Below are 57,215 nucleotides of genomic sequence, written 5' to 3'. Positions count from 1 at the left end.
AACTGACTCCCCACAACGCTGAGTTCATGGTCACAGCGCAGCAAGAGCCGGGCACCTCGGATGTCACAGCGGCGGTCGAAACTCTGAGGCAAGCACTGACGGCGGCGGGGATTGTGCTGCCGTCCCTGGGGGTGGACGAGGCGTCGCCCTCACCGAACCTGATCACCCTGGGCCGCGTACCGCCGAGGTCGCGCTGCGGCTGGTCGAGGTCATCCGGAAGGGGTGCTCATGAGCGACTACACGCCCCAAGTCGGCGACCTCGTGTATGACGAGGCGACGCGCAAGGTCGGACGGGTGATGGGCCATGTGGGGCCGTGCTGGCAGCTCCGGCCGCCCGGCGGCGGACGGGAGTGGGATGCGAAGGGTCCTCTCCGGCCTCCTACGTCGGCGGAGAGCCTGTCGGCGGGCGTGGCCCTGGCCAATGCCCGGAGCCGGGGAGAGCTGCCGTGAGCGCACCCACCGTCGACACCGAGACCATGTCGGCCGAGTGCGCCCTGGCCCAGCAGCCCGGGTACACCGACCTGCACGCCGACTGCCGCCAGACCAAGGACGTGCCCTTGCCGGGTACCACGGGCGTGCTGCTGCTGCGGCGCTGCACCTGTACGTGCCACGGTCGCCGGGGTGATGCCACATGACCGGGCACGTGTGCCGCCACTGCGACGAGGAGATCACCGACCCGGACGACGCGGTGTACCTGGGGCACAAGGAAGCCGCGAGCGCACCGGGGTGGGACGTGTGGGCGCACCGGGAGCACGTTGACCTGGTCGGGCCGGACCCGGACGCGGTGCGGATCCTGGCCCGGGTGCTGATCGCCCGTGCCCTGAGCACCCGCAAGGAGTAGCAGCACGAACACTGCGGAGCCCGGCCGGTGATGATGCCCGGCCGGGCTCCGTGGCGTGTTTTCGGACGCAGCCAGCAACGTAATTGCCGGCTCTCCAACTCAGGCCAGGCAAGGGAGTACTTGGGCATCATTCCGTTGTCAGCGGTGGCTGTCGCAATTCCGTGCATGAGTGATGAGCTGCCGTCGCCTGACATGTCCCTCGCCCTCGACGCCCCGCAGAACAGCGCCATCGTCAGTGAGTGGCTGCAGATCAAGTCGGCCAACGGGCCCAAGCCCAGCAACCAGGGGCGCAAGCCCCAGCCCTCCGCGGGCGGAGTCCGTGCCGCGCCGGGTCCGCTGTCCACCGCCACCGCGTTGATCGACTCGCGCGCCCGTCCCCATCCGGCGACGCCCAGCCGTATTTTGACCCTGCAGGGCATCTAGTACGTGCTCTACAACGACATCGCCTCGCAGCTCCTGCCCGTTGCCGGTATCGTGTTGAGAAAGCGAAGTCTCTTCTCTTCGACTCGCCGATACACGCCTGCCGAAAGAACGCAGTTGTCTGCGGTTTCACGCGCTGTTCAACGAGCAGACCGGCGTCACGTCTGGCGCATTGTGGCGACGACTTTGAGGTGTCCGCGCGGCTTGAGGCCGCGTTCAAAACTTGAGCCTATCGTCGCTGGCGGTGGATCATGGCACAGCCTCCGGGCCGCGGGTTTGGCGGCCTCATCCCGCCGGACCCTGCCCGCCTTGCTGTGGCTGAGGATTGTCGCGCGCCCGTCCCCATCCGGCCAGTCACGCGGAAGGATCAGCAATGGGTACGATTACCACCAATGACGGCACGAGCATCTTCTACAAGGATTGGGGTCCGCGCGACGGACAGCCGATCGTCTTCCACCATGGTTGGCCGCTCAGCGCCGACGACTGGGACAACCAGATGTTGTTCTTCCTCGCGCATGGCTATCGGGTGATCGCCCACGATCGACGTGGCCACGGGCGCTCCACTCAGACCGCGACCGGTCATGAGATGGACACCTATGCCGCCGATGTGGCGGCGCTGACAGACGCGCTCGATCTGCAAGGGGCCTTCCACATCGGGCACTCGACCGGCGGCGGTGAGGTCGCGCGCTATGTTGCACGCGCCAAGCCGGGTCGTGTCGGAAAGGCGGTGCTCGTCAGCGCGGTGCCGCCGATCATGGTCAAGTCGGCCGCCAATCCCGGCGGCCTGCCGATCGAAGTCTTCGACGAACTACGCACGGCCCTCGCCGCCAATCGCTCGCAGTTCTACATCGACCTGCCGACGGGGCCGTTCTACGGCTTCAATCGGCCCGGCGCGAAAGTGTCGCAGGGGCTGATCGACAACTGGTGGCGGCAGGGGATGATGGGTGCGGCAAACGCCCACTACGAATGCATCAAGGCGTTCTCCGAGACCGACTTCAATGAGGACCTCAAAAAGATCGACGTCCCAGTCCTCGTCGCCCACGGCACCGACGATCAGATTGTGCCGTATCCGGATTCAGCGCCGTTGTCAGCCGAGCTCCTGAAGCACGGCACCCTGAAGAGCTACGAGGGGCTTCCCCACGGCATGTTGTCGACCCATCCGGATATCCTCAATCCCGACATCCTGGCGTTCTTGAAAGCATAGAGCTCGTAACTGGACCATGGTCGCTGTTTCTTGAGCCTCGCCAGCAGATGAAGCGAAGATCTGCTCGACGACGTAGCGGAGCTTGCCCAGGCAGTGGATTTTCGGGGCGCCCTTGCGGGAGATGACGGGCAGGATCCTGCGCTTGCGCAGCTCGTCGCGGTTGAGGATGGAATCGTGGCCCTGGTCTCCGAGCAGGGCCACGGGGCGCTTGCGGGGACGGCCGGGGCCGCCCGTCCCGGCCGGGATGCCGTCGACCAGGCCGAGGGTCTGGGGGTGGGGGCCGTCCACGAACACCCTGGACCAATCGAGTTGGCCGGCCGCGTTCAGCCCGGCCAGCAGGATCCGGTGCAACTGGTCGAAGACCCCAACCTGCTGCCACCGTTCCAGCCTGCCTGCCCGGAGCGAACCCCAGCTCCAACGGCAGGAGTTGCCAGGCGATGTCGTTGTAGAGCACGTACAGGATGCATGCACTCGATCAAGTACTGCACCTCAGCAAGAGGTGAGGGCCAAGACGCGCCGCAAGGTTACATTCGCTTAGGTGTTGCGCGGTCATCCAGGAGACGCCGAACACCTCGATCGCCGGACCGCTGAGGAACAGTACGGCGCACAGCGCGCCCAGCGGCACGGGCACCGCGAGCGCGGCGGCTGGGGCGGCGAGGGGGAAGACGCAGAGGGTGCCCGCGAGGAGGAGCCGGCGCGGTTTCCAGTGGGTCATCAGCAGGGCGCCGCCCACGGTTCCGGCGCCGAACGCGCCGAGGGCAAGACCCCACGGGCCCGGCCCGCCGAGGCTGTCCCGGGCGACCAGTGGACCGTACACCGCGTCGGCGGCGCCGACGACCGCGACCACCACGGAGAACTGCGCGACGATCGTCCACAGCCAGGGGCGCCCGATGAACTCGCGCCAGCCGTCGCGGAGATCGGCGAGCAGGCCGCCGCCGGGCTCGCGCGGCGGAATGTGGCTGACGTCGAGGAACGAGCGCAGCGCCCCGGCGGTCGCGAACGCCACCGCGTCCACGGCGAGCAGCCAGCCCGGCCCCATCGCGGCCACCAACGCCCCACCGAGGGCCGCGCCGCCCTGGCCCGCCCCCCTGCATCGCCATCCGGAACATCGCGAAGGCGCGGCTCGCCTGCTCGCCGGCGGCCGAGGACATTAGCATGCCCTCGGCCGCCGGCTGTAGAACGCCTGCCCGTGCCGCCCAGCGCGGGCAGCAGCATCATCTGCCACAGCCGCGCCTCTCCGGCGATGACCAGGGCCGCGAACGCCCCTGCGAAAGGCAGTTGAGGGCGTGTGCGGCGACCATCACACGATGGCGCAGCAGGTCCGTGACCGCGCCGCCGATCAGCGGGAAGAGCACCAGCGGCAGCGTCCGCGCTGCCGCCACCAGACCGACGTCACCCCGTCGCCGCCGGCGTCGAGCACGGCGAACGCCGCGGCGATCAGCGCGCCCTGGCTGCCCAGTTGGTGACGATCACGGCGGCGGTCATCAGGATGTGGTTCCGGCCCGCCCAGGAAGGGCGGCGCGGGCGTCGGGAGGAGGCGGCAGAGGTCACCGGGCGACTGTCGCCGCCCGAGCCCCGACTCGCCAAACCCTTCACATCTGTACCGGACGTTGCCCGGAAGCCCTTTGAACTGCCGTACGCGGCTCAGGAGTCGGTGGGCTCACCGTGCAGTCGTACGGTGCTGAGGATCTTCTTCACGGTCGCGTCCGACACTTCCTCATCGACGCCCTTGGCGCCGTAGAACGTCCAGGACACGAAGTCGCCCGCCGAGTTCTTGAAGGCGAACGTGGTCGCCTTACCGTCGGAGTCGCACTTGCCCTTCTTGGGGACACCGGTCGAGTACGTCGTCGCGACGCTGCCCTTGACGCCCGAAGTCGTCGTGTACGGCTTGGGCTTGCCGATGGTGAGCAGCTTCTTGGAGGCGTCCTTCTGGTCGGTGTAGCCGCCGAAGACCCACCACGCCGAGTCGTTGCGCGCGGGGTCGTCGGTGTTCTTGGCGCCGCTCTGACCCTTGGTGCCCGCGGCGGCCAGCGCCGTGTCGCTCTCGTACCCGTCCTTGTCGTCGTCGGACGTGCACCACTTTTCCTTGAGGAAGGCGGGTGCGGACATGCCGATCAGCGAGGAGCCGTCGCCCTTCTTCTCGTCCTCGAAACCGATGAAGGTACCGGGAGTCTTGACGTCCCAGTCCGCCGGAACGTCGAAGGCGGTGCCCCACTTCGGGTTCACCACGACCTTCCAGCCCGCGATCGTTGCCTTCTCCTCGTCGCCACCACGCGGGTTGTCGTCACCACCGCTCTCGCTCGGCGACGAAGAGACGGACGGCTTGGGGGACTTGGACGGATCGCCGCCCGCGTTGTCGTCCTTGTCGCCGCCACCCAGGACCAGGTAGCCGGTGACCCCGGCCGCGATCACGACGGCCGTGGCCGCGACGATCGCGGTGATCTTGGTCTTGTTTCCGCCTCCGCCGTTACCCCCGGAGGCTTGCGGCGCGCCGGGGGGCTCGGGCGGAGCCCCCCACTGCGGCTGCCCGTACGCGTTGGGCTGCTGATATCCCGGCTGGCCGCCGGTCTGCTGATATCCGGGCTGCTGGTACGGATTCGGCTGCTGGTACCCCGGCTGCTGGTACGGGTTCTGGTCCTGCGGGTTCTGCTCGCCCCCGGGCGGCTGCTGTCCTGGCCACATGGGCAGTAACCCTAGTGCCGCCTGTGACACGTTTCGGTCACCGCGACTCTTCAGCCATGTACCGGTCAGGAATCGGACGGGACCTTGTAGAGGCGTACGGTGTCGACGATTTTCCGTATCGTCGCGTCCGGTATCTCCTCGGACACCCCCTTGGCGCCGAAGAACTCCCACGACACGATGTCGCCAGAAGGGTCCTTGAAGGAGAAGACGGTGGCCTTCCCGTCGGTGGCGCACTTTTTCGATTTCTTCACACCCGACGACGAGGCCGTGGCCAGACTGCCCTTGATGCCGGACTTCGTCGTGTACGACTCCACCGCCCCGGACGTCACGAGCTTCTTGTCGGGCTGGGTGTAGGCGCCGTAGACCCACAGCGCCGCGTCGTCACGGGCGGCCTCCTCGGGGCTCTTCGCACCGTTGTTGGCCTTGGTCCCGGCGCCCGCGAGCATCGTGTAGTCCTTGGTGCCGTTCTTGTCCTCGTCGGAGCCGCACCAGTTCTCCTTGAGGAGCGCTGGGGCCGCGACGCCGACGAGGGGCGTGTCCTTGGGGTCGTCGTCCTCCGAGACGTACGTGACCCAGGTGGTCGACTTGAGTCCCCACTGCGCGGGCACGTCGAAGGCGATGCCGCGCTTGGGGTTCACCACGGTCTTCCAGCCGGCGACGGTCGGCTTCTCGGCGTCGTCGGCGCTGCGCGGATCGCTCGCCGGACTCGACTGCTGGGACGCGGAGTTGGTCGGCTCGGGGTCGGCCCCGTCGTCCTTGCCGCCGCCGAGCAGGACGAATCCGGTCACTCCCGCGGCGATCACGACGGCCGCCGCCGCGACGATCGCGACGACCTTCGTCCGGTTGCCGCCGCCGCCCGGCTGCGGCGGAGGTGCCACGGGGCCCGCCGTGACCGTCGGGGCGTTCCACGGCTCCGGCGGCTGCTGATACGGGTTGGGCTGCTGATACCCCGGCTGGTGGTACCCCGGTTGCTGGTACGGATTCGGCTGTCCGCCTCCCGCGTACGGCTGCGAGTTCGCGCTCCCGGCATACGGCTGCCCGCTCCCGGCGTTCGGCTCGTTCTGCTGCGGATTCTGCCCGCCCCCTGGCGGCTGCTCTCCTGGCCACATGCGGCGTAACGATACGGCGATGATCGGCGGGCGCTGGTCAAGACTTGCTACTCGCGGGTAACATGGTGGCATGAGCGCAGACCAGATGACGATCGGCGAGATGCTCGCCGCCACCGTGCCGATGGCCCGGACCCTGAACCTCGAGTTCGTGGAGACCACTCCGGACAAGGCCGTGGTGGCGCTGCCGGACCAGAGCGACTACCACAACCACGTCGGCGGACCGCACGCCGGAGCGATGTTCACGCTGGGGGAGTCGGCGAGCGGGGCGATCGTCCTCGCCGCGTTCGGTGAGCAGTTGTCGCGCGCCGTACCGCTCGCGGTCAGCGCCGAAATCTCGTACAAGAAGCTCGCGATGGGCCCCGTCACGGCCACCGCGACGCTCGGCCGCCCCGCCGCCGACGTCGTCGCCGAACTCGACGCCGGGCAGCGCCCCGAGTTCCCCGTCGCCATCGCCATCCAGCGCGGTGACGGTGCCGTGACCGGTGAGATGACGGTTGTCTGGACGCTGCGCCCGAACGGCTGAGCCGCACGCCATTCACAGGGCCTTGATCAGGGGTACGACCTGGTCGAGGCCCATTGGTCCTTTTCCGGGGCCGCCAGATCCTGTGCGGCCCTTCGAGGCCTATGCGAAGGGAGCCGCCACCCGGGTCCCCGCACTGTGGTATTTTTTTCCGTCTGGCTCAGAGTTGCCGCATATCGAAACTAGATATCAGTCGGAGGATCGAAAATTCAAAAATACAGAGGACATTTACAAGGCGGAGCAAGAAGACGCCCAGGTGATCGATTCGCTTGTTCGTGGTCAAACCATTGAAACGTTCACGGAAAATCGCGTGGACCCCTAACTAAGGCCTGTTCCAGAAGTCGTTGAGCGGGCTTTTCCCTTGTATGGGTGGGGTGTTGAGGGCCGAGCCAGTATGGATCGAGATGTTCACCGGGTTACGGGCGGACCGGTTCACGCGGCTTGTGCGTGCAGTGCGGGAACGGGGCGGAGAGCATCCACGGATGGGGCGCCCCTGGCGGCTGCCGCTGGCCGAGCGGGTGCTGCTGGTGGCGGTGTACCAACCTGACCATGCGGCAGCTCGCGGTGCTGTTCGGCGTCTGCCCGGCGACCGTGTGCCGGATCATTCAGCAGCTGGGTCCGCTCCTCGCACTGGAGCCGTCGTCGCGCCGCGACGGGGTGGTGGAATTGCTGTGGATCGTGGACGGCACATTGATTCCGGTGCGCGACCGCACCGTCGCCGCCTCCAGCCGCAACTACCGGTTCTCCGCGAACGTGCAGGTCGTCATCGACGCCGACACCGCCGATGCTCATGCCTGGCGGGACTCCGGCCTGGCCCAGGTGTGCTCCGGAACCACGGTGCTCACGGACGGCGCCTACTGGGGCACCGGGCTCGTCGTTCCACACAGCCGCCGCGGCAAACGGCCGGTGCTGCCCATCCAGGAAGCCGACAACGCCGCGCACCGCAAAGTCCGCGCGCGGGGCGAGCACACCTTCGCCCGCATGAAGAACTACAAGATCCTCCGCGACTGCCGGCAGCGCGGCGACGGCCTGCACTACGCCGTCCAGGCCGTCGCCCGCATGCACAATCTCGCCCTCACCGCATGATCGACGAGCCTGCGCAAGCGCCCCGCACCGCCCGCTCAACGACTTCTGGAACAGGCTTCGATACCTCGGCGGCAGTGAGGCAGCGTGCGCCGGAGCGCGTATGAGTCATGTGTACGCCGATGACGTCGCTCAGGTATGGCGCTAGCTTCTCTGCCAGGTCCAGAACCGGGGGAGGGAAGCGTGACCGGGAAGCGGGCACGTTTGCGAGATTCCTGGACGTGTACTACGTGCTTCACGGGCGCAGACTCACATGGCAGAAAACAATCGTGTGTCTCAGTCACAGGATCACCCGGGTCAAGTCGGAAGAACCGTCCGGGACATGTGGCTGCAGCGATTTCGGACTCTTACCGATCGATTCGACCTGACAGCACTGGCCTCGGACCTTGAGACGCTGGAGCGCCGAAGGGTACGTGAGCGCTACCGGATAGCCATCGTCGGGCGCCTCGGCCGCGGCAAATCGCTTCTTGTGAACCGGCTGGCAGGGAAGGCGCTTCTTCCGCTGGACCAGCCAACATCTGTCCCGGTAAGTGTATTCGTCACCGATGAACCGCCGTGCATTGAGATCGAATGGGCTGATGATCGTCCGGCCGCGCACCGCAATCTTGACGAAGCGGGCTGGTCCGATCTGCTCAGCGGCGAGAACGAACTGCCCACGGCCATCAGGGTGTGCCTGGGCAGCGGGACAGCGCTGCCAGCAGGGCTGGAGTTGGTTGATACGCCTCCCGCAGTGGACAGCGAGGGCGCCGCCACAATGCGGCTGGGTGAGGTCATCAGGAGTAGCGACCTGGCGCTGCTCGTTGTCTCGGCGACTGCTCCTATGGGCGCAGCCGAGATCCATTTTCTGGAAGAGGAGATCCAAAGGGCGCGTGTTGGATGCGTCCTCGTGGTCGTAACCAAGCTCGACGCCGTACCTAGGCACGAGCGCAATAGAGTGCTGACATTCGTACGAGAGCGCACGCAGGAAGTCTGCCGAAACGCAGATGTGGTTAGTGGTCCTGGGCCGGCCGAAAGCGAGGAACAACTGGACCAGCTCCGTGAGCTGCTCATCGCAGGTACCTGCGGGAATAGTGTGGAACGCCAAAGGGATTTACAATTCGACTTTCAACTGTATGACCTCGTTCGGGAAGCGGGCAGAACCGGAGAAGCGGCAGCGCAAGCCGCACGTCGACAGGAACTGGAACGCGTATCACGTCTGGAAGAGACGGCTGAGCTGGCCGAACGTGCCCTGAGGTCCGGCGAGATCCAGCTGGAGCTAGAACGCCGACGCAAACGCGTTGTCCAACAATGCAGGGATGGCCTGTCCGCTCGCGCGGCGGCGATTGCACGGGAGTTGGAGGGCGACCTCCGCGGCATCCCGGAGTCGGACAACTGGATAGCTCAGTGTCTGAGCAGGTTGGAGGAGCAACTTGAGGCGTTGGCCGGGTCATCGGTGGCCGAACTCGATGACTTGATACAAGGCGATTACTCATGGCTCAGGGACCGGCTGAGGGAATACTTCGATACCTGGCACGAGGAGGGCCGCCGCCTGGAAGCCCTGCAATCAGACCGGCCAGAATTCAGCCCGGAGCCACCGCGGATCCCCGAGTATAAAGCCCTGCGCAGATTGGCAAAGGCCATGGAGGCTGTCGGCCAAGCAGCAGTGCCAGTGCTCATCCAGGCAGCTCATGACAAACTGCCCGACGGGGAAAGCGCCAAGATGCGCATGCTGTTCGATGTCATGGTCAGTAACAAGGACAAGGTGGGCGAGTGGTCGGGGAAGATGGCCGCGCGTGTGATCACCATTCTGCCGGATCACTTGGCAAGGGCTTCCCGAGAGAAGGCAGCGCGCGGCCTCGCACACGATGCGAAACAGGCGGCTGAGCACGTTAGCGAGGATCTCGCCGTGCAGATCCAGGCAGTTTACGAGCAACTGTTTGCCGAATTTCAGGATGCTCAGCGAAAATGGCGGAAGAAGCAATTTGATTCCATGGAGCGCGAGGTTTCCGAGGCTGGAGCGCACTGGGACTTGCTTACCAGGGAGGCTACGTCTCTCGCCGATGAAATTTCTGATGCCTATCCCGGGATTGGGGAGGTCACGGCGTGACGTCCGAAAAGACAGGCATGAGCTTTGCTTCTTTCGGTGAGGAACGTGCAAACCTCACCCAGACAACGCTCAAGGTGCAAGCGATGGCTGCTGCAGTGGGGTCGGACCATCGTGTTAGAGACCTTCAGGCAGTACACGATCGCCTGATAAGTGACAGGTTTCGTGTGCTCTTTGTCGGTAATTTTGACGCAGGCAAGAGCACACTGATCAACGCCATGCTGGGTGAGGAAGTCCTTCCAGCACGCTTTCTTCCGACGACAGGTATTGTCACCGTCGTCCGCTACGGCGTGGAACGACGGGCATTTCTTTACCCACCGCCCAATTCTGGAGGGCCTACACCACCTCCCGTCAGTGTCCCGATCAGCGAGTTCGAGAAACACCTGACCATTGCGGAGGGCGGAACGGGACCGAGTCCATACAGCCGAGCCGAAATCGAGTGGCCCGCCGAACTCCTGAGCAACGGGATCGAAATCATCGACTCGCCCGGGTTGGACGACCCGTTGAAAAATGGAGCGGTTCGCATGGAGAGTACGATTCGCCAAGTGGCGGGCGCGGACATAGTCGTATACGTCAGTGCATGCGGCGGAGCAATGGGGCGTGGTGATATGGATTTCATCCATACGTACCTTCACCCGCTTGGTCATGAAGAACTGCACATTGTCCTCACGAAGATCGACACCGTTCCTCCCGGTCAGCGCGACAGGTTCATCAATGACGCGACGAGGAACCTTACTTCTTTCTCTCCTGCGGAAAGAATCTTCTTCGTAAATGCGCTCGGCGGACTCGAAGCACGCATGTCCGGCAATGACGAGCAACTCATCCAATCCAACCTGCCGGCACTGGAGAAGAGTATCGAAGAGCTCCTGGCCGATGAACGCGGCGCAGTGAGGCTGTTGGCGCCGGCAACGGGCATAAAGCACGTGATCACGGAGATGTCCGACGCCGTACGGAAGCGGGAAAATAATCTGGCGCTGCACGCAAGTGAGGTGCGGCAGAATTGCACGCGCGTAAACGAAATTCTGCCGCTTCTGGAACGACAGCGTGATCGTATTGATGAACTCGTCGGATACTATCTGCGCGAAATTGAACCGGAAGTCGAGCAAATTGCCCAGAAGTTCATGCGTGATGCAGCTGAACAATGTCAGGGATGGGTAGGTGACCTGCCTGAAGGTGACAGTTTGCGGTTACGGGATTCGATCAGGATGCGTGAGCGACTGGAGGAAGCTGCAAGTCGAACCGCGGGTCACCTTGAATCGCGATTCCAGCATGCGTTCACCAAATGGCAAGAGAACGAACTCAACCATCTCCTGCGCAAGCGCGTGGCCAGGATGGAGGAGAAGGTCAAGCCGGACCTTCGTGCGTTCCTCGATGTGGTCCATCGAGCGGAGCAGACCCTTGCCGGAGACCACGCTGTCGAAAGTGTGCCTACCGTCGACGATTCCTCGACGCTGGATCAGGTTCTCGACGGCTTGATCACACCACCACCCGGGGCCAATCCCGAGGCGGCAGGAACAAGCGGTGTTTCTCAGCTTCTCGCCCAGCTCTGGTGGACCATATCTGCCGGGCTTGTCCTACTGCTGCTCAGGTCTGTGGCAGTTACGGTCATGGCGAGGGTACTCGCCCAATTCTGGAAGCGACCGGACTCCGCCGTGACGTACGCCGTAGCGTCCGAATTTGCCAAGCAGCTGGGACAAGAAGCACCGAACTGGGGCGCCGAAATCAGGAAAACGGTCGCGAGCGGCCTAGGAGGTCTCCAGGCTGCGATCAACGGCGCACTGACCAGCAAGGTTCTGCACATCGGAGAACAGTCCCAAGCACTGCTTTCCGACATCGAAAGCAACATGGCTGGTCAACGGCTTGCTGTGCTGGCGAACGATCTCGAGCAGACGGACGTTGAGATCGAAGCAACGCTGCGACGCTTGCACCGAGCCTGAGCCGCCACACCGGGCCTCGCCCGCGCCGATACCTAACGAAGCGCTGGCGCACCGTAAGGCGAACAATCCCGTCAGCACCGACGCGGCGATCATTCATGGGACGCCCTTAGATCGCCAGAACTCCGAAGATCACGACGAAAGCGACTCCGAGGCCGAAGAAGGCCATCTGCGTAGCGGCCGGTAGCCGGATGTTCGCCGAGTAGATCGATCTCGTGTCGTCGCCCTCGCTGACCGTGCCAGCGAGAGCCAGGAGCGTGCCCACTCCGGCCAGAACCGAAATGGCGTGGGCCAGCCAAGCCAATTGCAGCCACAAGAGCTCCGAAGGCGTGGCGTTGGCGACGATGTCCTTGGCCAGGCTGATCGTGATGGTGACCACTGCGGTCGTGAGCGTGAGGACGTGCTTACTCGTCTCCGCCGCCGCCGCCAGGGCCAACTTTCGCCGGTCTGCCGCAGTTTCTTCGGCTGCTGCCATGGTGACCTTCCTTCGAGATCAGCAGAACGGCCACATGGGGCAGGCGCGGTCCTTGATGGTGCTGAACACGGCCAAGGTGACAGCGGTGAGAGTCCGACGGCGCGTCTCCGTGGCCAACTCGCTCGTGAAGTTCTCAAGCCGTGCAGTCGCTATGGGCAGTTGGGCTTCGGGGTCGGCCTGCGCCATGAGCTCGTCGAAGCCGCCTTGCACGAACCGCTCGTACGTCGGCCGAGCCTCTTCGGCGATGGGCACGCCACCGAGTCCGCGCTGGGCGGCAGCATTGAACTCCCCGGCAACTCTGGCTTCCAGATGGCTGGCGGCCCGCCGGTTGCCGGTCCGGCTCCCCGGCCTCGGGTTTCCCTCAGACGTCCGGCGACGGTGATTTCCGCTCATGAGCCCCCCTGTGCCACGCGCCGTAGTTCCGTCTGGGTCCCGGCCCTTCCCCGGCACGCCAGCACAGGTGCCATGCGAAACTACGGGCGGGAAGAACCATCAGGTAGCTCTGTGACGCTACCCATGAGCTGGCCGACTGTCTGCGGCGGGTTTGGGTTATGGCACACGCTGGGGGCGTGCGCCCCCGCGACCGGGACTGCTCAAGAGGTTGTCGCCCCGGACAGGCGCGTTATTCGCTCCGAAGGACGGCCCCCTTCCGGGACGAGCCGAGCCGAGCCCAAGGCCGCCTACGAGATCCGCACTTGTGTCGGTGGACGCGGGCCAGGACGAGGACCGTGCCCCGACGACCGGCCAGAGAGGGGCCCAGCCCCGTCCCACCAGCCCCAACTGCCCTGCTGGCCCAGGGCCTTACACGCGGTCCGCTCCTTGGCTCACCCCAGCCACCACCCTCAACCGGTGGTGGCAAGCCTGGACCGACAAGGACCCACCCGCCGAACTCCAGGCCCTGATTGACGCGGTCACCACCGGCCACGGCATTGATCTCTACTGCCGGGTTTAACGAACTACCGCTAGTCTTCGGACCCCTACCGGCGGTCCAGATCGTCCGAGGAGTCGTGACAGGTGAGGGGCAAAACGGTTTTGGACCGCCCACGCGATGGTCAGAAATTGTCGCGGGCCCATGGGTCGCGGTCGGTCTCGCGGCCCCAGCCCGCGCACCCCTTGTCCGCTGACTGGCCCGCCCGCAGCAGGCCCCCGGGCACCCCCGCGATTTCGAAGGAGCGGCCGTCGCGGCCAGTGCCCGCCTCGATCTCGAACCCGAGATCGCGCAGGTCCTCGGCCAGTCTTGCTCGGCCGAGGGCGCCGCACTCGCGGGTCAGGGTCTCCTCGTGCAGTGCTGGGTGGCACGGGCCGCGTAGCGTCCCGGACTCGTCGAGTACGCCAACAAGGTAGCCGTGCACGTGCAGCAACGGCGGCGGCATGTTTGCCCAGGGCCGACGATGCCCGACTGCATGCAGTGCCAGGGCAGCGGCGAAGCCCCGGGCGGTGGCAATGTTGTCGATCACTGGCCTGGTCTGGGTCAGGTACTGCAGGCAGGAGTAGGCGGCGTTCACGGCCGCTCGTTCCAGGTCCGCGCGTAGGTCCGTCTTTGCCTGGGCCCACACCCAGGAGAGCGAGGTCGGCGGCAGAAACGTCAGGTCAAACGCTGCGTCGTCCGCGCGGACCGGTGCACCGCTGGTCGCGTGTTGCCCTGCTACCGCAGCGGCGAGCTGTTCGAGCGTTGCTTTGGCGCCCGACTGGAGTCCCAGGAGCTCCAGGGCCTCTGGCGAGCCCACCCACATGGTGTTCGCCCGCCGGTACGGCGGATCTTCTGGCCGGGCGAATGTCTCCGGCGACAACGAGGGTTCCACCGCCAGCCCGGCCTCGTCATCCGCCACCTTCAGCACGCGAACCGTCAGCACGTGACACCCACCCCCTTCCGCCGCATTCCGATAGAGAGATATCAGAGGGGTGGTTCGTTGTCCGTCCGGAACTCCCAACCTTCGCTTATCGCACACAAGTTGACGTCTGCGGCAGCTCGTCCAGCCTGGCGAACACGATCTCGAAACCAGGTGTGGCAACGTGGACATTTCTACCGCGAACTTGGCCCATTGGCTGTCCGATCGCTGGTCGTCACGGTGCGGTCGCAGGACGGGTTGGCCCAGGGCAAGCTGTCACAGAGACAGCCTGATGCGGGGCAGTTCACCCGGAAGCCTGATGCGTCGACCTGGATGGTCTGGAGGCCCCCGCGTAGTCGTCGCCTTGGTATCGGTACGGCTCGATCCTGATCGACTTGCCCGGGCGAGGCGCGTCGATCATCTGTCCGCCTCCGATGTAGAGGCCAACATGATGGATACCGCCATGGGTGTTGCCGTAGAACACCAGGTCTCCCGGCTGGAGCCGCTGGCTGGCGGAGAGTCGAGGGCCGGCGTCGAACTGCGCCTGTGCCGTACGGGGCAGGGTGATTCCAGCGGCGGCGTAGGCGGCTTTGGTCAGGCCGGAGCAGTCGAAGCCTGCGTCACCGCTGTTCGGGCCGTTGCCGCTCCACTCGTATGGGAGTCCGAGTTGGCCTTGGGCGTAGTTGATCGCCTGTAGTGCAGCGACGCTAGGGGCGGTGTCGGCGCCGAAGCGTGCGCCGCTGGCGTAGGTCTCAGCCTGGGCGAGGACCTGGGAGACGTACGACTCGTCGTGGTTGTAGTTCTTGATAGCGCGGGGGATGTCCTTGCCGTCTCGGGCGCCGGAGTCGCACAGGTACGCGGCGGCGGCGTAGATCGCGTCGTGCGCGTTGTACGGCGAAGGCGGAGTGGCTCCGTCATTGGGCAACGGATGCTTGGCGACGACGCTCTGGAAAGTGGGCGACAGGAACTGCATTGGGCCGCGGGCACCGGCGTAGTTGGCGCCGCTGTGGACGCCGGGCAGCGTCGAGCGGCCGTGATCCGACTCGGTCTTGCCAATGGCTGCGAGGACCGACCAGTTCAAGCCGGGGCATGTCGCGGCCGCGTCCATGTAGAGGGCTAGGTAGTCGGCGGGGACGTCGGTGAGTGCTGCCTTGCTGGGCTGGGTGGCGTTGCTGCCAAAGGCGGACAGGAGGCCGCCGGCACCAGCGCCGCCGAGCAGGGCAATCAATGCCAGCAGTCCGAGGGCTGCGGCAGTGATCTTTCGCATCGCCGATCACCGAGATGGGCGGCGGTCTGAGGGATTGGGCGGCAGAGGGGAGGGCGGAAGAAGACCACCGAGGGGGTTAGTCCCGCTGGCCCGTGCAGGGTCGCTTGGTGGACTGCCCAGGGCTGGCAAATAGGGCCACGCGTAGGGCAGTTCGGCGAGCAGAAGGCGGCGATTGGCGTGCTGGCGGATGTCCAGCGGCTGCCAGCGGGCTGCGGTGGGGTCGTCCTCCTGCCCGCTGAGGAAGTCCGCGCTGGAGGTGGCCACCGGCACCAGCGAGGGGTCGTCGAGGTCTGCGAGAGCGGTCGCGAGCGCGCGGCGAACGCGGGCTTCCCGGCGGGCGGTTGGGACCCAGACCAGGACGGGGGTGGTGATGCCCGTGGTGGTGGCCAGCTTGGCGTACGCGGCGAGTTTGCGACCGAGGCGGTCCGGGCGCTCGGTGCCGAAGTCGAACTCCAGGAACCATTCGAGCGCCGTGGGCGCGGAGCCGTTCTCGTGCCAGAGGCCGTACGCGTCCGGGCGGACGATGTCTCCGAAGTGCTTGGCGCAGCGTGCCTCGGACCACCAGACGACGAGCCGGCCGGAGGCGCCCGGACGGCGGCATCGTGCGACCAGAGCGCTGAAGAAGCCGTTGGTGCCGACGGTGTGGGCCAGATGCAGGGAGTAGGCGATGCCGATCGCGCGGTCGTGCCGGTAGTCCAGGTCGCGAAGGTCGAGGCCGTCCTCGCGGGCGAGCAGGGCGGCTCCGGCAGCGTCCAGGACGTAGTGCATCGGCGCGGTTCCGTAAGTCACGAAGGGCTGGAACCGGTCGATCAGGCGCCACTGGTACAGCTTCAGTAACCGCATGTTGGCGGCACGTACCGAGGGCCAGGCCATTTCGACGATCTGGTGGGTCGTCAGGACCCGGTGCTCGTAGAGCATGCGGGCCAGCCACCTGTCCCGCTCGGTGAGTCGAGTCGCGAGGCGGGCGACGTAGCCACTGGTGGCAGCGGTGCGCTGGCTGGGCCGCGGGGCCTGGTGCCCGCGCAGAGAGCGTTGCGGTGTGGGATTGGTGATCAAGACGGTGCACCTCCAGACAGGGGTGGGTGGGCTTGAAATAGGGGCCTTGGGCTCATGCGCGGCGGCGCGGGTCCGTCGTCGGCCCAGCGGCGCCTTTGCGGGTGGGGATGGGCTGGGGGCGCGCGTTTCTGCGGGCAGCGGCACGGATCCGTTGGGCACGGCCCGGGACCGGCGGCGGCAGCGGTTCGGTGACCGCAGTGAAGGCGGGTGCTTCGGCACCGTGCAGGACCGGACGTACCACGACGTGGAAGGCGTCGAGATTGGACAGGTCGTGGGCGTTCAATCGCGGCTCGGTGTGCCGGGCGAGATGGCGCGCGTCTTCCGGCGAGGCGTTGAAGAAGATCTTGGTGCGGGCGTTAGTGCTGATGCCCTCCTCCAGCTCCTTGGGAAGCTGCCGGAGGTACTGGTGGGCGAGCGTCATCGACAGCCGGTATCCGCGGGCCTCGGCGAGCATGTCCTCAAGTGCGTACGGCAAGTTGAGGAAGTTGTGCGCCTCGTCCACGTACAGTCCGGCGTCCTGGCGCTGGCCTTGCGGGATGCGAGCGCGTCGGGTGGCGGCCTGCCAGGTGCGGGCGACCACGATGGAGCCCATCAAGTGGGCGGTCTCCGTGCCCAGGGCGTCCTTGGCGATACGTACCAGGCAGATCCCGCCGTCCAGTACGGCATCCATCTCGACGGTGGACGCCCCACCGGCGATGGCGGCACGGACGAAGGGGCGCAGCAGGACACCTCGGAGCTTGTTCATCAGGGGTGCGGTGACCTGGGCGCGGTGCGGGTTGGACAAGGCGTCGTACCAGGACCAGAAGCCCCGTAGGACGTCGTCGTCGATCTGGTCCACGGCCCGCTGCCGGAAAGCCGGGATCGCCAGCAGTTTGGGCAGGTCGGTGAGGACCGGGATGCCTCCCTGCGCGCGGAGGGTGAGCAGCCCGGCGCGCAGGATGTCGTCGGTGCGCGGGCCCCACGAAGAGGCATAGACGCGGGAGAAGATCGATACGAGGTTGTCGACCGTCCGCGCTACGTCATCGCCTTCCAGGGGGTTGAGGATGGGCGGGCGAGCCTTGCTGTCGGCGTCGAAGAGCACCACCTTGTCCCCGAGCTCTTCCGGCAGCCGCATCAAGAGGTCGGTGATCAGATCGCCCTTCGGATCGATGACCACCACGCCGCGTCCGGCGTCTGCGTCCGCCAGGATCATGCGGGCCATCAGCTCGGACTTACCGGAGCCGGTTGCGCCGAGGATGTGCAGGTGGTGCCGGGCGTCCGGCACGCGCAGGCCCACGGGACGAGGCCGGCCGGAGTCGGTGACGCCGATGGGCCGGACGGCCGGGCCCGCGGTGGCGATACCGGGCGCGGGTGGGACAGCGCGGGCACCGGCGCGCTGCAGACCAGGTATGGCCTCGTCCCACGGCAGGTGCGCCACCGCAGCCAATTCCGGGATGGCAAGCAAGTCCCCTTTGTCCAGGCGGCGTTCGTTGACGTACGGCTGCGGACGCCGGAGCCGGACACGTCGGTAGTAGTTGTGTTCGGTGAAGGCGGCGAACGCGCTCGCGATGGCGTGGCTCCGGCCACGCAGGCGATCGCGCACTGCAGCCTGCCGTGCTGCACCCAGGTGGGTGGGCACGGTCGCGGTAACGACATAGCGGATGCGGGTTTCGTACGGGGCACCGCGCAGCTTGGCAACGATCACCTTGTCCTCGGCAGACGCTTCGATGGCCGTCTGCCGGTCCAGCACCGGCGCGGCACGACGGGAGCGAGGAGCGCGGTATCCCGGGGTGAACAGGTCCAGCAGGCGACTGACCGTGCGGACAGGACGTCCAGCGCGCACCCATCGAGCGGCCCGGCGAGCCTTGACAATCCGATGCCCGGTGACGGGCCGGACCAGGACCTGGACCAGCGCCTGCTCGTTCGGGCCGAGGCCGACCGGTGCGCCGAGCAGGGCGCGAATCGGGTCGGAGGGGAAGACCATGCGGATCGGCAGGGCTTCGGGACGGGCCAAGCGCAACTCGCCGCCGACGGTCTGCGTGTGGTGTGAGGCGGCGGGGATCGGTGGTCGAGCGGGAGCGGTGCGCGTACGGGCACCGGGCCAGGCTGCCTCGACAGCGCGCTCGACCAACCCGGGCGGGATGACGCCCGGGACCCACAGGCGGATACGGATCGTCTCGCGGTCGAAGACGTACTCCCAGACCAAGTGGGGCTGACCGAGCAGGCGGCGGCGCCATGCCGGCCGCAGCAGCCCCAGCAGGTTCGCCCACAGGGCTTCAGCGCCTGCCGGGTCGGCAGTAGGTGGCGGCAGTACGTTGACGATCCGGGCATTGGTGTTCAGCATCCGGCGGCAGCGGCGGCGCCACCACCAGCGTGCCCAGCCGATTCCGGCACTGGCGAGTACCGAGGCAGAGCCCGCGAGAGGCCACCACATGTCGATCCACCCGACTACTCCGGTAACGATCGCACGTAGGGCGCCGCCGGGATCACGCAGGTAGTTCTCCAGCGGAGACTCCGGATCTTTCGGAGTCGCTGCAACGAGCGAATGCAGCAGGATGTTGCCGGTTCTCATGACACGGGCCTCCGAGAACGAGGGCACGGACGGTGATCAGGCGGCTCGGCCGTGACGGTCCGCGTCGGAGCGATGGCCGGACTCCACCGGAGCGGACGAAGGCCTGGCGGATACATGCACGAGCCGCAGGCCACGCTGCTGTCGTTGGACACGGCGTTCGGCATCGACCTCGGACTGCCAGGAACGGAACGTGCGGCCGCCGAGCCGTTTGAGGAAGTGGGGGATGCGGTTGGCGGGGATGCCGACGAGGCGCGGGCCGAGGACCGCGAGCAGGTCACTGGCCTCCTGCGAGTGCCAACCACGGCGGCGATGGCGGCCTCGTCGGGGAAAACGTCCGCCACGCGGTCGTGGTCGATGTCGAGCGCGGCGTCCTGGGTTCCGCCGAAGCTGTAGACCCAGGCGAAGTTGTCCGGCAGATCCGGCTCTACCAGGGCCCGGAACCGGGCCACTTCCTTTGTGTAGGCGTAGAAATTCGTGTCCGGCCGGGCGCGCATGATCCGCAGCCAGGCACGCAGGTAGGCGTTGGAGAAGAAGTCGCCCGAGAAGTGTTCCTCGGCCGCGTCACCTGCCTGACCGCTTGCCCCACCAACGGATCGCCGTCAGCAGGGCAAGCCGCTCTACGCAGCCCGGGATCCGGCGGACCTGCTGCGAACGGTTGCGAATACCGCCGCAGCCAGAACCAGCACGCTGACGATCAGCCCCGGCGGAAAGTCACTCGATGTTGGAACGAAAAGTAGCCACAAAGAACTGCCAGCCGCTGTAGTGAACCGCCGAGATCAACGTGAAGGGCAGGCTCCGCTTCACCAGGAGGAGGTGAAGGTGGATCCATCGCGCAGTCCATGCTCCAGAACAATTTCAACCCCCGCAGATCTCAGCTTTTCAGCCAAGAATTCGGCTTCGACGTGTGTCGCCCAGAAGCCCTGCGAACACATTTCGCTCACGAGTGATTTGGTCTCCGCCAACGATCTCTTAAAAAGGTCCCGAAATGCCTTCAACTGAGGGACTGACATCGCAGCATCGGGGGCGATCGAAAGTCGAGACCGACCATGCTCCTGTAGAAGGGCTTCTCTCACAACCGAAGGCGCTTTACCAAGCCCGCCTTCGTGTGACTTTACTCCACAGTCGCATTGATATTCGATGTCCCACCGTAGTGCATCCAAGTGAATGGCTTGTGCCACATGGTGCAGGACCGGGCGTCCGCAGTCTGAACACGGAGCGGAAAAGGAGCTCTGTTGAATGATCACCGCCAACCTCGCATTCTCATGTAGCGCTCGACAGTGTCGTAGAACTTGTCGGATGTTCCCGATCCATCCCTCGGGTGATGATCAGTCAGCCCCCGTCCCCACCAGCGGTGGTGAAGCTCCTCATGGACGAGGGACTGCCGCAACGAGTCTCTTGACTTGAAGGATCTGGGGCCAAACTGCGTTCCTTCCCCATACTTGGCAACCCCGTGGCGGCCCCAGGGATTGTATCGCGGCGTGTATGAGAGTCGCAGGTTGGGAAAATCCTCGGCGATTAGCGCGTCGATTGCTCGATTCCTCGCCGTTGTGGTCTTGCCAGTTGCATGGCTGAGGTCGGCCGTCCAGGAGGACGTCCCGTCAGCCGCTATGCCTTCAATGTTGAAAGAAGGTCTGCTGCTGCCCTTGCCCAAGAGACCCTTCAGCCCACGCCAACCAGGCATTATCAGGCTACCGAGTCCACCGCCGAGGGCACCCAGGAGGAGGTCGCCGGGTGAGGTGGGCTGGCATTGGGCGGTGTTGATGGCGTAGGTGTATCCGGCGCCGATGGCAGCGTCGGTGAGCGCGGTGACCGCGAGGGCGCGTCCGCCGGAGAGGCCGAGGGTAGTGGCGAGGCCAGCACCCGCGGGAGCGAGGAATCCCGCGCCGGCGCCGATGACGGCGCCCTTGCCGGTCGCGGCGGCGAAGTCGCCCCAGTCGAAGTCGTCGTGGTGGGTGAAGGCGTAGACACCGCCGCTGACGATGCCGCCGATGGCCGCGCCGATGCACATCGGGCAGTTGCCGGAGGGGTCGGAGAGGTTGGCGGGGTCGTTGTCGGCGTAGTTGTAGGGGGACTGGTTGGGGCTGTCGGCAGCGGCCGGGACCGGGTCCTGGGTGGTGAAGCGGCGCTGGGTGGTGTCGTAGGAGCGGGCGCGCAGTTGGAGGCGGTCGGGCAGGTACTGGTCTTTGTACTGGCCGGTGTAGCCGAAGATGCTGGTCTGGCCGCCGGTGATGGTGGCGGTGCCGGTGGAGGTGCCCCAGGCGCTGTAGGTGTAGTGGTAGTTGTCGACGCCCGCCGCGTCGTAGACGGCGCTGACGGAGTTCTGCCGGTCCTGGGTGAAGTAGTAGCTGCCGGCGGTGCGGTCCATGGAGCGGGCCGTGCCGTCGGGGTCGTAGTGGTAGTCCGCCAGCAGGGCGCCGGAGGAGTCGGTGTCGGTGGCGATCTGCGGGAGGTCGCCGTTGATGTCCCAGCGGGACGTGCGTATCAGCGCGCTGTTCTTGTTCGAGCCGGTGCGGTTGCCGTCGGCGTCGTACAGGAACGAGAGGTTGTCGCTGCCGATGATGGCGGACTTGACCCGGCCTGCTGGGTCGTAGGCGTAGGTGCCGTCGTCGTCCTTGGTCTGGTTGCCGTCTGCGTCGTAGGTGTAGCTGGTCTTGGTCGTGCCGACGGTCGTTGAGGACAGCTGGTCGCCGGCGTCGTACTCGTTGGTCGTGGTGGAGCTGGAGCTGGTCGTGCTTTTGAGGTTGCCGACCTTGTCGTAGGCGTAGGTGGATCCACTGGTGCCGGTCAGGCAGGAGGTGGCCGAGGTGTCGGTGCAGGCCCTGGTCATGCGGCCTGTGTCGTCGTACCCGTAGCGGGCGGGGTAGCCGGTGCCGGGCTTGTCCGCGGTGAGGCGGTTGTTCGCGTCGTAGGTGTAGGTGTTGCTGAGGGTCGGCGTGGTCATGGAGGCCAGGCGGCCGGCCTCGTCGTAGGTGCGGGTCTCGCTGCGTGCTGTGGTGGTGGGCAGGGCGACCGAGGTGAGGTTGCCCGCCTTGTCGTACCCGTAGCTGGCGGCCTTGCTGTTGGCCGTCTGGATCTTGATCCGGCCGACCTTGTCGTACGTGTAGCTGGTGGCCCGGCCGTCTGGGTACGTGCGGGACTTGAGGGTGTCGTCCGTGTTCCAGGTGTAGCTGAACGGCTTCGTGGCGCCCGGTGACGTGATCGAGAGGATCTTGTCGTCGTTGTCGTAGGTCAGGGTGCGGGTGCCGGTGGCGTCGGTGACGTCTTTGAGGCGGCTCGCGTCGTCGTAGACGTACGTCTCTGTCGGGGTGCCGTCGGAGTAGGTGATTTTCGTCGGCAGGTTGCGGGCGTCGACCGTGGTGATGATGGTCTGCGCGCGTGCGTTGGTGACCTTGATGCGGTTGCCGTCGAGGTCGTACTCGTAAGCGACGGTCTTGGACAGCGGGTTCTTGACCGAGGTCAGCTGGCCTTCGGCGTTGTAGCCGTAGGTGCTCGTGTGGGTGTTGGCATCGGTGGTGGTGTCCAGGAAGCCGGCCGTGTTGTACGTGAAGGTGGTGGTGCCGGCGTCCGGGGCGGTGACCTTCTTGGGCCGGTTGAGCTCGTCGTACTCGTAGACCGTCTGCTTGTTGCGTGCGTCGGTGACCGAGGCGATGTTGCCGACAGCGTCATAGCCGGTGGACTGCTTGTGTCCGAGCGGGTCGGTGACGGAGGTGGGATGGCCGGCCGGGTCGTAGCCGTAGGACCACGTGTACTTCGCCGGGTCGGCACCGCTGACATTGCCTCGCGGGTCGACGGAGGTGTCGAGCTGCCCGTCGTCGTTGTAGCTGTAGCTGGTGCGCTCGGCTTCCGGGGAGACCTCTGCCGAGAGGTGGCCGTCGTCGTCGTACTCGTAGCTGGTCGTGTAGCCGGCCCAGGTCTTCGACGTGGCGAGCCGGTTGTCGTCGTCGTAGGTGAGCGTCATGCCGTGACCGAGGCCGTCGGTCGTCTTGACGATGCTGCCGTTGTCGTCGTAGGTGACGCTGCGTGTGTGGCTGAGCGGGTCGGTGACCGACACGGGCCGGTTGTCGGCGTCCCAGCTGAAGGCGGTTGTCTTGCCCAGCGGGTCGGTGACGGTCTTGCGGTTGCCGACCTTGTCGTAGCCGGTTGTCCAGGTGTACTGCTTCGCGTCGGCGCCGGTGGCGTTGCCGCGGGCGCTCACCACCTGAATCTGGTTGCCGGCCTTGTCGTACTGGTAGGTGACGACCGCACCCTGGCGGTTGGTCTCCTTCTTCAGACGGCCCACCGGGTCGTAGCCCAGCACGGTCTGCTTCAGCGCCGGATCCGTGATGGTCGACAGGTGGTTGGCGTCGTCGTAGTCGTAGCTTGTGGTGCGCTGACGGGCATCGGTGACCGTCTTGAGGTTGCCGACCTCGTCGTAGCCATAGGCAGTGGCGTTGCCGCGCGCGTCAGTGACCGTCTTGACCCGGTCGGCGTCGTCGTAGGTATAGGCGGTCGTGTACTTTGCCGGGTCCGCTCCGCTGACGTTGCCCCGCGGGTCGACGACGGTCTTCACCTGTCCCGACGGGAAGTAGGTGTAGGTGGTCTTGTTGCCCTTGGGCGTGGTGACCGACGCCAGGTTGCCGTCCGAGTCGTAGCCGTACTTCGTCTGCTTGCCGCGCGCGGTGGTGGCGGTCTCCAGCAGTCCGGTGGTGGCGTTGTAGCCGTACGTGGTCGTCTTGCCCAGCGGGTCCTTGATGGTGGTGAGCTGGTTGGCCGTGTTGTAGCCGTAGATGGTCTTGTTGTACTCGCCGTCCTCGTACGTGGCCACGTTGCCGTTGCTGTCGTACGTCCAGGACTCGTCCGACGCGGAGTTGGACCGCCCTGTCATGCGGCCCGAGCTGTCGAACGTCCACTGGGTCTCGCGGATCTCCGCGTCGACCGCGCTAGTGCGGTCGAAGAACTTGTCGTAGCGGTAGTAGCTCTTGTTGTTCAGCGGATCGAGCTGGGTGAACAGGACGTTCTTGTAGTAGACGTCCGTCCATACGCCCTGGTCCGGTGCCGTGACGTCGACCTGGTCGAAGACACCGTTCTTGGAGTACACGAAGCTGGTCTTGTGACTAAGTGAGTCTGTCTGGGACGTCACCCGGCCCTGCGTGTCGTAGACGTTGAACGTGACTTGCTTGTTGCGGGCGTTCGTGACCTTGTTCAGGTGACCCGAAGTGTCGTAACCGTAGGTCTCCGTCTTGCCGTCGAGAGCGGTCACGCTGGTCAGCTGGTCGCCGGTGTGGCCGTAGTCGACCACCCGGCCGTCCGCCAGTGTCACCTTGTCCAGCAGCGCACCTGTGTACGCGAGCGTGGCCGACCGGCCCGCTGCATCCGTGATCTGTGTGAGCTGGGAGCCGGTGTAGGTCAGGGTCAGACCGCGGCCTGTACGGTCCTTCAGCGCGGTCAGTTGCCCCGAGGCGTTGAAGCCGTAGGCCGAATGATCGGCTGTGGTCAGCTGGTAACCACTGCCGTTCGCGGCCAGCTTGGAGCGAGCCTCACCTGGAGTCGTGAACGTCCCGTCGGACTTCTTGACGAAGGCGTGCCGGGTCCCGCCCTCACCGATCAGGACCGCGTCACCGTTGGACCCGATCGACAGCCGGGTCTCCCATGGCAGTTGCCAGCCCTTGCCCAGCGCGCCGGTGAGCGTGTTGTCCGAGGAGTAGACGCGTCCGACCGTCAGCGGGACTCCGGGCGCAGGAACCTGGGCATCGGTAAAGGTTTCCGTGAACGCGCCCGTGGCGGTGTTCACCGGGTCCGCGCGCATTACCGTCGTGCCGGCCGAGCCGCTCGCATCACCGCAGAGCGCACTGCAAGCCGCTCCGTCGGGCAGGGCCGGAACGATGTAGTACGAGTTGTATGAGCCGCAGGTCTCCGTGGAAGTGGGGTCGTCCGTCACGGTCGTGCACGCGTAAATGAAGTACTGCGGCACCGGGTTCGTGCACTCTGGCGTGGGCAGCGTGATCGACGCGTTGACTACCGGCAGCTCCACACCGGTGTTCAGTGTCGGTGCCGAGACCGTCTGGCCGAAGTCGAACCACTTGATGTCGTCGTTGCTGAGACGGCAGCTGTAGGCGTCCAGTTTCCAGCGCACCTTGACTGGGTGCACCTCGCCAGTGGCCCCGCCGGCCTGGTAGATCGCAGCGGACAGCTGGAGCGGCTCGCCCGGAACGGCGGCACCGATGTGGTTGCCGAGCGCCATCAGAAAGCCGCCCTGCTGGGCAGCCGTGTTCCCGAACGGATCGGCTGTCACCTGCCACAGGGCACCGCTCGAATACGAAGCTGCGGCTGCGGCCGTATCCACACGGGTTGCAAAGGAGGCCGGACGGACACCAGAACCCGAACCAGCAGCCACGCCTGGGTGCTTCGGCCCTGCGGCCTTCAACTGCCGCTGGTTCTGCCGGTGCAGCTTGATCTGCGCGGACGTGGCGGGCTTGCTCTTCGTCGACCGCAGGCCATGCGCCTTCGTCGGCTTCGCCCGGTCCTTGGTCTGCTCCCGCCGCTCCTTGGGCGACACCGGATCCTGATGCGCTGCAGGCTGCGGCCCCCGGTACGCCGCGCTGTCGGACCCGCCAGCGTCGTCGACGGCCACTCTGATCAGCCAGCCACCACCGGCAACTACCGACAGCACCAAGGCCACGATCAGCACACGGACACGCCCGGACACAGACGTCAACACATCCCCCACCCCCACACATCGTGCACATCACTGGTCACTCAGTGCACAACCTGTGATGACTCTGCCGCCCGCCTCCATCAAAGATCAAGCATGGAAAGATTCGACTAGTTCTGATAACGAGTCATCTGACTGGGGCATCCATACGGATGCGTCACCTCGCCACGCATAACCGCTTCGAACGGGGCCCCGCTACCGCGGAGTCCGCGCAGCGCTGCGTTCCTCAGCAATAAGCGAGGACAGGGATCGCCGCCTCTGCAGCATCGACGCTGAAGCCCGGCCAGGCCCGCGCGCAGCGTCCCCGGCGCACACCAAGGGGTGGCACCAATCGCGCGCGATGCGGCCTAGGCGTTCCCTGCCATACAGGTCACCCCCCTTCAGCCCACCATGGTCCACGTCGGGAAGCTGCCGTAGCCGTTGGCTACCAAGGACAGAGGCCCCAAGGTAACGATTCAATAAAGGTGTTACATATTTGATCTTTTAGATGCCTAATTCAGACCTTTCGCCGCTTGATCTTCGACCCGTGATCGCGACAAAGTCTTCACAGGTTGTGCACTGAGTGACCAGTGACGTGCACATCGTGTGCGAAGGTGGCAGATGCTGACGTCTTACTCCGAGCGCACGACCCCCCCAGGCGTCCTGCAGGAAGTCTGCTGCCGGACCCGCCATGGCCGTTTCAGGTGGCTTGTTCAGCACTTCGCGTAGCAGCTGGCGGCGTGCAGCACGCAATTCAGGGCATACGGGGCGCCAGAAATCATGGGATGCGCAGAACTCGACAAAGCTGTGCGGACGTTGCGTCCATTGGGCAAGTCGATCACGGCCGATCCGGAGGCACTTCCTCTGGAATCAGCTTCCAGGCCAGATCATCCCAAATATATCGACGGGCACTTTTGAGCCTGTTCACATCGGGGAGAAATCAATGAATAAGAGCATGAAGAACATCTGCGGTGTAGCCCTTGCAGGGATTTTCCTACTTGGCGCGAGTCCAGCCTATTCTCTCTCGGCAAACACCAATGGCGCCGCAGCTTGGACCTCTGAGTGCAATAAAACCCAATGCAAGAACGATGATGGGTACGTCTGGGTTAAGGACATCAAGGCTGACGGCCACCCGGTGAAGGCGCAGTACGAAAGAGCTCTTTCGGGAAACGTTGACACTCTGTGGGAGAAGCGCGGGAATGGTAATTCGAGTGTGAGTTCGTTCGTCAGTGAGGGAATTGTGGCCTTGAAGACGTGCGAGTACATCAACAACTGGCCGGACGATTGCAGTGGCTGGGACCGGTAGAGGTAGCATTCGATTCAGGCCCCTCTTCTTCTTTGGTTTCTCGCCAATTTGGAAGGGGGGCCTAATCTTTTCTTGCACTCACTGCACGAAGAAAGATACAAGCATGGATTCAATTCTTGAGATCAACGATGTGTCGTACAGAGTCGCAGAGCGACAACTCCTGGATTCGGTGAGTCTGCTACTGAGGCGTGGTGAATCCCTGGCAATTTCAGGACCTAGTGGCAGTGGTAAGTCGACACTTTTGAACCTCGTTCTGGGATTGCAGCAACCATCCGAAGGCTCGATAACTGTAGCCGGATTCCCGATAACGGGCGCATCACCCCGTGAGATAGCTCGATACCGCAGAAAACACATTGGAATGGTCTTCCAGTTCGGTGAACTTCTGCCGGAACTGAGTCCCTTGGAGAACGTTGCCATTGCCGGATTGCTCAATGGAGCTCACAAGAAGCAAGCTTTTTCCCGTGCCGCAGAACTCTTGCAGGATCTCGGGATTGCGCCGGAACTAAAGCTGACTGGTGCGCTATCAGGAGGCGAGCGCCAGAGGGTAGCTGTGGCGCGTGCTCTGATTAATCACCCCGCACTTATCTTGGCAGATGAGCCCACAGGGGCACTCGACACGGCAAACAAGGAAAGTGTGGCAGAACTCCTGTACAGCCTTCCCGGGAAATGGAGCTGCGGTTTGATTGTAGTCACACATGATGCCTACGTTTCCTCAGGTGCGCAGCGAGCACTGTGTTTGCGGGACGGCCAGGTCAATGTACAGAGCCGAGAGAGCACGGAGTTTCCTTCATGAGAATGGTAGATGGGCGACCGCTCAGCCTGCAATTGCTCGCGGCGGGACGACGGGCTTCCATATCGGCCGAAGGGGGAAAGATAAGATTCTGGTCAATCTGCCTGTCAACCTTTATATTCATCCTCGCCATCTTTTCCCTCATGCTTGCGTCAGCGACTTATGAGGGGCGAGACATTCGCGGTGCTGCTCGAAGTCCACTTCCAGTTCGTCAAGACGGGACCCATAGTGCGGTAGCTCTGTGGTCACCGGATACTGACGACATCGACGGATCGCAGTTCTTCCTGGCTTACATCGAACCCCTCTCGGACAATGCTCCACCTCCCCCTGGGCTTGTGAAATGGCCTCAGCCTGGTGAGGCTGTGCTGTCCGAGGCGCTCGTCATGGCCGGCGCAGACGATGGCATCAAATCTCGTTACGGAAGATTTGCAGGATTTATATCCTCTGATGGCCTGCAGTCGCCGTCCGAAAGATTTGCCTACGTGCGACCAGCCCGCACCATGCTCGACTCTCGGGATATGTATAAAATTTCTGGTTTCGGGAGACCATCCGAAATATACTGGGGTGAGAGTAGGTCGCTGCCGAATTTCACCATGTTTTCTGCCGGAGTCGTCGGATTCCTTCTGTTGCCGGCCTCGGCGCTTTTGATCTCTTCGGTTCGTACAGGTTCGTCTGCACGGGAGCGCCGTGTCGCGTTGCTCGAGCTTCTCGGTGCTGGGCTGCGCTCCAGGATTATTTTCGTAATCGGTGAGTCTATAACACCGGTAGCGGTTGGCTGCCTCGCCAGCATTGCAGCCGTCACGCCAGCCCTGAAATGGAACGTTCCTTTCCCTGGCGTGGAATTTGTTCTTTATTCTGCCGATGCTACACGCTCTCTGCCAAAGCTCGTCGGCGCCTTCGCCATCTCCGTGATCGTAATTCTTTTCGCGGCTGTAGTCCTAACCCCAGGAACCAGAAAATCCCGCTACTTCCATATCGGAACTCGCGTCTACAAACACACGAGATGGTGGCCTTGGATCTTTCCGCTGTCATTCATATTGGCAGTTCGCGGCCCGGGACTGGCGAGTACCGAATGGCGACTCCCCATATACGTCATAGGGACGTTGGGAACCCTGACTGCACTCCCTTCACTGGTAAGCCTAGCGGTAGCTCAGGGAGGCTCGATTCTTTCGGCAGCGGGGACAAGAGCAGGGAGCTCCGGGATGATTTTTTCGGGGCGCAGGACGGCACTCCAGAGCCGTTCTACGGCTCGATTCGTTACAGCATTGATGGTAGCCATATTCCTCGTCGTACAGACGCAACTCTGGACAGGCCTGCTTGGCGCTAATGCCAAGCTGGCAAGAGACTCTCAAGATCGAATCGGCACTTCACTTGTGACCGTCTCGGCTGCCTCCACAGCATCAAAGGTTCGGGATTTCTCGAGTTCGCTTCCTCGGGACGTTGAGATCGCGGCGATAAATATGTCAGCGCCAAATGGAAGTGGCCTGAGATCCCTTTCAATTTCTGGTTCATGTGCTGCGCTACGGGGCCTGGCCGCACCCTGCAAGCGTGCCGAAGTTCCCCCACGAAGCATCGATCAGAGAGTTTCGGAACTTATTCGCTGGAACTCGAGTGGGGCGCCGACGGTTGGACGTATTGAAATCAGGCCAAATCCTGTTTACCGCCTCGATGTTGACCACACCGAAAATAGTTCCCTCTTTCTATTCTCGAAATCCGGCAAGAATCTCCCCGTCTCATCGTTGCGAATGATCGCGAGAAGTACCCTCGCGATGAGGGCAAAGGTAGAGCCGTTGGGGAATAGCTGGGAACTGGGTGCGAGGGACCTTGTGTCTTCCGCAAAATGGGTGCGGCTTCTCGGCGCCATCGGTATGATGTTCACCCTATTCGCTGTCGGGATTAGTTTCCTTGGCGAGTTCTTGCGATTCGGGCGCGAGGTTGCGCCACTAATTATCCTGACGGGAAATGTAAGGGTTTACGCCTCTATAGTATTCTGGTCAATGTTCGTGCCATCCCTCCTGGCTTCCCTAGGAGGCGCGCTAGCTTCCTCATGGCTAACATCCCCGATAACTGCGGGCTACGGAAACCCTGTCTCAGGTGCTCTGTACCTTTCGGTCACGGCGGCAGCAATTACGGCTAGCGCCTTTCTCTGCCTCTGTGGATGGCGAATCATGACTCGAATGGCACTCTCCTGGCGTTCGCAAGAAGAAGTCTGCTGATCCTGTCGGTGTGTCCGCCCGGATCGCGGGCCGCAAGGAGCACAAGGGTGTGATCAAAGGAACGGCCGTCTGGCCGAAGATCGTCGAGCCCGAGCAGAGTGGCCAGCTCCGGGCCCTGCTGGCCACGCGGTCAGAGGAGTACAAGGCGGCGTTCGGAGGGCGCCGCCGCGCTGAAGTACCCGCTGTCTGGCCTGGTCCGGTGCACCTGCAAGGTCCCGCACGTCGTCGGCCAACCCTGCGGCTACAAGGAGATAGGGAAGCCTCACCACAAGATGAGCACGAGCCAGCGGGGCGACAATGACATGCCCATCGATACGTGCAGGCGGTCAGGCACCTCAGAGAGCGGCGCAGTCTCTCTTCGACTTCCCTTTGAACCAAGTGACTTGACAACCATTCAGCGGGGTCTATTACGGTCCATCCGCACGTCTGTGGCCTTCTGGGCCGTCTTGCCCCGTGCCGCCGTCGGCGGAGGGATGAAGTCACTCCAATGCGCACACCGTTCCCGCACAGGGACAACTTGCTGCGCGGTAAGTGCCCGGCAGGCGGTTCTGCCGGGCAGGCGGTCGAGCCGATGGAGGCCCACAGGGGGGTGGGCAGCGAGCGCACCTTGGGATCTGGGGCAGCGAGTTGCTGACGCAATTCGCGGTTCTGAGTGAGCAGCCGAGCAGGCCGCCTGGGACGAGAGCGGGCACCGATGCGTGAGGCGACATGACGACCTCTCGGAAGAGTCATGGTAGGTGGACCGGCACGGCAGGCAGGTCCACCGGTCGGGAAGTGGCGGCGATGAGCAGTTCAGTCGGCGTCGAGATCGACTTCGTAGCCAGAGGCGTCGTCCTCTGTGTCGCCCCGGGCCTCGGTCACCTCGAGATCGAGGAGCGACTCCTCCGAATTCGTGGCTGTAGCGCTGTCTGCGTAGGCAGCCAGCTCGGCCGGATTCGTGGTGACCAGGTAGTGCTCGGTCGGCGAAGCCACGGCCTGGAACGCGACTCGTTGGGTCCCGGCGGAGAGAAGCCCTTGGCCGCGGTCGGCTGTGAGCAGGAACTGCCGCTCGCCCTCGGACAGATCGAACGTCCGCGTGATTTCGTCGATGGCCTGCGGGGCCTGACGCAGCAGGATCTGGGTGGCGGCGTTGGCCACGACCGCCTTGCCCAGGTCGGATCCGAGTACGTCAGCGGTGTCCTGGGTGGCCACTGTCAGCCCTGCCCAGTGTTTACGGGACGCTTTGGCCATCCGGAACAGGAACTCCGCCCCGGCCGGTTCCTTCATCAGCAGCCACGCCTCGTCCACGGTCACCAGCCGAGGTCGGCGCAGTGCCGGATTGGACACCCGACGCCAGACCGCATCGAGGGTCAAGAGGGTCCCGATGGGCTTGAGTTCGTCGGCAAGGTCACGCAAGGAGAACACGACCAGATGACCCTCCGGCCGGGTCGTGGTGGGGCCGGCGAACAGCCCTGAGAACGCACCGCGGGTGAAGGGATGCAGTCGGGCCGCCAACTCGGCTGCGGTCCGGTTCTTGGAGCGGTGCAGGGCGGCGGCGAGGTCGGTCAGCAATGGGGCGGACCGGGTCCAGGTGCGGGGGTCGGAGGTGATGCCCGCCCGCTGGTACGTCGCGGTGATGGCCCGGTCCAGCATCGCCCGCTCGGTTGGCGTCAGCCCGGCACCGAGCAGGACGGCCAGGACTGTGTGCAGGAACAATGCACGGCGGACCAAGGCGTCCTTGGACGCGGAGCGGCGTCCGTCGGGACGGGTGTGGATAGGCAGGTCGAAGGGGTTGAGGCGGACATCCTCGGCACCGAGATGGACGTAGGTGCCACCGACGGCTCCCGCGAGGCGGGCGTACTCGTCCTCTGGGTCGATCACGTGGTTCTCGATGCCTCGGTAGAGCGAGCGCAGTAGCTCCAGCTTGACCAGGTAGGACTTGCCGGCGCCGGAGCGGCCCAGGACGACGGAGTTGTGGTTGTCCAGGGCGAAGCGGTCCCAGTGGACCAGTCCTTGGCTGCCGACGTTGTAGCCGTAGAGCACGCCGGACGGAGCGGCGACGGAGGTGGGGTCGGGCGGGGGCAGGTCGGGGCTGGTGAACGGGAATGCCGCGGACAGCGCGGCGGTGTCGAAGGTGCGGCGCATCTTGATCAGATCCAGGCCCATCGGCAAGCAGGTGACCCAGCCCTGAAGACTGCGGTAGGTCGTCGGCTTGGCGTCCAGCAGCAGGCTGGCCGCCAGCGCCCTCACCGCGGCGACCTCGTCCGTCAACTCCTCGCGGGTGGTGGCGTGGACGGTCAGGTACAGGCCGAGCCGATAGAGCTTGCCTTCGCCGCGCGCGACGCGGGCGGACAGGTCGTAGGCGTCCTCGGTGGCAGCCTCGACCTGAGGGTCGATGAGGCGGCCATGCTCGTGAGTGTGGCGGCGACCGGACTCGAGCTTGGCGAGTTGGCGCTTGAGCCGGTTGGCGGCGGTGACCGGGTCGATCGGCTCGATGTGCAGGGCGACGTCGACGCGGCCCGGGTAGGTCAGCAGAGGCTGCAGCCATCCCGGGTGCACCTCGCGCGGGTACCCGGTGATCGCGAACGAGGTCACGTGCTCGCCGCCGACTTCCAGGTGCCGGGGCGCCACGGCCAGGGAGTCCGGGACGAACGCCCCAGCACGCTCGCGGCTCGGAGCCTGAGAAGCGGGGCGTCCGGCGCGCGCACGGAGGCGCCTCACTGAATCTCCCACGATTCACGCTGGCTCCAAGGTGAAGGGTCTGCCTGGGGACTCGGCCAGTCGTCGTCAGGGGCTGCTGCGGTGGTGATGACGTCCTCGGCGCCGGCAAGCGCGGAGGTGGGCGGCAGGAGGCTGTCGGGATTGCAGGCGGTAGCCAGTACGGCGGTGGCCTGACCGGCGTCCAGTGGGGTGACGACGACGCCGATCGGGCCGAGGAGTTCGACTGCTTCACCGAGCCGTCGGACCAGGCGTGATTCGGCAGCGCGCCGGGCAGCGGGATCCTCCCCTGAGCCGTCGTGTGAGGTCTTCGCGCGGCGAACCAGCGTAGCGAGCGGTGAACCGCCGCCAAGAGCGTCGTCTGCTGCATGAGTGCTGAAGGGTTCGCGCAGTGCGAGCAGCACCTGTCGGCACAAGAGGTCGGCGCTGCGGCCGAGTTGGGCAAGGTAGTCGGCGTGCTCCCGGGCTGCGGCCTCCAGAGCGGAGTGCGGCAGCGACGGTGCGCACCGGTGCAGCTCGTCGATCTGCGCAGACAGATCCAGCCGTTCGGCGCGGACGAGAACCTGGACGGGTGCGGTGAGTGAGTGCAGGTACCGGCCGAACGCAGCCACCAGGGGGTCCTGTTCGGCTGGCGTACGCAGGGCGAAGTTGACGGTGCTGCACACCGCCACCACGGCGACCCCGTCAGGACCAAGATCGATCACGCCGGTCTCACTCACACCCGCGGCAGGCAGTTGCAGCGCGGTCGGCGCGACGCCATCGATCGCATGTTCCGACTCAGTGAGCTGTTGAGTGAGCCAGGACGGCGCCGGGTGAATGCCCTCGGGCGCTGCCACTTGGACACGGGGCATCATGCGCTGGCGCAGGGCGGCTACGACCAATCGGTCGAGCGGCATTCCATCGCGCTTGCCCAAGGCCAGGAAGACAGCAGTCGCCGCGAGCGGGAGGGCGAGGGTCAGGAAGACCGGCACAGGGATGAACGCACGGGTGACGGACCAGGAGCCGTACAACACGATGCCGGTGACAGCGAGAATCAGCAGCTGGTGAGCAGTCAGGTTGGCCAGGACGGTGTCCTCGCGGTCTACGTCGGCAGGGATGCGCACGGGCTGGGTCATGACGGGTCACCTCCTGAGCGGCTGCCGCCTCTACGGCGCGGGGGTGGCGGCGGGGTGCGCCTCGCCGGCGGGCCGCTAGTGGGTGGTGGGGAACTGAAGACGGCCGGGGGTGGTGTGCTGGTGCGGGGGCACCGCTCGGGGGTTACTCGGGGCTCGGGCACCGGCGGCCGGAAGGTGGTGGCTGCAGGCGGCCGCGGGGTGGGCCGGGGTGGGATGTGGGGCTGTGGAGTGGGCTGTTGGAAGCCCGGGCTCGCGGGTACGGAGGGCCTGCCGGTCGCCCTGGTCGGCCGGGTGGGCCTGGTGCCCTCGTCGGGCGCCTGGAACACCGGCGAGTCGGGAGGGCGAGTCGGCCGTGCGGACGGCGTGGCTGTCCGGGCCGGGGAGGCGGCAGATGGTCGGTCTCCCGGAGCCCGGAATTCCGGTATCGGTGGCGGGCTGCCGGCTGGGCAGATGGGCTGGTCTCGCTCGGGGATCGGGGGAATCGGCTGGAGGAACAGCGGTGGCCCCGGCGGGCGGCGCGGGCCGACTACTGGGCGGCCCGACCGCGCAGGCGAGGGGTTACCACTGCCGCTCCGGCGGCCCGAACCGCCCGGAGACGGCTCGGACGGCCGGGGAGAGAGGGATGTTCGGCTCGGACCTGCGGAGGGAGGCGTGCGGCGCGCACCGCCGCGTGAAGCGGCGCCTGATCCGCCCCCGCCGCGCAGCAGCCCGAGCGTCTTGTACATCACGTACGCGCGGGCGACGCTGCCGACGAATGAGCGACCGCTACCGAAGCGGATAGACCCCAGGATCCAGAACGGGATCTTGAAGACGACGTACATCAACGCCAACGTGATGAGCACGTTGACCAGCCCGTTGTCCTTGAGTCCGAACAGTCCGTTGGAGCCGAATCCGCCCGGGGTCAAGAACACCCGCACGCCGGTGATCAGGGCGAGCGACTGGGCGACTTGGATGGCCAGGACGCCGCCGAAGGCTTTCCACCACCAGCGGGCGATGCCGTCGGTTTGCGGCAGGGCGTGGCAGATCAGCGCCAGGGGCGCGGCGACGATCAGGATGATCGTCAGGGCCACGCGGACGACGAACGTCAGCAGCAGCGCGACCAGAACCCCGATGGCCACAAGCCACATCAGGACCAGGAAGATGCTGCCGCTGTCGGAGTTGAAGGCGTTGAGGACGAAGTCGCGCAGAGCGGGCCCGGCGGTGTCGGCGTTGACGCCGCCGCCCATGGCGGCGCGGGAGACGCCGTTGGCCAAGTCGACGGCCTTGCCGGCGAGGAACAGCGACAGGGCCGCGGCGAGGAACCCCAGGAGAATCCGCGGCGCGATCTCCTTGATCGAGTAGCGGCTCTGCACCGTCTCGTGACTCATCACCACGACCCCGGCTATGGCGATGAATAGGGCGTAGCAGGCGAGGGCGATCTGCCAGGAGTTCGTCCAGAGCTCGCCGACGCGCGGCATGGAGGCGGGACTTGGCGTGTTGAGTAGCGTGCCGCTGAGCAGGTCCAGCAGGGGGTTGAGCGCGAACTTGATCAACGACTTGAAGAAGCCTGTGATCGCGCTGGTGATGCCCTTTGCGATCCATCCGGATATCCCGCCGGTGCCGTCGCCGTCGGGAACCTCGGCCGGGGGCATGATTCCTGCGGTGGGCGCCGGGGAGGCCGACGTGCCGGGCTGCGGGATGCAGTCCGACGCCGAGCACGGGGACTCGGTCGCTGACGGAGTCGGGGTGGGCTTGGCGGAGGCGGTCGGGACCGGCGCCGGGCCGGGGCTCGGGCTCGGGTCGGCATAGGCAGAGAACATCGAAGCGAGCACCGCCAAGGCCACAGTGCCGAGCACGAGGGCGCGACGCCAGCGGCGGCACGGCTGCGCCGGACGCCCATCCCTGGTCCGGCCGGAGACAGCGGAACCAGGGGGCCGATGTGCCACGGCGGTGGTGGCCTTGAGGGTGATCATTAGGCCCCCACGATCCCTTTGAGGATCTCGACCACCAGAGGGGCCAGCGCAGCCAGCCCATAGCCCCAACCGGCGCTCTTGAAAGCGGTCTTGGCCTTCTCCACCTCGCCGGGGTCGCCCCCGGCCATGACATAGCGCACGCCCCCCAGGGACAAGAACACCGTGGCCAAGCCCGCCAGGATGCCCATGATCCAGTTGCGTATGTTGTCCAACACATCGTTGACCGAGTTGGCCAGTGCCAGGACCTGCCCCGGCTCCGCCGCCTGTGCTGAAGACGCACCCAGGAGACACACCACCAGCAGGGCTGCTCCTGTCAGCAGCAGCCAGCAGCCCAACAAGCGGCCCAGTCGGCTCACGACGAGGGCCTGGTGCAGCCGTGTACGTACGCGGGCGGCGATGCACTCATGACGGCGCATCAGGGCACCTCCGATGCTGGCAGGGACGTCGAGGCGGGCGTGGAACTCCCGCACCTCAAAAGGCCGGAATCCGGGTCCTTTTTGGCCACGCCGATCGAAGATTTCTCGGCCCCGGCCGGGAGCTCGCCTCCGTCAACGCCGACTACCGAAGGTGACGAACCGGAGAGTGCCAGGACGGCGTTGCGGCGAGCAGGCAGCTCCGAGGCGGACGACAAGCTGCCCATCGCGGACAGGGCAACCGGATCATTGGGATCAGTGTCTTGGGCCTCGCCGTGGAGAAAGGCGATGAGGCGTGCCTCGGCGCGGCGGCGGAGCTTGTAGGCCGCGTTGGGCGTGGTCTGACATTGGGCGGCCCAGTCGTCGATGGCGATTTTGTCGAGTCGCGTAGCGCCGATCAGGTTGGCCTCGGTCCGGGTCAGGACCGACTCCCGGACCGCCCGGGCCAGCACCAGATCCGGGTGTCCCCACGGCGGTCGCGGCGCGGCTGACCGGAACCCCGGAGCGGCCGGTGTGGGGGCATCCAGCGCTTCCATCAGCGCAGCGAATCCCTGCCGGTAGGCCGCCCACCGCAGCCGCGGCAGCACCCGGGGGCGGGCCACATCGATGGACCCCAGCGCGCCCAGGAAGCCCGACAGCACCTCGGCGTGGACATCGAAGGGATCGCCGGGGAACCCTTCGGCCAGCCGCCGCGCCACTCCGGCCAGCGCAGGAAGCGCCATGCCGGCGCACGCCAGTGTCCAGGTAGCACCCTCCCGCCGTGAACGGCGTACGAGGTGCGCCCAAACGGCGTCGCGCGTGCCGCGCGGGCAGTTGCGCCGCAGTAGTCGGTCCCGCAGTTCATCCAACGGGATCGGCCGGTGTGGCAGGCCGCGGAACTCGCGGCCGTCAAGAGACAGTGGCTGGGGTCCGGCCACTAGCCAGACGAAGCACTCCCGGGCCGTGTCCAGCGGAAGAACGTTCTCCGGGGCGCGGTCGGCGCCGCCGCGTCCGGGATGATGAGCAGCCATGATCAGGCGCCTCCTCGAATGGGGATGAGATGGCGCCCTCAGAGAGCCAGGATCGCGACAAGAAAAGGACAAGAAAAGAACAAGGCGACAGCGGTGAAACGCGGATTCCGGCTACTAAAAATGCCTTAAAAGCGGTTGAGGTGAGTCACCTAGGTGGATTGCCAGGTGCGGTACGGCTCGGTGCTCCGAGCGTGCTTTAGTACTGACTTAGTAGCTGATGACCTGCAACTTTATTGATGATCTAGGTATCTCCTAGTAGCCTCACTGCGCGCCTGATTGTGAATGCGTGGCGGGGTGCACAGCTGGGTGAGCGGAATGTCGTGTCGGATTTATTCGCGCAGGCTGGCTCTCTTTACTGCGTCGGCCTTCTCTGAGGGAACGGGGCCCTCCGCCTCGGGAGCTAGGCGGCCAGATCACCCGAGATTCCAAAAAAGATCTTGGTTGCCCGTGGCCAAAACGGGGCCAAATCCCGGCCTTTTGAGGTGTGAGCGAAACCCACGTCTTGCCTCAAGGAGAGCCGGTATGCCCCCACCGTGCCCCGGTCACTGTGCTACCCGTCCCGCTCGCCACGCTGCCGCAGGCACCCCTGCCCACCAGATCTCCGTATGGGCGGTCGCCCAGCAAATCCATCCCGAGACACAGAACATCCCGGGCTGGCTCCTGACCACCATCGTCAGGATCGTCACCACCTACACCACACCCGGGCACCGCGTGCTCCTCATTGGCACCCGGGCACAATCTGGAAAGCCAAGCAGCGAACGCGATCAGCTCACCTACGGCTGGCCTGCGCCTGCAAGCAACCAACTGCCCGGATTGATCGAGGCTGCCGCGGTCGCCGCCCGATTCGGCCGCAGCATCGAAGTGCGGGCGGCTGCGTCCGTCGTCGGTGCCTCGCGGAGGGAGCTGACGCCGTCTCCTGCCGACCACTTCGACGCGATCGTCACCGCCGTCGATCCGCAGAGCACCGAGTAGACGCCGCCTGATCACGTCACACCCACGGAGGCGTACTCGTGCATCCGGACGATCTCAAGGCCGAAGAACCCCGCGAAGGCCGCGACGGCCAGGCGAGGGCTCCCGCCGAGGCCGACCCGGCCAGTCGGCCCAACCCCCCTCCTGAACAGGTCGTTTGGCAGCACACAAGCCATAGCGAGCGCGCCCGTGTCCGGCGATACTCCGGACACGTGACGTACCTTGGCGGTGCCGCGGGGGAGCGCTTGCGAGGCGAGCTGGCGATGGTTATCCGTGATCTGCTCATGTGGGCTGCAACTGACCAAGTTGAGGCCGAGCGGCTTCCTGAATCGTCGGCTGATGAAGCTGCATGACGGCCTGCCTTGGGCATTCCGGGGCGTCGCCAGCCGACAGACGCCGGTGGCCGGGCCCTCTGTGCCGCCCGGCCACCGGCGTTAGCCTCGGGCTTTCACGAGCGGTGCCGTCCACCACTTGATCAGAAACGCGAGAAGTGCTCCTGACCCCCAACGATAGGACTTGTCGAGGGTCCTGACCGTTGCTGTCGAAGGAGCAATTCTCAGGTGAGGCGTACTGGCCTGTATCCGTATGTCCGCGTCCAGGGCGACGGCCGTGGGGCCGTCAGTCAGGCGGGTGGGGTGCTGCTGGTCGAGACAGTCCGCAAGACCGGCCTGGATCAGGCGATAATGATCACTAGCCGCCTGTGCGTATTACTTGGGGAGGTCTTGTGAGTCTGAGTCCGCGCGAGGTGTTTCTCCGGCTTGTTCATGGGGTCGCCGACGGGAACTTCGACGAGTTGCCTGACCTGTATGGCGAGGTCACCGATGTCCGGCATCCGATGGCGACGCCGGAGTCCGAGCCGTTGACGAGTCGGCGTGCGCTCCAGGAGCACTTCACGGTGCCGCCGGAAGTTCGGGAGTCCTTGCCGAAGAGGCGGGTCGTCGATGTCGTCGTTCACGAGACCGCCGATCCTGAAGTGATCGTCGCCGAGTTCGCCTATGAGTTCACGTTGCCGGACGACTCTATGACCAAGGTGCCCTGCGTCTTCGTCATGCGTGTCCGGGACGGTCAGATCATCGAGTCACGTGACTACATCGACCCGATCCGTACGTACACGGCACGCGGGGACCTTGACCGCCTCATCGCGTCGTTGCGGAAGGATGTTTCCTAAGGTCCCAGTTTCGCGCTTTCACCAACGAGCCTGTCCGAAGCGTGATCAAAAAGGTGAGGAGCGCCTCTGCCTTGGGACGATGGGACTTGTCTAGGGTCCTGGTCGTCGTCAAGAAAGCTGCACTCCTCAGGTGAAGAAGCGTATCGGATCGTATCCCTATATCCGCGTTGAGGGCGGCGGTCGTGGAGCGGTGAGCCAGGCCGGTGGCGTGCTGCTGGTCGAGACGGTCCGCAAGACCGGGCTGGACCAGGCGATATCGGCGGCCCTGACGCCGTGGCGGAAGCAACGGGCGGTGCATGATCCGGGGAAGATCCTGCTGGATGTGGCCCTCGCGGTCGCGCTCGGCGGCGACTGCCTGGCCGATGTCGGGATGCTGCGAGCGGAACCGGACGTGTTCGGGCCGGTGGCCTCCGACCCGACGGTGTCCCGCCTGGTCGACACCCTGGCAGGGGCCGGACCGAGAGCCCTGAGGGCGATCCGGGCCGCACGAGCCCAAGTCCGTGAATATGTGCGGAAGTTGGCTGGTTCCTCGGCGCCGGATGCCGACGGGCAAGTGATCGTGGACCTGGATGGGGTGCTTGTGCTGGCGCACTCCGAGAAGCAGGACGCAGCCGCGACCTGGAAGAAGACCTTCGGGCACCATCCGCTGATGGGCTTCGTCGACCACGGCCGAGGCGGGAGCGGCGAGCCGGTCGCGGGCCTGCTGCGGCCCGGCAACGCGGGCAGCAACACCGCCGCCGACCACATCACCACGGCTCAACTCGCGCTAGCCCAGCTGCCCAAACACCATCGACGTGGCCGGCAGACACTCATCCGTACCGACTCCGGCGGCGGCACCCACGAGTTCGTGGCCTGGCTGGCCCAGCGTGGCCGGTGGCTGTCCTACTCGGTCGGCATGACCATCACCGACGCCATCCACCAGGCCGTTCTCACCGTCCCCGCCTCGGCCTGGACGGCGGCCGTCGAGCCCGGAGGCGAGATCCGCGACGGCGCCTGGGTCGCCGAACTCGATGGCGATGTCCTCAAGGGCTGGCCTCCCGGCATGCGGCTGATCGTCCGCAAGGAACGCCCGCACCCCGGCGCTCAGTTGCGTTTCACCGACGCCGACGGTCTGCGCCTCACCGTGTTCGCCACCAACACCAGGAACACGCCGATCGCCGCACTCGAACTCCGCCATCGCCAGCGCGCCCGTGCCGAGGATCGTATCCGCGCCGCCCGCGCCACTGGCCTGCGCAACCTACCCCTGCACGATGCCGCTCAGAATCAGATCTGGCTGGAGATCGTCCAGATTGCCCTGGACCTGCTGGCCTGGATGCCGATGCTCGCCCTAACGGGCACGGCCCGGCTCTGGGAGCCCCGCCGCCTGCGACTCCGCTTGCTCTCCGCAGCCGCCCAGCTGGTCACCACCGCCCGCCGCCGGCACCTCAGGTTCGCCCGCCACTGGCCCTGGACCGATGTGATCACCGAAGCGATCCAGCGACTCGTAACCCTTCCGAACCCCGGCTGACCAGCACGTTCCCTTCCCTACGAGTAGCACCGCCCCACCGGAGCCGTGGAACCCGGCGCCCACCCGACGCGACAGTCGGGCCACCGTCACGACCGAAGAACACTGCCGAACGCAGATCGGTCGCCAGTATGAGCTGACGGCCAATCACGAAAGATCGAGGTTAGCCTCCGCTCTTGGCTGTGCGGCTTTTCGTGCAGTAGGCGGCACGTGCTCCAAGTCAACGGGCGCTTAGCTCCGCACCGTTGGCATGCACTTGCGCTCGCTTCGAGGCGATACGTCCGTTCTCTCGCCAGCGTTTTAGGACTGCGCGGCCGTAGTTGTTAGTGCCTGCCACTCGGTCGAGCTCCGCACCTGTCGGCGTACGGCCCTTCCCTCCCTGCTCTTGGAAGTAGTTCCACATGATCTGTTCGGCAGTGAGTTCACCTTTCGGTGGAGAGGCTGTTGGCTGAGGATCGCGTCCGCGGGTGTCCTTGTCGTTGGCTGGTGTACCGGAACGCGGGGCCTCAGCGTTGTCTCGCTGATCCGTTGTGCTGTTCGCCTTGCCATGTTGGAACCTGCACTGGTGTTCCGGATTCCCGCGGTCAGTCGCCCGGTCTGTGGGATGAAGGGTGAGAAGCTCGACGGCGAACAGGAGAGCGATCGGGGGCCATCCCGCGACGAGGATCGGCTGCCATGCGAGGACGGGTGCCGCTGCCATGTTGGCGGCCAGTGATACGAAGATGCCGAGCGAGAAGGCCATCCACGCCGTGGCGTGTGTCCGGCGGCTGACGCGATGGGCGGGTTTCAGCAGTCCGATGGTGGCCAGCAGGAGCAGTCCGTCCACAGAGAGGGGCCACAGTGCCGCGCTCACGGAATCGGCTCCTCCGTGTAGCGCGAAATGGCGCTGATGGACGTACGAGGCGTAGGCCGCGACGCTTGCGACAACGAGACCGCACGCGCGACGCAACCAGATCTCGAAGCCCTGCACGCTATTCGATCGAGACGCCTTGCGGTCTGCGGAGCGTTCGGCCGGCCTCATGTGGCATCACCTCCATGAGGTGCGGCATCGCTATGGCTGAGGGAGCGGCGGCCGGGCTTCAGCGGAATGGTCATGGAGAGTCTGAGTGTTCGTTCGTCTTGCTGTGCCTTCCGCGGCCGTGTGGATGCTGGTGGCACCCCGACTGGGGATCCTTCATCCGGGGTGGCGTGCCCCGGGCGGACGGACAGCCCGCGATGCCCGACCGCACGGGGGCGGTGCTCTCGCTGAGGGCCGCCTCCGCGGGCGGAAACACCCTCAGCACCCCCGTCGCTCACGAGCACCGTTGCGACCTCTGGGACTCCGCCGCGTGAGGCCGACCAGGTAGGCTGCCCGGCGTGTGCTCAGGGGGCAGCGCACGCCGGGTGATCACGTACCGCACACCTACGGTGCCCGCCCGGGTCACGCACAGCGAAACGGGAGGAACCGGCCTTGCACGTCCAGGAATGGCTCGAGACGGTGCCCGCGGTCAGCATCTATGCGCTGGTGGGCCTGGTCATCGGCTTGGAAAGCCTGGGCATCCCGCTGCCCGGCGAGATCATCCTGGTCTCGGCGGCCCTGCTCTCCTCCCAGCACTCCGGCATCAACCCCGTCATCCTCGGGGCGTGCGCCAGCATCGGCGCGATCGTGGGCGACTCCATCGGCTACGCCATCGGCCGCAAGGGCGGACGTCCGCTGCTCGCCTGGCTCGGCGCCAAGTTCCCCAAGCACTTCAGCGACGGCCATGTCGCCACCGCCGAGCGGTCCTTCCAGAAGTGGGGCATGTGGGCCGTCTTCTTCGGCCGCTTCATCGCCCTGCTGCGGATCTTCGCGGGCCCGCTCGCGGGTGTGCTGCGGATGCCGTACTGGAAGTTCCTGGTCGCCAACGTGCTCGGCGGCATCATCTGGGCCGGCGGCACCACCGCGGTCATCTACTACGTCGGTGTGGTCGCCGAGTCCTGGCTCAAGCGGTTCTCGTGGCTCGGGCTGGTGGCGGCGGTGCTCATCGGGCTCGCTTCGATGCTGATCGTTCGCCGCAAGGCGAAGCAGGCGACCGCTGGGCGCGGTGCGGCGGAGCCCGAGCCCGTCCCGGCGGCCGAGTAGGTTTCGGCCGGGCTGCGCTCCCGAAAGCGCGGGTTGTCCGTCTAGTGCAGGCCGTCCGCGGCTGGTCGCGCGGCGGAGCCGCAGGATGTCACCCCCGCGCCCCTACCGGGCGCTTCCCTACCCGGCGCTGTGCGCCTCGCGGTGGGCCTTTGCCAGGTCCACGTACATCGTGCCGTTCAGGGAGATGCCCTCGCGTTCCTCGTCGGTCAGTTGGCGCTTGACCTTGGCGGGGACGCCCGCGACGAGGGAGCCCGGGGGCACCTGCATGCCTTGCGGCACGAGGGCCTGGGCGGCCACCAGGGAACCGGCGCCGATCACCGCGCCGTTGAGGACCGTGGCGCCCATGCCGATCAGGCAGTCGTCCTCGACGGTCGCGCCGTGCACCACGGCGTTGTGCCCGATGGAGACCCGCTCGCCGACGGTGATGGGGAATCCGGGGTCCACGTGAAGGCTGCAGTTGTCCTGGACATTGCTGCCGGCGCCGATGACGATCGGGCCGCAGTCGGCGCGCAGCACCGCGCCGTACCAGACGCTCGCGCCCGCGTGCAGTGTGACGTCCCCGATGACCACGGACGTGGGCGCCGTGAACGCCTCCTGGTCCACCTGCGGATCCTTGCCGCCGATCCCCATGATCAGCGCCTGCTGCGTCGTCACCGTCTCACCGTCTCAGCGTCTCGTCGTAGTTCGGTACACCGGCACCGTATGCCATCGTTCCCCGCCCCGGTGGGGTGAAGATCACAGCCGTACGACCCCATCGGCGCACCCCGCGCTGAGTACCGTGAGCGGGTGCCCAGGAGCAAGAACACGTTCTCATCATGGCGGCGCCGCCTCGCGCAGCGCGCCGTCCACGCGGGCTGGGCCTGGGTGCAGCGCACGGGTGCGGTCACGGCCGAGCATCCCGGGCGACTCCGCTTCGGCGCCATGGGAACAGGTACCAGACTGGCTTTCCCGCTCGGCACGGTCTTCGGTGAACCCTGGATCCACCTCGGTTCCCACTGCATCGTCGCCGAACAGGTCACGCTGACCGCCGGTCTGATGCCCGACCTCGACCTCGGCCCCGACCCGATCCTGCGCATCGGCGACGGCGTCGTGCTCGGCCGCGGCAGTCACGTCATCGCCGACACGACGGTCACGATCGGCAGCGACTGCTACTTCGGGCCGTATGTTTACGTCACGTCCACGAACCACTCGTACGACGATCCGCACGAGCCCATCGGCAAGCAGTGGCCGCGGATGGAACCGGTGGAGATCGGGCCCGGCTGCTGGATCGGCACTGGCGCGGTGATCCTGCCGGGGGCGCGGATCGGGCGGAACGTCGTGGTGGCGGCCGGTGCGGTGGTACGCGGCGCGGTGCCGGACCACTCGGTCGTGGCGGGCGCCCCCGCCCGCGTCGTACGGCGCTGGGACCCGGCGGAGGGATGGCAGCCGCCGCTGCGGACACCGGCGCCGGTGCCGATTCCCGACGGGGTCACGCCCGAGCAGCTGCTGGCGCTGTCGGGGCTCGACGAGGAGTCCGCGGCGCGGCTGGCGGAGCTGGACCTCGAGTCCTGACTCCGTACGGCCCTCAGTGAGTTCTGTCCCGTACGGCACTGAGCGGGTTCCGAGCTCGTACGGCACTCAGCGGGTTCCGAGCTCGTATGGCACTGAGCGGGTCGCGACCGTAGCGCTCAGCCGGTGGCGAGCAGCACCGTCCCGACCAGCGCCAAGCCCGCGCCCGCCGCCTGTACCCCGCGCAGCCGTTCGCTGAGGATGCCGCGTGCGGCCAGGGCCGTGACGACCGGATAGAGCGAGGCGAGGACGGCGGCGACGGTGACCGGCCCGTGCTGGGCGGCGACCGAGTACGTGCCGTTGGCGGCGACATCGGCGAGGCCGACGAAGGCGAGCGCGGGGAGGGAGCCCCAGGGGAAACCGCCCTCGGGGAGGGCCTGGGCGCCACGCTTCACGGAGACGTAGAGGGCCGCGCCGCCCGCCGCCACGTTGGTCACGCGCTGCACGAACAGGGCGAGGAACAGCCCCGTGACCGACGAGGACGCCTCCGCGATCAGCGCGAACACCGTGCCGAAGCCGAGCGCCGCGAGCAGCGTGAGGAGGATCGCCTGCCGCTGCACGGGGGCGCCCCTCAGCTGGGGTCCGCCCGCGAGGACGACACCCACGAGGGCGACCGCGATCCCCGCGAACTGGGTGAGCCCGGGGCGCTCCCCGAGGACGAGTCCCACGGTGATGGGCACGGCCACGCCCAGCGAGCCGAGCGGCGAGACAACCCCCATGGGACCGAGGGCGAGCGCCTTGTAGAAGGAGAGCAGCGCGACCGGTCCCACCAGCCCGGCGGCGAACGCGAACCACAGCTGCGGCCCCGCCGCGCTCCAGCCTCCGGTGGCCACCACGATCGCGCCGAGGACGACCGCCGCGATGGTCTGCGAGGCGACGACCACCGTGAGGGCGGGCGTACGCCGTGTGAGCAGACCTCCGCCGAAGTCGGCCAGGCCCCACAGGAGGCTGGTGGCCAGGGCGAAGAGTGCTGTCACGGGGTGCCTCGCAGTACAGTTCGGTGAACGATCAGGTGCACCACACGATAGTTCACCAGATTGAACTCTGTCATCCAGAATATTGGACGGAATGTGTCGGACCTCGACCTGCTGACTCAGTCCTTGGCGCGCAACGTGAAGCGCTGGCGCACCGAGCGCGGCTTCACCCTGGAAGCGCTCGCCGCTCGCGCCGGAGTCAGCCGCGGCATGCTCATCCAGATCGAGCAGGCCAGGACCAACCCCAGCCTGGGCACCGTCGTCAAGATCGGCGACGCGCTCGGCGTCAGCATCACCACCCTGCTCGACTACGGGCAGGGCCCCAAGGTCCGGATCGTCCCGGCCGAGCAGGCCGTACGGCTGTGGCACACCGACGCGGGCAGCTACAACCGGCTTCTGGCGGGCACCGAGGCGCCCGGCCCGTTGGAGATGTGGGACTGGCGGCTCATGCCCGGCGAGGGCAGCCCCTCGGATCCGCACCCCACCGGGACGGTCGAGCTCGTCCATGTCACGGCGGGAGAGCTGACCCTCACCGTCGACGGCGTCGAGCACCGCGTCCCGACGGGGGCGAGCGCCTCCTTCGAGGCCAACACCCCCCATCGGTACGCCAACGAGGGCGACGTACCGATGGAGATGGTCATGGCGGTGTCCGTCCCGCTCGTGCACTGAGACACCCCGACGGGCGGCGCCGGCGCGGCTGTTAGCGTGCGGTCATGCGCGCACCCATCGGACACTTCGACCACGCCACGCCCGCCCCCGACTGTCTCGACGCACTCACCGGCCCGGTCGCCGACGCCGTACGCGACTGGCGGGGCAGCGTGCCCGCCGACCAGATCGTCTACGTCGACACGGACCCCGAGTGGGCCGACACCGCCACCTTCGTCGAGCACTACGGCCGGGAGCTGCTCGACCAGTCCGCCAACTGCGTGGTCGTCGCGGGCAGGCGCGGCGGCGAGACCACGCTCGCCGCCTGCGTCGTCCTCTCCACCACCCGCGTCGATGTCAATGGCGCGGTCCGCCGCCAACTCGGCGCCCGCAAGGCCTCGTTCGCACCGATGGACACGGCGACCGGGGAGACCGGCATGGAGTACGGCGGCATCACGCCGATCGGACTCCCGGGCGACTGGCCCGTGTTGGTGGACTCGGCCGTCGTCGAGCTGCCGTACGTCCTGGTGGGCAGCGGCCGGCGGCGCGGGAAGCTGCTGGTGCCGGGGAAGGTGTTCGCGGAGCTGCCGAACGCGGTGGTGCTGGACGGGCTCGGCGTGTGAGCGCCGCCCCTCCCTTTGCCGGCCGAAGGTGTGGTTCGGCCATCCAACTCCAAGGCGCGGGTCCCGGTCGACGGCCCCCTCCCGCGCTCCGGCCCCACAGCCTCGTACCTCCAGGAATACGACATCACCAAGAACGGGCCGACGTACATGGTCCATCTCTTCGGCGCCGACTCGTGATCACGCCGGCGCGTGGTGGGCCAGCGCCAGATGCGGATCCGCCTCGCCGGGGGCCGGTGCCGGATCGGCGTGGACCAGGGCGGCGGTGAGCTTCGGGACGGCGTGCAGCAGGGCGTGTTCGGCGTCCACGGCGATGTGATGGGCCAGGCGGACGGTCGCGTCGCCGTCCACGACGACGGCCACCTCGGCCCGCAGCCGGTGCCCGATCCACCGCAGGCGCAGCTCGCCCACGTCGCGCACACCCTCGACCTCCCGCAGCGCCCGCTCGGCCCGGTCCACCAACTCCGGGTCGACGGCGTCCATCACGCGGCGGAAGACCTCGCGGGCGGCATCGCGCAGCACCAGCAGGATCGCGGCCGTGATCGCCAACCCCACCAGCGGGTCGGCGAGTTGCCACCCGAGCGCCGCGCCTCCCGCGCCCACCAGCACGGCGAGTGAGGTGAATCCGTCGGTACGCGCGTGGAGTCCGTCCGCGACAAGGGCGGCGGAGCCGATCTCGCGGCCCACGCGGATACGGTGCCGGGCGACCCACTCGTTGCCGAGGAAGCCGATGAGAGCGGCCGCCGCGACCACCGGGATGTGCCGCATCGGGCGCGGGTCGAGCAGCCGGTCGACCGCCGTCCAGGCCGCGAAGGTCCCGGAGGCGGCGATCGTCAGCACGATCACGATGCCCGCGAGGTCCTCCGCCCGCCCGTAGCCGTAGGTGAAGCGTCGCGTCGCCGCGCGACGGCCCAGCACGAAGGCGATCCCGAGCGGTACGGCCGTCAGCGCGTCGGCGGCGTTGTGCACGGTGTCGCCGAGCAGCGCGACCGACCCCGAGACCATGACAACGACCGCCTGCGCCAAGGCCGTTGCGCCGAGGACGGCCAGGGAGAGCCAGAGCGCCCGCATGCCGCGGGCCGAGGACTCCAGCGCGGAGTCGAGCTTGTCGGCGGTCTCATGGGAGTGCGGGGTGAGGCGGTGGCGCAGGCGACTCGCGAGGGTGGCGTGCGCGTGAGGGTGCAGGTGGGTGCGGTCGTGTTCGTGCGGGTGATCGGGCCCGCGATCGCGTCCGTGCGGGTGGCTGTGGCCGTGCTCGTCTCCGCGTCCCCGTCCGTGGGGGTGGCCGTGCCGGATCTCGGTGCCGTGCTCGTGGTGCTGCCGGTCGCTCACGTGGGGCCCCTTCCGGTGCGCGGGAGTGGACGTGTCGGCGTCCACGGGGCCATTATGTGCGTATGAGCGCACGCATGCACCTATCACCTGCGCATGATGCGCACCCGCGCACCCCCGGCGAGGAACAGTTCGCGCTCGCCGCCGAACTCCTCGCCCTCCTGGGCGACCGCACCCGCCTCGCGCTGCTCCATGCGCTGACCGGCGGCGAGGCCGACGTCACGACGCTCACGGAGGCGTGCGGTGCCGCGCGCCCGGCGGTCAGCCAGCATCTGGCACGGCTCCGTCTCGCGGGACTCGTGAACACCAGGAAGCAGGGCCGCCGGGTGATCTACTCACTCGGCGACGGCCATCTGCGCCGGGTGGTCGACGAGGCGCTGAGCCTGGCCGACCACCGCATCAACAACCGGCCCGCGCACGACTGAGAACCGGCGCCCGTCCGTCAGCGCTCGGTGTCGTCCTCGCCCGCCTCCAGCAGGTTCGCCGCCGCACCCACGATGCTCGGATCCGGACTGCCGACGACCTCCTCGTCCTTGTCGGCGTAGTCGAAGCGGGCCAGGACGCTGCGCATGGCCTCGACACGGGCCCGCTTCTTGTCATTGCTCTTCACCACGGTCCAGGGCGCCTGCTCGGTGTCCGTCTCGCGGAACATGGCGACCTTGGCGGCGGTGTAGTCGTCCCAGCGGTCCAGCGAGGCCAGGTCCATGGGGCTGAGTTTCCACTGCCGTACGGGGTCGACCTGACGGATCGTGAAGCGGGTGCGCTGCTCGCTCTGCGAGACCGAGAACCAGAACTTGACCAGGTCCACGCCGTCGTCGACGAGCATCCGCTCGAAGGCGGGCGCCTGCCGCATGAAGCGCCGGTACTCGTCGTCCGTGCAGAAGCCCATGACCCGCTCGACGCCTGCCCGGTTGTACCAGGACCGGTCGAACATCACGATCTCGCCCGCGGTCGGCAGATGCTCCACGTACCGCTGGAAGTACCACTGCCCGCGCTCGCGTTCGGTCGGCTTCTCCAGGGCCACCACCCGCGCGCCGCGCGGATTGAGGTGCTCGGTGAACCGTTTGATCGTGCCGCCCTTGCCGGCCGCGTCCCGCCCTTCGAAGACGACGACGAGACGGCGGCCGGTCTCCTTGATCCAGCTCTGCAGCTTCAGCAGTTCGATCTGCTGGAGCCGCTTGTGCCAGTCGTACTCCCTGCGCTCCATGCGCTGCTCGTACGGGTAGTTCTCCCGCCAGGTGTCCACCGGACTGCCGTCCGGCCGAATCAGTACGGGGTCGTCGTGGTCGCTGTAGTCGACCCGCATGCCTGCCAGCAGTTCCGTCATCCGGACCTCCCTTCCGTCTCGATGTCCGTGTCCCTGTCCGTGTCCGTGTCCGTGTCAGCGTCAGTGGAACTGGGGCACGATCAGATAAATTCCGTACGCCACCGCGGCCGCGCAGGCCAGGAAGCAGAGCCCGGCCTGGGCGAACCCGAGGGCGTCGGTGGTGCCGTCGCCCTCGCGCGCGGCCTCGACCCGGGCGAGGCCCAGCACGCCGAGGGCGAAGACGACGACGACTCCGACGGTAGCTCCCGTGCTCACCGCGGCGACCTCGCCGAGTGCGGTCCAGTCGAGATGCATGTCCGGAACTCTCCCTGGCTCAGGCGGCCGCGCCGACGTCGGTCGGCGTCGCCGTGCGGATGGTGACCTCGTGGTGGTCGTTGACGTTCGCGGCGTGCACCGGGTTGCGGCGGGACGCCATGACGATGGCGAAGGCGACGGCCGCGGCGACGAGCGCGATCACCACGGTGCCGGCGTTCCCGCCGTGCTTCACCACGCTCGCCGAGACCCCGCCGACCAGCGCGGCGGCGGGCAGCGTGACCAGCCAGGCGATGACCATGCGGCCGGCGGTGCCCCAGCGGACCTCGGCCAGTCGCCTGCCCAGCCCCGCGCCGAGGATGCCGCCCGAGCAGACCTGCGTGGTGGAGAGCGCGAAACCCAGGTGGGCGGAGGTGAGGATCACGGTCGTGGAGGCGGCCTCGGCGGCGAAGCCCTGCGGCGACTGGATGTCGGTGAGCCCCTTGCCCATGGTGCGGATGATCCGCCAGCCGCCGAGATACGTACCGAGTCCGATGGCCAGACCCGCCGACGCGATGACCCACACCGGGGGACCGGCGTCGTGGCCGAGCGCCCCCGCCGAGATCAGCGTCAACGTGATGACGCCCATCGTCTTCTGCGCGTCGTTCGTGCCGTGCGCGAGCGAGACCAGCGAGGCCGAGGCGATCTGCCCGAGCCGGAACCCCTTGGTCACCGGCTCCTTGCGGGCCCGCGCGGTGATCCTGTACGCGAGGTAGGTGGCCAGCAGCGCGGCGAGGCCCGCCACGATCGGGGAGGCCACCGCCGGGATCAGTACCTTCTCGACAACCTTGTCAAAGTGCACGCCGTGCTCACCGGCACCGACCCACACCGCACCGATGAGTCCGCCGAACAGTGCGTGCGAGGAACTGGACGGCAGCCCGAGCAGCCAGGTCAGCAGATTCCACAGAATCGCCCCGACCAGGCCCGCGAAGATCATGCCCGGTGTGACCAGGGTGTCGTCCACGATGCCGCCCGAGATCGTCTTGGCGACCTCGGTGGACAGAAACGCCCCACCGACATTCAGAACACCACTGATCAGGACCGCTGTTCTCGGTTTGAGCGCACCGGTGGCGATGGACGTGGCCATCGCGTTCGCGGTGTCGTGGAACCCGTTCGTGAAGTCGAAGGCCAGCGCCGTGACGATGACGACCGCCACGAGGAACGTGATGTGGTCCATCCCCCGATGGAAGCAATCGCAGGAGTACACGCGACGAACCGGAAGCAAAGCCCACGCATGCCCGAGTAAAGGTGAACATGTGTTTGCGGCGTATCGGTCACTGTCTCGGGGCGTACCGGACGCAGTCCCAGCGAGATACGCAAACCACTTGCCGTGATCGTCACGCGGTCATGAGGATGGCGTCATGCCGACCTTCACCGCCCCCGATGGCACCCAACTCGCCTACCACGTCCTGGGCGAGGGCGAGCCGCTGCTCTGTCTGCCCGGTGGGCCGATGCGCGCCTGCGCCTACCTCGGCGACCTCGGTGGACTGTCGCGGCACCGCCGGCTGATCAAGCTCGACCTGCGGGGCACCGGCGACTCCGCCATCCCCGCCGATCCGGCGACGTACCGCTGCGACCGGCAGGTCGGCGACGTCGAGGCGCTCCGCGCGCACCTCGGCCTGGAACGCGTCGATGTGCTCACTCACTCGGCGGGCGGCGACCTCGCCCTCCTGTACGCCGCCGGGTACCCGCGGCGCATCCGCTCCCTCACGCTGGTCACCGGCCGTGCGCGGGCCCTGGGCGTCGACTTCACCGAGGAGCACCGCAGGGAGGCGGCCGCCCTGCGCAAGGCCGAGCCGTGGTACGACGCCGCCCATGCGGCCTACGAACGGGTCTGGGCCGGTTCGGCGAGCGACGCCGACTGGGACGCCATCACCCCGTTCTTCTACGGCCGTTGGGACGCGAACGCTGAGGCGCATGCCGCGACCGACGTCGAACAGACCAATCAGGAGGCCGCGGACCGCTATGCGGCCCCCGGCGCCTTCCACCCCGCCGAAGCCCGCGCGGCCGTCGCCGCCTGGGACGCACGGGTGCTGCTCCTCGCGGGCGCGCTGGACAGCGGCCCGCTCCCGCGCGTCGCCGCGGCCATCGCGGAGCTCTTCCCCCGGGCCGAGTTGACCGTCCAGCCGGATGCGGGCCACTTCCCATGGCTCGACGATCCGCGCGGCTTCAGCGAGACGGTCGCGGCGTTCCTGGACCGGGGGAAGTGAACAACGACCTCACCCCCGGGGGGCAGGAGCGACCGGCTCAGGCCAGCCGCAGGTCGATCCACTCGGCGGTCTCGCCCGGCAGCACATAGCGCTCGATCTCGACGAACCCGTGCTTCTGCGCGAACCGCAGTCCGTCCTCGTTGGCGGCCAGCACGACCGTCTCGATCACCTCGGCGCCCAGCTCGCGCGCCTGCTCGAGACCGCGTGCGTACAGCTCCTCGCCGAACCCCTGCCGCCGGTGCTCGGCGAGTACGCGTGCGATCACCGTGGCCGTGGCGGTGTCGTCCGTGGGCGGACGCACCGTCGTGCAGCCCACCAGGATGTCGCCGAGATACGCGATCTCCAGATGGTTGCGCCGGACACGCTCCCGCACGTCGTCCAGCGACATGGCGGCGGGCGGCACGATCACATTGTGGACGTGCCGCCAGTCCTTGAGGCGGGCTTCGTCGTCCGGCTTTTCGATACGAAGAGTAGGCACCCGAGCAGAAAACCGGCGAGGCCCGCGCGGCGTCAACCGCATGTGCCCGCAGGGCAGCCGCGCGTCAGCCGAGCCGGGGGAGCTCGATGGCCGGGCAGCGGTCCATCACCATGTCGAGCCCCGCCGCCCGGGTCCGGTCGTACGCGGCTTCGTCGATGACGTCGAGCTGGAACCAGACGGCCTTGGCGCCGATGGCGGCGGCTTCGTCGGCGACCGGCCCGGCGAGGTCGCCGTTGACGAAGACGTCGACGACATCGACGTCGAAGGGGATGTCCTCGAGGGAGGCGTATCCCTTCTCCCCGTGGACGGTCTCGGCCTTCGGGTGTACGGGGACGATGCGCTTGCCGTAGCGCTGGAGGACGTCAGCGACCCCGTAGGCCGCGCGCCGCTGGTTCGTCGAGAGGCCGACAATCGCCCAGGTGTCGCCGAGCTCGGTGAGGATCTTGCGGATCGTTGCCGGGTCGCCGTACACGATCGGCCTCCTTGGAGTCTCTGCAGGTGCTGTCCAGCGGAGCAACAGCGTGCGGCGGGTGACCATTCCCCGGAGGCTGAGCGACTCCGCGCACCAGGATGGATTCCTTCCGGGGTTCCAGGCTGCCCATGGTGCTGACCAGCGAATCGGGGGTGAGAACTCCTACTGGCCACGGTGGCCTGACCCAAGCCAACTGGTCACCGCGGGCAGCCGCTGAGACCAGCGCGGCCTTCCGCGAGCGCCCGAGGTTCCCGGCCGGTGCCGGAGGGCGTCCGCCCACCGAAGTCGCCGAACACCTCCAACTGCCGTGTTCCGGAGGCGAAGTAGCTCACGCAGTACAGCGCAGCGGCACCAGCGCCCCGATCCCGGCGGCGAGCAGCACCATCACGAGTGACAGCGCGTCGAGCCGGAACGCCGCGTCGACGTCGTACGCCTCGATCCACGTCCAGGCCTCGGTGCGGCGCCACCCGTCACCGCGCTCCACTGGCGCAGAGCCCTAAAAGCAACGGCTGAGTCTGCGGCAGACGGTCGAGAGGCGCCTGTCCTCCCCGTCGCTCGTCACCTGCCGGAAGGGCCCCTGACGTGCTGTGATGCGGCTCACGGCGTACATGAGGCCCCCCTCATGTACGCTGACAGCGCCGAACGTGAGGGACCCCTCAGGTTGGTTCGGATTACTCGGCACTGAACGCTTTCCAAGATTTCGGATGACGTCACGAAAGAGGCCCGCCGCTTGGCGGGTGTCATCGCGGCATTTCACAAGGAGAATCCCCATGAAGAGGTTCGTCAGGCGCGTCTCGATCGCTGCTGTTTCCGTGGCGATCGCGGGTGGAGCTGTTCTCGGTGCGGGGGGCTCGGCGTCGGCGGCTTCGGGCCCCGTTGAGCAGACCCGGTCCACGGCCGTCGGACTCCAGGCGGGCGATGACCGTGACGGCTACTACGTGGAGGGGTTCGCTCGCGGCCACGACGGGGAGCGGGACGACGGCCGGGACGGATACCGCGGGTGGTACTCGCACGACGCCCGAGGGGATCACTCCCGTGGGTGGTCCCTGGACGATGAGCGCCGGGACGACCACCGTGGCTCACACCCCAAGAGGCACTACCGCTGGGACGGCCACCGCCTCTACGTCCGGTACGAGGGCCGGTGGGTCGATGTGACGCCGTTGCGCAACGGTGCTGTCGACCGCTGGTACCTGGATCAGGTCCTCCTGGCCCAGCGCTGACGCAGCCCTTGGGCGAGGTAAGGCGGCCTCGCCTCCCGCCCGGCGCCCACGGGTGTGCCCCGGCGCAGACTGTGGCCGTCCGGTTGGTGCCGTAGGGCGCCAGAGAGCACCCTGCCGGCTGCTTCCTGGCGCTGTCAGGTGACCGCTCACCGGGGGCGACGTCGGGCTGGGGCTGGTGAGACCGCCTCCTGGGCGAGCAGCGGCATGCAGGATCGCATGCCGTGTTTTTCCTCTTCGACGCTTCGTGCTGCGCCAGGTGGCCGTTGGTGTCCTACGGCTCGAAGCGAAGCAGGAGCAACCGGAGTGAGGAACTATGAAATCGCTGAGCACCGTGGCCTGCGAGCTGCCTGTGCGGCTTGTCGTGTCGCATGAGCTGTCGTTGCCGTTGCACATGGGGCTGCGGTACGAGGCCGCCGATCCCTTTGCCGTCCGCGCGGCCTTCTCCCCTGTCGGCGATGGCCCGATGGTTGAGTGGGTCTTTGCCCGGGACGTGCTGGCTCAGGCGCTGACCGGCCATGCCGGTCACGGCGACGTCCGGATGTGGCCGGCCGACGGCGAGGGGCAGCGGGTGCTGTACATCGCCCTCAACTCGCCTGCGGGTTCGGCCCTGCTCGAGGTCCCCGCGCGGGGCGTGGAATTCTTCCTGCGAGACACGCAGTCTGTGGTGCCGCCCGGGACCGAGTCCGATCGGCTCGACCTGGACTCTGAGCTGGCGCACTTGTTGGCGGAAAGCTGAACGGCTCCCGCATCACGCCGCCGTCGCCTTGGGCGTGACCTACCTGGTACGTCCTTGACTCCCCGGCGTCCTCAAGAGGCGTCGGACGTGGTGGCGGGTGATCAGGGGGCGCGATTCCGAGGAACGCTTCGTGGACGTCGTCGCGTGGTTGTGCCCGAGTCGGAAAACTCCCGGGCTCTGCGCGTCCACTGCCGTCGCGGACGGCTCCTCACTGCGGCCGTGCGCAGAGGGTGTTCCCCAAGGATTGTGCACCTGCTGGGTGGTGCCGTGCGCTTCTCACTTCGGCTGGCGGTCCCGTAGGGAGGGGAATCGTGCGGCAGCTGCTGCCGCGTGACATCAGTGCCGTTGACGTGCACGACATGCAACGACCACCGTCACCAGCAGTCACAAGGACATCGGCCCGATCCCTGCCATCGTGCGTGCCGTCTGATCTGCCGCGGCGGTCAGTCCTTCTCCGGGCACTCCAGGCATTCCTCTTCGGGGCACTCAATGGCCCTCAGGGTTTGTTCGACCTGTTGTGGGGTCAGCGCAGGCTCGGGCAGTTCGTGGGCGCCATCGGCGCGGAAGGCGTCGAGCATCAAATACAGGTGGCGGCGCCAGGCGGTGGGGGCGACGGTCCGGGTCGCCCGGATGATGCCTGCCTGGGACCAGATGATGAAGACGATGTCTTCAGGAGTGACGTCCGCGCGCAGGACACCCTGCCGCTGGGCGTTACGGAAGATTTGACCGGTCAGTTCCCTTACTCGTTCATCCATCTGCCTGCTGATCGCGTGGGTGGGCAGCCGGGCAGCGACCAGGTCGTTGAACGCACAATCGCCTGCCTGAAGTTCGCAGAACCTCTCCAGGTAATGGCAGAACCCCTGCCAGGCGTCGTCCAACGCGATGGCGTCTTCGGCGGCCTGGAGCAAATCCATGAACTTTGCAGCGAAGAGTTCTTCGATCAAGGCGAATCGGGTGGGGAAGTGCCGGTAGACCGTTCCGATCGCGACGCCGGCCTGGCGAGCGACGCCCTCCAGGGAAGCATCCAGGCCCTGCTCCGCAAACGCCTCTCGGGCGGCGGTCATGATCGCATCCCGGTTGCGCTGCGCGTCGCGGCGCAGGGGTTTGGCCGGCGTCTCGGGAGTGGGGAGCGTGGGGCGAGGGCTCATGATCCCAATATAACATGAGGGCCCCCTCGAATTTGGGGGCCGAGGGCGACTGGGCTCGAACGCGCCGGGGCACCCTCAAGGGCCGGTACCACTTGGTTACCGGGCGGAGTCGTATGCGTCCAAGGCCGTGTCCTACGCGCTCCGGCGGGGTCGTGGGGCGCGGCGACCGACGCCCCACGATCCCGCCCCTCGTTCAGCCGGCCAGCCACCCACCGTCGACGTCGAGGACTGCTCCGTGCACGTACGCGGCGGCGTCCGAGCTGAGCCAGGCCACGGCCGCGGCGATGTCCTCAGGGTGGCCCATCCGGCGTACCGCCGTCCGCTCGATGACCGGGTCCAAGTACCCGGACTCCTGCGCCGCCTTGGTCATCGCCGTGGTGATCGGGCCGGGGGCCACTGCGTTGACACGGATGCCCTCGGCCGCGTGGTCCAGGGCCGCGGAACGAGTCAGCCCGATGACGCCGTGCTTACTGGCCGAGTACGCGGCCCCATTGGCGACGCCGGCCTGGCCTCACATGGACGCGGTGTTGACGATCGCGCCACCACCGGTGTTCCGCATGGCCCGGATCTGGTACTTCATTCCGTAGAAGACGCGCCGTTCAGGTTGATCCAGATGGCGCGGTCCCAGCCGTCTTCCTCCAGGTCAGCCACCGCGCCCGGCATGCCGATGCCCGCGTTGTTGTGGGCGAAGTCGAGACGGCCGAACCGTTCGACGGCGGTGTCGACAGCGGCGGCGATCGACTTGGGGTCGCCGACGTCGGTGCGGACGAAGTGGGCCTTGACGCCTAGCTCTTCAGCAAGCTCGACGGTTTCGAGCGCCTGGTCCGAGACGTCCGCGACCAGGACGGAAGCGCCACGGCGCGCGAACGCGAGGGCGCTGGCGCGGCCGATACCGCCAGCGGCGCCGGTTACCAGAGCGGTGCGGCCTTCGAAATCACGAAAGCGGCGTGCGGCACGACCAGGTCCGCACACCAGCATGGCCAGGCGCGATCCATACAGCTGTGGGGTGTCGCGCGTGAGTGGGGTCGGGCAGGATGCCCGTACGCATCAGAACCCGGGCAGGCCGAGGGCCCCGTGCCACCCTTCGCATAAAAGCCAACGCCGCGGCTCCGGCGAACGGGCAGCGGCTGCAGCAGCGGCCTTTACTGCTCGAAGCCGAAGCCGAAGCCGAAGCCGAAGCCGAAGCCGAAGCCGAAGCCGAAGCCGAAGCCGAAGCCGAAGCCGAAGCCGAAGCCGAAGCCGAAGCCGAAGC

49 protein-coding genes and 4 pseudogenes are annotated in these 57,215 nt (G+C 66.7%); 24 read left to right on the top strand and 29 right to left on the bottom strand.

The genetic code is table 11. From position 1 onward, the window contains the following. The first annotated feature begins 26 nt into the window (after positions 1–26). The 6 genes and pseudogenes from ACFY0T_RS22400 (at position 27) to ACFY0T_RS22375 (ending at position 2,465) form a co-directional block, all read left to right on the top strand. A pseudogene (locus tag ACFY0T_RS22400) lies at positions 27–232 on the top strand (hypothetical protein). Then, entirely contained in the window at positions 229–450 is a 222-nt protein-coding gene (locus tag ACFY0T_RS22395; protein ID WP_388873199.1) for a hypothetical protein, read from the top strand. Before ACFY0T_RS22400 ends, ACFY0T_RS22395 begins: the two are co-directional and overlap by 4 nt. After that, positions 447–635 carry a hypothetical protein gene (locus ACFY0T_RS22390; protein ID WP_388873195.1) on the top strand — a complete coding sequence of 63 codons (189 nt, stop codon included), beginning with the start codon at positions 447–449 and terminating at the stop codon, positions 633–635. The genes ACFY0T_RS22395 and ACFY0T_RS22390 overlap by 4 nt, the downstream gene beginning before the upstream one ends. After that, positions 632–841, top strand: coding sequence for a hypothetical protein (locus ACFY0T_RS22385; RefSeq protein ID WP_388873192.1), 210 nt, complete (start codon positions 632–634; stop codon positions 839–841). The genes ACFY0T_RS22390 and ACFY0T_RS22385 overlap by 4 nt, the downstream gene beginning before the upstream one ends. A gap of 165 nt (positions 842–1,006) precedes the next feature. Continuing rightward, positions 1,007–1,264 carry a hypothetical protein gene (locus ACFY0T_RS22380; RefSeq protein ID WP_388873189.1) on the top strand — a complete coding sequence of 86 codons (258 nt, stop codon included), beginning with the start codon at positions 1,007–1,009 and terminating at the stop codon, positions 1,262–1,264. Positions 1,265–1,634: 370 nt separating this feature from the next. After that, positions 1,635–2,465, top strand: coding sequence for an alpha/beta fold hydrolase (locus ACFY0T_RS22375; RefSeq protein ID WP_388873185.1), 831 nt, complete (start codon positions 1,635–1,637; stop codon positions 2,463–2,465). Between the two features lie 538 nt (positions 2,466–3,003). Here the strand turns inward: ACFY0T_RS22375 and ACFY0T_RS22370 are convergent. The 3 genes and pseudogenes from ACFY0T_RS22370 to ACFY0T_RS22360 form a co-directional block, all read right to left on the bottom strand. Continuing rightward, positions 3,004–3,950, bottom strand: a pseudogene (locus ACFY0T_RS22370) (MFS transporter); the annotation flags it as partial. 159 nt (positions 3,951–4,109) lie between these two features. Next, positions 4,110–5,147, bottom strand: coding sequence for a hypothetical protein (locus ACFY0T_RS22365; protein WP_388873182.1), 1,038 nt, complete (start codon positions 5,145–5,147; stop codon positions 4,110–4,112). A 65-nt stretch (positions 5,148–5,212) separates the two neighbouring features. Then, the gene (locus ACFY0T_RS22360; RefSeq protein WP_388873179.1) at positions 5,213–6,256 is read right to left on the bottom strand and encodes a hypothetical protein; all 1,044 of its coding nucleotides are present in this window, start codon (positions 6,254–6,256) and stop codon (positions 5,213–5,215) included. Positions 6,257–6,341: 85 nt separating this feature from the next. On the opposite strand from ACFY0T_RS22360, the gene ACFY0T_RS22355 reads away from it, so the two are divergent. From ACFY0T_RS22355 to ACFY0T_RS22340, 4 genes and pseudogenes are all read left to right on the top strand, one after another. Then, a complete protein-coding gene (locus ACFY0T_RS22355) occupies positions 6,342–6,779 on the top strand; it encodes a DUF4442 domain-containing protein (protein ID WP_388873448.1) in 438 nt (145 codons plus the stop codon). Between the two features lie 362 nt (positions 6,780–7,141). Continuing rightward, positions 7,142–7,862 (top strand): annotated as a pseudogene (locus tag ACFY0T_RS22350) (transposase family protein). Between the two features lie 319 nt (positions 7,863–8,181). Continuing rightward, positions 8,182–9,945 (top strand): dynamin family protein, encoded by a 1,764-nt coding sequence (locus ACFY0T_RS22345; protein WP_388873176.1) that lies wholly within the window; start codon positions 8,182–8,184, stop codon positions 9,943–9,945. Further along, positions 9,942–11,879 carry a dynamin family protein gene (locus ACFY0T_RS22340; RefSeq protein ID WP_388873173.1) on the top strand — a complete coding sequence of 646 codons (1,938 nt, stop codon included), beginning with the start codon at positions 9,942–9,944 and terminating at the stop codon, positions 11,877–11,879. Before ACFY0T_RS22345 ends, ACFY0T_RS22340 begins: the two co-directional genes overlap by 4 nt. 106 nt (positions 11,880–11,985) lie before the next feature. On the opposite strand, the gene ACFY0T_RS22335 is transcribed toward ACFY0T_RS22340, so the two are convergent. The 8 genes and pseudogenes from ACFY0T_RS22335 to ACFY0T_RS22300 all read right to left on the bottom strand — a co-directional run bounded on the left by ACFY0T_RS22335 (position 11,986) and on the right by ACFY0T_RS22300 (position 25,589). Next, entirely contained in the window at positions 11,986–12,351 is a 366-nt protein-coding gene (locus tag ACFY0T_RS22335) for a hypothetical protein (RefSeq protein WP_388873170.1), read from the bottom strand. An 18-nt stretch (positions 12,352–12,369) separates the two neighbouring features. Beyond that, positions 12,370–12,603 (bottom strand): hypothetical protein, encoded by a 234-nt coding sequence (locus ACFY0T_RS22330; RefSeq protein WP_388873167.1) that lies wholly within the window; start codon positions 12,601–12,603, stop codon positions 12,370–12,372. Positions 12,604–13,403: 800 nt separating this feature from the next. Next, a complete protein-coding gene (locus tag ACFY0T_RS22325) occupies positions 13,404–14,204 on the bottom strand; it encodes a relaxase domain-containing protein (RefSeq protein ID WP_388873164.1) in 801 nt (266 codons plus the stop codon). A gap of 280 nt (positions 14,205–14,484) precedes the next feature. Next, the gene (locus ACFY0T_RS22320; RefSeq protein ID WP_388873161.1) at positions 14,485–15,447 is read right to left on the bottom strand and encodes an NlpC/P60 family protein; all 963 of its coding nucleotides are present in this window, start codon (positions 15,445–15,447) and stop codon (positions 14,485–14,487) included. 6 nt (positions 15,448–15,453) lie between these two features. Further along, positions 15,454–16,503 (bottom strand): replication-relaxation family protein, encoded by a 1,050-nt coding sequence (locus tag ACFY0T_RS22315; protein WP_388873158.1) that lies wholly within the window; start codon positions 16,501–16,503, stop codon positions 15,454–15,456. A gap of 52 nt (positions 16,504–16,555) precedes the next feature. After that, a complete protein-coding gene (locus ACFY0T_RS22310) occupies positions 16,556–18,916 on the bottom strand; it encodes a type IV secretory system conjugative DNA transfer family protein (RefSeq protein WP_388873155.1) in 2,361 nt (786 codons plus the stop codon). A gap of 174 nt (positions 18,917–19,090) precedes the next feature. After that, a pseudogene (locus ACFY0T_RS22305) lies at positions 19,091–19,548 on the bottom strand (hypothetical protein). A 746-nt stretch (positions 19,549–20,294) separates the two neighbouring features. After that, positions 20,295–25,589, bottom strand: coding sequence for a DUF6531 domain-containing protein (locus tag ACFY0T_RS22300; protein ID WP_388873152.1), 5,295 nt, complete (start codon positions 25,587–25,589; stop codon positions 20,295–20,297). 1,078 nt (positions 25,590–26,667) lie between these two features. Between ACFY0T_RS22300 and ACFY0T_RS22295 the strand changes: the two genes are divergently transcribed. Beyond that, positions 26,668–27,030 carry a hypothetical protein gene (locus ACFY0T_RS22295; RefSeq protein WP_388873149.1) on the top strand — a complete coding sequence of 121 codons (363 nt, stop codon included), beginning with the start codon at positions 26,668–26,670 and terminating at the stop codon, positions 27,028–27,030. 103 nt (positions 27,031–27,133) lie between these two features. Next, complete coding sequence (locus tag ACFY0T_RS22290) at positions 27,134–27,823, top strand: ABC transporter ATP-binding protein (RefSeq protein WP_388873146.1); 690 nt, start codon at positions 27,134–27,136, stop codon at positions 27,821–27,823. Between the two features lie 3,005 nt (positions 27,824–30,828). Here the strand turns inward: ACFY0T_RS22290 and ACFY0T_RS22285 are convergent. From ACFY0T_RS22285 to ACFY0T_RS22265, 5 genes are all read right to left on the bottom strand, one after another. Further along, positions 30,829–32,646, bottom strand: coding sequence for a VirB4 family type IV secretion system protein (locus ACFY0T_RS22285; protein ID WP_388873143.1), 1,818 nt, complete (start codon positions 32,644–32,646; stop codon positions 30,829–30,831). 86 nt (positions 32,647–32,732) lie between these two features. Beyond that, entirely contained in the window at positions 32,733–33,848 is a 1,116-nt protein-coding gene (locus tag ACFY0T_RS22280) for a PrgI family protein (RefSeq protein WP_388873140.1), read from the bottom strand. Next, positions 33,845–35,647: a hypothetical protein gene (locus tag ACFY0T_RS22275; protein ID WP_388873137.1), complete on the bottom strand. Its 1,803-nt coding sequence runs from the start codon at positions 35,645–35,647 to the stop codon at positions 33,845–33,847. Before ACFY0T_RS22275 ends, ACFY0T_RS22280 begins: the two co-directional genes overlap by 4 nt. Before the next feature lie 152 nt (positions 35,648–35,799). Continuing rightward, a complete protein-coding gene (locus ACFY0T_RS22270) occupies positions 35,800–36,216 on the bottom strand; it encodes a pilin (protein WP_388873134.1) in 417 nt (138 codons plus the stop codon). Beyond that, positions 36,216–36,935 (bottom strand): hypothetical protein, encoded by a 720-nt coding sequence (locus ACFY0T_RS22265; RefSeq protein ID WP_388873131.1) that lies wholly within the window; start codon positions 36,933–36,935, stop codon positions 36,216–36,218. Before ACFY0T_RS22265 ends, ACFY0T_RS22270 begins: the two co-directional genes overlap by 1 nt. Positions 36,936–37,745: 810 nt before the next feature. On the opposite strand from ACFY0T_RS22265, the gene ACFY0T_RS22260 reads away from it, so the two are divergent. The 3 genes from ACFY0T_RS22260 (at position 37,746) to ACFY0T_RS22250 (ending at position 40,867) form a co-directional block, all read left to right on the top strand. After that, positions 37,746–38,195: a hypothetical protein gene (locus ACFY0T_RS22260; RefSeq protein ID WP_388873128.1), complete on the top strand. Its 450-nt coding sequence runs from the start codon at positions 37,746–37,748 to the stop codon at positions 38,193–38,195. A gap of 721 nt (positions 38,196–38,916) precedes the next feature. Further along, positions 38,917–39,360, top strand: coding sequence for a nuclear transport factor 2 family protein (locus ACFY0T_RS22255; protein WP_388873125.1), 444 nt, complete (start codon positions 38,917–38,919; stop codon positions 39,358–39,360). A 130-nt stretch (positions 39,361–39,490) separates the two neighbouring features. Continuing rightward, positions 39,491–40,867 (top strand): IS1380 family transposase, encoded by a 1,377-nt coding sequence (locus tag ACFY0T_RS22250; RefSeq protein WP_388873123.1) that lies wholly within the window; start codon positions 39,491–39,493, stop codon positions 40,865–40,867. Between the two features lie 217 nt (positions 40,868–41,084). Here ACFY0T_RS22250 and ACFY0T_RS22245 read toward each other — a convergent pair whose 3' ends face one another. After that, positions 41,085–41,885, bottom strand: coding sequence for a DUF2637 domain-containing protein (locus ACFY0T_RS22245; RefSeq protein ID WP_388873120.1), 801 nt, complete (start codon positions 41,883–41,885; stop codon positions 41,085–41,087). Positions 41,886–42,314: 429 nt separating this feature from the next. Here ACFY0T_RS22245 and ACFY0T_RS22240 point away from each other — a divergent pair, with 429 nt between their 5' ends. Then, the gene (locus ACFY0T_RS22240; protein WP_388873117.1) at positions 42,315–42,965 is read left to right on the top strand and encodes a DedA family protein; all 651 of its coding nucleotides are present in this window, start codon (positions 42,315–42,317) and stop codon (positions 42,963–42,965) included. A gap of 117 nt (positions 42,966–43,082) precedes the next feature. Here ACFY0T_RS22240 and ACFY0T_RS22235 read toward each other — a convergent pair whose 3' ends face one another. Continuing rightward, positions 43,083–43,595: a gamma carbonic anhydrase family protein gene (locus tag ACFY0T_RS22235; RefSeq protein WP_388873446.1), complete on the bottom strand. Its 513-nt coding sequence runs from the start codon at positions 43,593–43,595 to the stop codon at positions 43,083–43,085. A gap of 123 nt (positions 43,596–43,718) precedes the next feature. On the opposite strand from ACFY0T_RS22235, the gene ACFY0T_RS22230 reads away from it, so the two are divergent. After that, entirely contained in the window at positions 43,719–44,516 is a 798-nt protein-coding gene (locus tag ACFY0T_RS22230) for an acyltransferase (protein ID WP_388873443.1), read from the top strand. Between the two features lie 116 nt (positions 44,517–44,632). Here ACFY0T_RS22230 and ACFY0T_RS22225 read toward each other — a convergent pair whose 3' ends face one another. After that, positions 44,633–45,490, bottom strand: coding sequence for an EamA family transporter (locus ACFY0T_RS22225; protein ID WP_388873115.1), 858 nt, complete (start codon positions 45,488–45,490; stop codon positions 44,633–44,635). Between the two features lie 93 nt (positions 45,491–45,583). Between ACFY0T_RS22225 and ACFY0T_RS22220 the strand changes: the two genes are divergently transcribed. Genes ACFY0T_RS22220 through ACFY0T_RS22210 form a run of 3 tightly spaced genes read left to right on the top strand, consistent with a single transcriptional unit; the run spans position 45,584 to position 46,932 of the window. Continuing rightward, positions 45,584–46,156, top strand: a complete 573-nt coding sequence (locus tag ACFY0T_RS22220; RefSeq protein WP_388873112.1) for a helix-turn-helix domain-containing protein — start codon at positions 45,584–45,586, stop codon at positions 46,154–46,156. Between the two features lie 44 nt (positions 46,157–46,200). After that, a complete protein-coding gene (locus tag ACFY0T_RS22215; protein ID WP_388873109.1) occupies positions 46,201–46,755 on the top strand; it encodes a YbaK/EbsC family protein in 555 nt (184 codons plus the stop codon). A 30-nt stretch (positions 46,756–46,785) separates the two neighbouring features. Next, positions 46,786–46,932 carry a hypothetical protein gene (locus ACFY0T_RS22210; protein WP_388873106.1) on the top strand — a complete coding sequence of 49 codons (147 nt, stop codon included), beginning with the start codon at positions 46,786–46,788 and terminating at the stop codon, positions 46,930–46,932. Here ACFY0T_RS22210 and ACFY0T_RS22205 read toward each other — a convergent pair whose 3' ends face one another. Continuing rightward, on the bottom strand, positions 46,933–48,048 hold the full coding sequence (locus ACFY0T_RS22205; RefSeq protein ID WP_388873440.1) for a cation diffusion facilitator family transporter: 1,116 nt from the start codon (positions 48,046–48,048) through the stop codon (positions 46,933–46,935). Between the two features lie 98 nt (positions 48,049–48,146). On the opposite strand from ACFY0T_RS22205, the gene ACFY0T_RS22200 reads away from it, so the two are divergent. Continuing rightward, the gene (locus ACFY0T_RS22200) at positions 48,147–48,506 is read left to right on the top strand and encodes an ArsR/SmtB family transcription factor (protein ID WP_388873104.1); all 360 of its coding nucleotides are present in this window, start codon (positions 48,147–48,149) and stop codon (positions 48,504–48,506) included. A 17-nt stretch (positions 48,507–48,523) separates the two neighbouring features. Here the strand turns inward: ACFY0T_RS22200 and ppk2 are convergent, their stop codons facing one another. From ppk2 to ACFY0T_RS22185, 3 genes are read right to left on the bottom strand one after another with little or no spacing between them, the layout of a single operon-like run. After that, entirely contained in the window at positions 48,524–49,408 is an 885-nt protein-coding gene (gene ppk2 / locus ACFY0T_RS22195; protein WP_388873101.1) for a polyphosphate kinase 2, read from the bottom strand. A gap of 60 nt (positions 49,409–49,468) precedes the next feature. After that, positions 49,469–49,702: a hypothetical protein gene (locus ACFY0T_RS22190; protein ID WP_388873098.1), complete on the bottom strand. Its 234-nt coding sequence runs from the start codon at positions 49,700–49,702 to the stop codon at positions 49,469–49,471. A gap of 19 nt (positions 49,703–49,721) precedes the next feature. Beyond that, a complete protein-coding gene (locus ACFY0T_RS22185; protein ID WP_388873096.1) occupies positions 49,722–50,876 on the bottom strand; it encodes an anion permease in 1,155 nt (384 codons plus the stop codon). A 184-nt stretch (positions 50,877–51,060) separates the two neighbouring features. Here ACFY0T_RS22185 and ACFY0T_RS22180 point away from each other — a divergent pair, with 184 nt between their 5' ends. After that, positions 51,061–51,909, top strand: coding sequence for an alpha/beta fold hydrolase (locus ACFY0T_RS22180; RefSeq protein WP_388873094.1), 849 nt, complete (start codon positions 51,061–51,063; stop codon positions 51,907–51,909). A gap of 37 nt (positions 51,910–51,946) precedes the next feature. On the opposite strand, the gene ACFY0T_RS22175 is transcribed toward ACFY0T_RS22180, so the two are convergent. The 3 genes from ACFY0T_RS22175 to ACFY0T_RS22165 form a co-directional block, all read right to left on the bottom strand. Continuing rightward, positions 51,947–52,387, bottom strand: a complete 441-nt coding sequence (locus ACFY0T_RS22175; protein ID WP_388873091.1) for a GNAT family N-acetyltransferase — start codon at positions 52,385–52,387, stop codon at positions 51,947–51,949. Positions 52,388–52,451: 64 nt separating this feature from the next. Further along, entirely contained in the window at positions 52,452–52,859 is a 408-nt protein-coding gene (locus tag ACFY0T_RS22170) for a CoA-binding protein (RefSeq protein ID WP_388873089.1), read from the bottom strand. 328 nt (positions 52,860–53,187) lie between these two features. Continuing rightward, on the bottom strand, positions 53,188–53,343 hold the full coding sequence (locus tag ACFY0T_RS22165) for a hypothetical protein (protein WP_388873086.1): 156 nt from the start codon (positions 53,341–53,343) through the stop codon (positions 53,188–53,190). 286 nt (positions 53,344–53,629) lie between these two features. Here ACFY0T_RS22165 and ACFY0T_RS22160 point away from each other — a divergent pair, with 286 nt between their 5' ends. Both ACFY0T_RS22160 and ACFY0T_RS22155 read left to right on the top strand, forming a co-directional pair. After that, positions 53,630–54,079 (top strand): hypothetical protein, encoded by a 450-nt coding sequence (locus ACFY0T_RS22160; protein WP_388873083.1) that lies wholly within the window; start codon positions 53,630–53,632, stop codon positions 54,077–54,079. Between the two features lie 313 nt (positions 54,080–54,392). Further along, entirely contained in the window at positions 54,393–54,815 is a 423-nt protein-coding gene (locus ACFY0T_RS22155) for an SsgA family sporulation/cell division regulator (RefSeq protein WP_388873080.1), read from the top strand. Between the two features lie 443 nt (positions 54,816–55,258). Here ACFY0T_RS22155 and ACFY0T_RS22150 read toward each other — a convergent pair whose 3' ends face one another. The 3 genes from ACFY0T_RS22150 to ACFY0T_RS22140 form a co-directional block, all read right to left on the bottom strand. Continuing rightward, positions 55,259–55,963: a TetR/AcrR family transcriptional regulator gene (locus ACFY0T_RS22150; protein ID WP_388873077.1), complete on the bottom strand. Its 705-nt coding sequence runs from the start codon at positions 55,961–55,963 to the stop codon at positions 55,259–55,261. 193 nt (positions 55,964–56,156) lie between these two features. After that, entirely contained in the window at positions 56,157–56,414 is a 258-nt protein-coding gene (locus tag ACFY0T_RS22145) for an SDR family NAD(P)-dependent oxidoreductase (RefSeq protein WP_388873437.1), read from the bottom strand. Positions 56,415–56,539: 125 nt separating this feature from the next. Beyond that, the gene (locus tag ACFY0T_RS22140) at positions 56,540–56,941 is read right to left on the bottom strand and encodes an SDR family NAD(P)-dependent oxidoreductase (protein ID WP_388873074.1); all 402 of its coding nucleotides are present in this window, start codon (positions 56,939–56,941) and stop codon (positions 56,540–56,542) included. Positions 56,942–57,215: the final 274 nt, after the last annotated feature.

Origin of the sequence: Streptomyces sp. NPDC001530, from assembly GCF_042894545.1 — a bacterium.
GTDB lineage: Bacteria > Actinomycetota > Actinomycetes > Streptomycetales > Streptomycetaceae > Streptomyces.
Note: the sequence above shows the minus strand (reverse complement) of the source record. Positions and strands in the feature narration are given on the sequence as shown.

What these genes read in the sequence shown, in the direction of transcription:
- ACFY0T_RS22395 (WP_388873199.1), top strand. Translation starts at nt 229, where the DNA reads ATGAGCGACTACACGCCCCAAGTCGGCGACCTCGTGTATGACGAGGCG.
- ACFY0T_RS22385 (WP_388873192.1), top strand. Translation starts at nt 632, where the DNA reads ATGACCGGGCACGTGTGCCGCCACTGCGACGAGGAGATCACCGACCCG.
- ACFY0T_RS22380 (WP_388873189.1), top strand. Translation starts at nt 1,007, where the DNA reads ATGAGTGATGAGCTGCCGTCGCCTGACATGTCCCTCGCCCTCGACGCC.
- ACFY0T_RS22375 (WP_388873185.1), top strand. Translation starts at nt 1,635, where the DNA reads ATGGGTACGATTACCACCAATGACGGCACGAGCATCTTCTACAAGGAT.
- ACFY0T_RS22365 (WP_388873182.1), bottom strand. Translation starts at nt 5,147, where the DNA reads ATGTGGCCAGGACAGCAGCCGCCCGGGGGCGAGCAGAACCCGCAGGAC.
- ACFY0T_RS22360 (WP_388873179.1), bottom strand. Translation starts at nt 6,256, where the DNA reads ATGTGGCCAGGAGAGCAGCCGCCAGGGGGCGGGCAGAATCCGCAGCAG.
- ACFY0T_RS22355 (WP_388873448.1), top strand. Translation starts at nt 6,342, where the DNA reads ATGACGATCGGCGAGATGCTCGCCGCCACCGTGCCGATGGCCCGGACC.
- ACFY0T_RS22345 (WP_388873176.1), top strand. Translation starts at nt 8,182, where the DNA reads ATGTGGCTGCAGCGATTTCGGACTCTTACCGATCGATTCGACCTGACA.
- ACFY0T_RS22335 (WP_388873170.1), bottom strand. Translation starts at nt 12,351, where the DNA reads ATGGCAGCAGCCGAAGAAACTGCGGCAGACCGGCGAAAGTTGGCCCTG.
- ACFY0T_RS22320 (WP_388873161.1), bottom strand. Translation starts at nt 15,447, where the DNA reads ATGCGAAAGATCACTGCCGCAGCCCTCGGACTGCTGGCATTGATTGCC.
- ACFY0T_RS22310 (WP_388873155.1), bottom strand. Translation starts at nt 18,916, where the DNA reads ATGTGGTGGCCTCTCGCGGGCTCTGCCTCGGTACTCGCCAGTGCCGGA.
- ACFY0T_RS22295 (WP_388873149.1), top strand. Translation starts at nt 26,668, where the DNA reads ATGAATAAGAGCATGAAGAACATCTGCGGTGTAGCCCTTGCAGGGATT.
- ACFY0T_RS22290 (WP_388873146.1), top strand. Translation starts at nt 27,134, where the DNA reads ATGGATTCAATTCTTGAGATCAACGATGTGTCGTACAGAGTCGCAGAG.
- ACFY0T_RS22280 (WP_388873140.1), bottom strand. Translation starts at nt 33,848, where the DNA reads ATGACCCAGCCCGTGCGCATCCCTGCCGACGTAGACCGCGAGGACACC.
- ACFY0T_RS22275 (WP_388873137.1), bottom strand. Translation starts at nt 35,647, where the DNA reads ATGTTCTCTGCCTATGCCGACCCGAGCCCGAGCCCCGGCCCGGCGCCG.
- ACFY0T_RS22270 (WP_388873134.1), bottom strand. Translation starts at nt 36,216, where the DNA reads ATGCGCCGTCATGAGTGCATCGCCGCCCGCGTACGTACACGGCTGCAC.
- ACFY0T_RS22265 (WP_388873131.1), bottom strand. Translation starts at nt 36,935, where the DNA reads ATGGCGCTTCCTGCGCTGGCCGGAGTGGCGCGGCGGCTGGCCGAAGGG.
- ACFY0T_RS22260 (WP_388873128.1), top strand. Translation starts at nt 37,746, where the DNA reads ATGCCCCCACCGTGCCCCGGTCACTGTGCTACCCGTCCCGCTCGCCAC.
- ACFY0T_RS22245 (WP_388873120.1), bottom strand. Translation starts at nt 41,885, where the DNA reads ATGAGGCCGGCCGAACGCTCCGCAGACCGCAAGGCGTCTCGATCGAAT.
- ACFY0T_RS22235 (WP_388873446.1), bottom strand. Translation starts at nt 43,595, where the DNA reads ATGGGGATCGGCGGCAAGGATCCGCAGGTGGACCAGGAGGCGTTCACG.
- ACFY0T_RS22215 (WP_388873109.1), top strand. Translation starts at nt 46,201, where the DNA reads ATGCGCGCACCCATCGGACACTTCGACCACGCCACGCCCGCCCCCGAC.
- ACFY0T_RS22200 (WP_388873104.1), top strand. Translation starts at nt 48,147, where the DNA reads ATGAGCGCACGCATGCACCTATCACCTGCGCATGATGCGCACCCGCGC.
- ppk2 (WP_388873101.1), bottom strand. Translation starts at nt 49,408, where the DNA reads ATGACGGAACTGCTGGCAGGCATGCGGGTCGACTACAGCGACCACGAC.
- ACFY0T_RS22190 (WP_388873098.1), bottom strand. Translation starts at nt 49,702, where the DNA reads ATGCATCTCGACTGGACCGCACTCGGCGAGGTCGCCGCGGTGAGCACG.
- ACFY0T_RS22185 (WP_388873096.1), bottom strand. Translation starts at nt 50,876, where the DNA reads ATGGACCACATCACGTTCCTCGTGGCGGTCGTCATCGTCACGGCGCTG.
- ACFY0T_RS22180 (WP_388873094.1), top strand. Translation starts at nt 51,061, where the DNA reads ATGCCGACCTTCACCGCCCCCGATGGCACCCAACTCGCCTACCACGTC.
- ACFY0T_RS22160 (WP_388873083.1), top strand. Translation starts at nt 53,630, where the DNA reads ATGAAGAGGTTCGTCAGGCGCGTCTCGATCGCTGCTGTTTCCGTGGCG.
- ACFY0T_RS22155 (WP_388873080.1), top strand. Translation starts at nt 54,393, where the DNA reads ATGAAATCGCTGAGCACCGTGGCCTGCGAGCTGCCTGTGCGGCTTGTC.
- ACFY0T_RS22150 (WP_388873077.1), bottom strand. Translation starts at nt 55,963, where the DNA reads ATGAGCCCTCGCCCCACGCTCCCCACTCCCGAGACGCCGGCCAAACCC.
- ACFY0T_RS22140 (WP_388873074.1), bottom strand. Translation starts at nt 56,941, where the DNA reads ATGCTGGTGTGCGGACCTGGTCGTGCCGCACGCCGCTTTCGTGATTTC.